This is a genomic window from Hwanghaeella sp. 1Z406 (genome assembly GCF_048892425.1).
In the GTDB taxonomy this organism is placed as follows: domain Bacteria; phylum Pseudomonadota; class Alphaproteobacteria; order UBA8366; family Aestuariispiraceae; genus Pacificispira.
The window spans coordinates 57,672-113,542 of record NZ_JBLZHU010000003.1; the positions used below are offsets into that span (position 1 = coordinate 57,672).

A 55,871-nucleotide genomic window follows, 5' to 3' on the forward strand; every position below is an offset into this window, starting at 1 on the left:
TGGTACGACCAAATGCCGATCAAAAGATATGCACAACCGTCAGAAGTCGCCTCTGCCGTTTGCTTCCTGGCATCGGACGATGCTGCCTTTATCAACGGGCATATCCTGAACGTCGACGGCGGATTCATGGCGTCAGGCATTCTGCTGGACTGATCCGTCCCGATAGGCTGAAGCCCCCACCTGTATACATCGGATGTTTTTCAACAATATCCGATCCTTTTTGGCATGCTTCTTTCGTTTTGAAATTCCCTATTGACCGAATCTTCCACTTAAGAAACTATATGCAAATGGATATAGTTTGACACGATCCGCTAAAAACTCGGCTCGGGGCGCGGCTCTGGAAGCAGGGTACAACCATCATAGGGAGTGAACCATGAAGAAGACGATTGCACAGGCCGCCTCCGTTGCGGTCCTCCTGGCAGCAAGTTTTTCTGCCGGACCTGCTTTGGCTGAAGAAGTCACATTGCGCGGAACCACCGCCTTTGCGCTGGGAACCACCTTTTCGCGGCCTTACGAAGCCTTTGTTGATTGGATCAATAAAAATGGCAAAGGCGTGCTGCAAATCCAAACGGTTGGTGGCCCCGAAGCCATGCCCCCATTCGAAGTGGGCAATGCGGTGTCATCCGGTGTTGTCGACATCGCCAATGTGACCGCAGCATTCTATACCAATATCCTGCCGATGGGGGATGCGCTGAAGCTGGCTGAAAACACGATTCAGGACCAGCGTGCCAATGGCTGCTATGACAAGGTTGACGCCATGCACCAATCCCAGATGAATGTAAAATATCTGGGACGCACCGGCGACCATGTGAATTTCCACCTGTACCTGACCAAGCCGATTACCGGTGCAGACCTGTCCGGGCTGACCATTCGCACCACACCGGTTTATCAGGCAATGTTCCAGACCCTGGGCGCGAACCTGATCCGGACCCCTCCAGGTGATGTCTATACCGCCCTGGAACGCGGCACGATTGATGGATATGGCTGGCCGATACAGGGTATTCTGGATCTGGGTTGGGATGAGCAAACGAAATATCGCGTCGATCCGGGTTTCTATCAGGTTGATGTCGAAATTTTGGTCAACCTGGATAAATGGAAAGGCCTGAGTGACGAACAGCGTGCCCTGTTGGAAGAAGGCATTGCCTACACTGAAGCGTTGAACGCCAACAACGTCGCCATCAACGCCGAAGAAGCCAAAAAGCAGGAAGCCGCAGGGATCAAAGTCATTACCCTGGAAGGGGACGCGCGTCAGAAATGGCTGGATACCGCCCAGACTGCTGGTTGGGATAAAGTATCAGAGATTGATGCGGATGCCGCAGCCTCTCTGCGCAGCTGCATGCAGTAACGCGGGCTAGCAATGCCTGTTCTTGAAAAAGCCTATTGCGGGTTAGTGACCGCGCTTGCCATGTTGGCAGGCGCGGTGCTGGCCGCAATCACCACTGCCCTGGTGATCAATGTCGTGCTGGTATCTGCATTCACCACCAACATTTTCGGCATGGCCGATGGCATCGAGGTGGGGTTAATGGCGGCAACCTTTTTGGCCGCACCGTGGGTGTTGAAAAAAAATGCCCATGTCGCGGTTGATATCGTCACGGCCAGTTTGACACCCCGCATTCAGCGCCCGCTGCACATCGTCACGATGAGCTTGGGAGCTGTTATGTCCGGTGTATTGGCCTGGTCATCGTTTCAGGCGCTGTTGATCGCCTTTGGTCGCGGATCGATGATTCAGGGAATCCTGGTTTTTCCGGAATGGCTTGTAATGATTCCTGCCTCTCTGTCCGGCGCATTGCTGGCCATTGAATTTATCCGACAGGCCATTCGCAGCCCCGCCCAAGACCGCCTTCAAACGGGACTTTAAGCATGGATTGGATGCTCATCTTAACACTGATGCTGGGCGGATTGGTTTTTCTGCTGGCAATCGGACTGCCGGTCGCTTTTGCCTTCATCACCGTCAATGTCATTGGCGCATACTTCATTCTGGGCGGCACCAACGGTCTGGTTCAGATGGCTCGCAACGCGACCAGTTCCGTTTCCAATTTCCAATTAGCCCCCATCCCGCTGTTCATCCTGATGGGGGAGATACTGTTTCAGTCACGGGTTGCCCATCGCGCGATAGACGCGATTGAACGCATTGTTATGAGAGTACCAGGACGTCTGGCCGTGGTGACGGTTTTTGGCGGAACGATCTTTTCCGCCCTGTCCGGGTCAACGATTGCCAATACGGCAATGCTGGGATCCACCCTGATGCCCAGCATGTTGAAGAAAGGGTATCATCCAACGCTTGCCATGGGGCCGATCATGGCCTCCGGCGCGATTGCGATGTTGATTCCCCCTTCTGCGCTGGCAGTTCTGCTGGGTAGCCTGGCAGGCATTTCGATTTCAAAGCTGCTGGTGGCGGGTATTCTGCCAGCCATCCTGCTATCGGTCCTGTTTGTGGTGCTGATCGTTACGATTTCGATCCTGCGACCGGACCTTGCCCCGTCTGATGACCCGCCCGCCATGACCCTGTGGGAGCGCTGGAAACCCTTCTGCATTTATGTTCTGCCCCTGTCTGGCATTTTCTGTGTGGTAATCGGCAGTCTGTTGATCGGCATTGCCTCCCCCACCGATGCGGCGGCCCTGGGATGTCTGGCGGCTGTATTGGCCAGCATGGCCTATCGGTCCCTAAGCCTGGCCAATCTGGGGGCCGCCTTGATGGAAACAGTAAAGCTGACGGTTATGATCATGTTCATCATCGCCGCCAGCCAGACCTTCAGTCAGATCCTGTCCTTCAGCGGGGCAACAAGCGGCCTGATCAATTTGATCAATGGCTGGGACTTAACGGCATTGCAGGTGCTGATTGGCATGATTCTGCTGCTGTTGTTCCTGGGCTGCTTTATCGATCAGGTTAGCATGCTGATGGTGACGATCCCTATTTTCGTCCCGCTGGCCCGCGCGATGGGCATTGATGAATTGGTGCTGGGGGTTGTCTATCTGCTGACCATGGAAATCGCATTGCTGACACCGCCTTTTGGTCTGCTGTTGTTTGTCATGCGGGGTGTGGCACCCAGCACTGTCCGCATGAAACAGATCTATGCGGCTGTCGCCCCATTTCTGGTCATCAAGCTGTTCGTTCTCACACTGGTCGTCGCAATCCCCGCATTGGGAACATGGTTGCCAGCATTGATCAGTAAATAGACGTCTGTCGAAGGAGTTCACGCCATGGCCGAAAGATCATTCAAGAAAGAAGTCCAACAGCTGAAGATCGGCGCTGGTGAAGAATTTCGGGGTGAAGGCATTCTGGCAATCACCAAGGCGCTGTTGGAATCCGGTGTCGGCTATGTTGGCGGCTATCAGGGCGCACCGATTTCACACCTGATGGACGTTCTGGCCGACGCGCAGGAAATCCTGGGGGAATTGGGCGTCCGGTATGAAGCGAATGCGACTGAAGCCTCCGCTGCGGCAATGCTTGCGGCGTCTGTCCATTATCCCATTCGCGGCGCGGTTGCCTTCAAATCCACCGTTGGCACCAATGTCGCGTCTGACGCGCTGGCCAATCTGGCCTCCGGTGGGGTGACAGGCGGTGCGCTGGTCATCGTTGGGGAAGACTATGGTGAAGGTTCCTCCATCATGCAGGAACGCAGCCACGCCTTTGCCATGAAGTCCCAGATATGGCTGCTGGATCCGCGCCCAAATCTTCCCAGCCTGGTCAAGGCCGTGCAGGATGGCTTTGAATTGTCAGAGGCCAGCAACACCCCTGTCATGCTGGAAGTGCGCATTCGCGCCTGTCATGTGCATGGCGTCTTCACAGCGAAAGACAACAAGGCACCCCCGCTGACCGTCCGCGATGCCTTAAAGAACCCACAGCGCAAGACGGACCGCATCGTTCTGCCACCCGCCGCCTTTACCCACGAGCAGGAAAAAGTAAAGACACGCTGGCCTGCCGCCGTGAATTTCATCCGTGATCGCAAAATGAATGAAATATTCGGCCCCAAGACCGGCAAGACGGGGATCATCCTGCAGGGCGGTATGTATAATACCGTCATTCGGGCCTTGCAGCGTCTGGGCCTGGCCAATGTGCATGGCGACAGCGCGATTCCGTTATATGTGCTGAATGTTACCTATCCCCTAATAGATTCAGAATTCCTGGAATTCTGTCAGGGGAAGGAATCGGTTCTGCTGGTTGAAGAAGGTCAGCCGAATTATATCGAACAGGCCTTTGGCGCAATGCTGTACAAGGCACGCCACAAGGTCTCGCTGTCCGGCAAAGATTATCTGCCCCCTGCTGGCGAATATACCGGCGCAGTAATGGTGGATGGCATCACGAATTTCCTGCGCGATGCTGATCCCGCCCTGTTGCCCGCGCGCCATCGTGCACCGAACAAACCTGTCGAAGATAAGACCTTTGATGATTTGGTGAAAACGGTTCCCGCGCGGCCCCCTGGATTTTGCACGGGTTGCCCGGAGCGCCCGATTTTTGCCGCGATGAAACTGGTCGAACAGGAAACCGGCCCGCACCAGATCGCTGCTGATATCGGGTGTCACCTGTTTTCCATCATGCCCCCATTTGAAATTGGCGGCACAACAATGGGCTTTGGTCTGGGACCAGCCTCTAACGGGGCCTTTGATGGGGGGGGCGACAAGCGCGCGATTTCGATCATCGGCGATGGCGGATTCTGGCATAATGGGCTGACGTCCAGCATTGGCAATGCGGTCTATAACAAATCCGACAACGTTATCATGATCGTTGATAACTATTACTCTGCCGCAACTGGTGGGCAGGACATTCTGTCGTCGCGCGCCGATAATCCCACCAAATCGACGCAGCATCCCATTGCAGACGCGCTGAAAGGCGTTGGGGTGAAATGGGTGCGCCAGATCGACCGGACCTATGATGTCACGAAAGTCCGCGACACCCTGAAAGAGGCCCTGACAACGACGGAGACCGGACCCAAGGTTATCGTTGCATCGTCTGAATGCATGCTGAACAAACAGCGCCGCGAACGCCCCATCCAGGCGAAAGCCATAGGGGATGGCAAACGGGTTGTGAAACCACGCTTTGGGGTGGATGAGGATGTGTGCACGGGCGACCATGCCTGCATGCGCCTGTCCGGTTGTCCGTCCCTTGGCATGAAAAGCCTGGAGGATCCGTTACGGGATGATCCAGTCGCCAGCATCGATGAATCCTGTGTGGGATGCGGGAATTGCGGGGAAGTGGCCGATGCTGCCGTCCTGTGCCCATCCTTCTATCGCGCCGATATTGTTCATAATTCAGGGCGCTTTGAACGGGCCATGGCGCGGTTCAGTCAACGGATCATTGGGGCATTGCAAAACCGGCGCGCGAAGAACCGACTGACCTTTGGAGAGGCCGCGTGATGAGCACTTCTGAAAACACCTTTCAAGCCGTCGCCGGTCAGGATCAGACAAAGAATATCATTAAGCTGGCGATCCTGGCGGTTGGCGGTCAGGGCGGGGGCGTGCTGTCTGACTGGATTGTTGATGTGGCGGAGCGGAATGGCTATCGCGCCCAGGCGACCTCCGTTCCTGGCGTGGCTCAGCGCACCGGCGCAACCATTTACTATGTGGAAATGATGGCGGCATCGGACCGCGATCCGGTCTTTGCCCTGATGCCTGCCCCCGGCGATGTCGATATCCTGATTGCCGCAGAAATCATGGAAGCCGGCCGCGCCATCAATCGGGGCCTGGTGACGGCGGACCGCACCACACTGATTTCGTCCAGCCACCGCATGTTCGCTGTTTCTGAGAAAATCGTCCCCGGTGACGGCCGCGCCGATAGTGCTGTTGTTCTGGCTGCAGGGCAGGAAGCTGCCAAGGCCTTTATCTGCTTTGCCATGGATAAGATCGCGACAGAAACGAAAAGCCATATTTCGTCCTGCCTGCTGGGCGCATTGGCGGGGTCCGGGGCCCTGCCCTTTCCCGCAGAGAGCTATCGCGAAACCATCCGCGCCTCTGGCCGTGGCGTTTCTGCCAGTCTGAAAGCCTTTGACCGTGCCCTGGATCAGGCCAAAACCCAGGAACCCGCCCAAAATACCGACCAGATCGCCCCGACAGACAGCATCACCGTGCCCACGGACCTTGCCGGTCCAAAGGTTCTAGTCGATAAATACAATTTACTGGTAAAACGTATTCAATCCCTACCGCAACCGGCCCAGGAAATTGCCGCGCGGGGACTGAATAAGGTCATTGATTTTCAGGATCTGGCCTATGGCGGAGAATATCTGGATCACCTGGAACAGGCGGCAATCGCAGATCGCCAAGCGGGAGGAGAGACCCGGCACTTCCGCTATACAAAAGAACTGGCGAAATATCTGGCCAATGCAATGGCCTATGACGATGTTATCCGGGTCGCCGATTTAAAAACCCGTGGAACCCGGTTTCAGCGGGTCCGCCGGGAAATGGATGTCGATGCAGAAACAGTAATGCAAATCACTGAATTCATGCATCCCCGCGCAACGGAATTCTGTGGTCTGATGCCGCACAGGATCGGTCGCTTTGTCGAATCACGCCCCAAGCTGGTCAGGCTGTTGGACCGCATGGTCAATCGGGGACGGCGGGTGCGCACCGATGCCATTCTGCCGTTTCTAAGCCTGTATCTGGTATCCGGTTTGCGTCGCTGGCGGCGTTCGCTGCTGCGCCACCATATCGAACAAGCCCATTGGCTGGAATGGCAAGCCCGCGCGCAGAAGACCCTGACCACAGATTACGCCCTGGCGGTAGAAATCGTTCTATGCCGACGGCTGGTCAAAGGATACAGCGATACCCACATCCGTGGCCTGTCCAAATTTGACCGTGTCCTGGCAGGGGGCGACCTTGTCGCAGGGCGGTCAGATGCCGCAGATTGGCTGCGTCGCCTGCGGGAAGCGGCCCTATTGGATGAAAAGGGGGAGGCCCTGGACGGGGCTCTGGCAACAATCCATTCCTTCATCGATGATACGCCGAAAGCGGCGAGTGCCTAGAAAAGTATGATTGTCCATCCGCCTTGCAAATGAAAGCCAAAGGCGGTGTGATTGACACCACCGCATTCAGTCAGGATTGCTTGCCCTATGACCATTAAGACAGAGTCGGATATATCCCTGCCAGGTACCATACCGCAAAAGCCCGACATCGTTCTGGAGCGGATTCTCCCCTATTTGATGAATTGTCTGACATTCCGTCTCAATCAATTGCTGAATCAGGATTTGCGCAAGCTTGGCCTGACGATTTCCAACTGGCGCATCCTGGCGGTGCTGGATGTGAATGAGACCGCCTCAATCAATGAATTGGTTGAATATGCCATGATCGAACAATCCACTGTCAGCCGCCTGATCTCGCGGATGGAGGAAGATGGTCTGGTGCGACGTGATCGCATCGACGAAGACGGCCGCGTGCGTTCCATTTCCATGACGGAGGAAGGCCGGGAGAAATATGATATTGTGCAAAAAATCACTCTTTCCCATTCGGAACGCGCCTTGATCGGTCTGTCCGGCTCGGAAAAGGCCCTTCTGGAAAGCCTGATTGCCAAAATGCGCTATAATATAGAAACTTACCCTTTGCCCAAAAACACGGCCTAGATCCCTTTGGTTCAGCCTGGGCAATCCCCCCTAAGCGCCGCGAATAAGGATGTCCTGCTCTATCAGGGTTTCAATCTCCTCTTCCGAAACACCCCAACTGCGCAAGGCGACAGGATCACTGATGCTGGCTGCTGCCGGGCTTATAGAAATCGCGCCTGGCGTTTGATCAAAGCGGGGGGCCGGTGAGGATTGGACAACACCATCTACTTCGCAAAAAACCTTGCGGGCTGCGTTATGTGCCTGTGACGGGGCTTCATCCAGGGTCAGAACCGGTGTCACACAGCCATCGCTTCCATCAAACAGATCGATCCAATAGGCCCTGTTCTGACTGGCAAATCGGGCAGACAGGATGGCGGTACAATACGCTTCGTCATCAGCGGTGCCGGACAAAAATCTGGGGTCTTGGGCAAGATCCAGTCGCTCCAGCAGGATTTTACGGAAGGCCGGTTCGATAGCCCCCACCGCAAGGGGGGCACCATCGGCACAGATATAGGTCCGGTAATAATGCCGACCGCCATCCAGCACATTTCCCCCCGCCTGGATATCATGCAGTCCCATCGCCGCCAGGGCCGACAGCAACGTAAACAGATTGGCCGATCCATCGACAATATTGACGTCCACGACCTGACCCTGCCCCGTGCTGCGGGCATGCAGAACCGCCGACAGACAGCCAATCACCGCAAACAGCGCCCCACCGGCCATATCCCCGATCAGGGGTGGAATGCCCTGTACCGGCGCACCATCGCGCGCAAACAGGGATAGCGCGCCAGACACGCCGATATAGTTCATGTCATGCCCGGCCATCCGGGCCATTGGGCCCGATTGCCCCCAACCCGTCACACGGATATAGGCCAGCGCCGGATTCAGCGCATGGCACGGTTCCGGGCCCAGCCCCAGACGCTCCATCGTTCCGGGACGGTATCCCTCTATCACCGCATCGGCTGTACCGATCAGGCGCATCACAAGATCCTTGCCGGCCTGACTTTTCAAATCCACCCGGATCATGGGCCGCGAGCGATAAAAAATTGATGCCCGATCCATGGCGGCAAAATCCAGGGAGGGGTCTGGGGCAGGATACCCTCCCGGTCGATCAATGCGGATAACCTCGGCCCCCAAATCCGCCATAATCATCGCGGCATAGGGGACCGGACCAATGCCTGTCAGTTCGACAATCTTAACGCCACTTAACGGGCCTGCGCGATCAGGCATTCAAGTGCATCCAATTCAAAGGGGTACGGTGAGGCAGCATCACATCTCCTGATCATATTGGGCGGCTTCCCGACCATTCTTCACGCGGATGGACCCTTATGCAACATGGCCGGTCCATAAGCGGCAGCCCGTCACCAGAAGCAGCACAAAATGGACAGCCTTGTCTATTTTAGGCATATATAATGTCCAATACGGGCGTAGCAGCAATCCGCATCCTGCAGGACGCTCAGCCTCGAATTAGAATCATAATGCCATCCATCCCCTCTATCCTTCAGCCATGGAGACGTTCCTTGGACGCCAATCAGGATCCGCTGCTGCAGCCCTTTCAGTTAAAGCAGCTTGTTTTTCGCAATCGCATCATGAGCACCAGCCACGCAATCGGGTATGGCAAGGACGGCATGCCCGCCGATGCTTATCAGGCCTATCACGAAGAAAAGGCCCGCGGCGGTATCGGGCTGACGATGTTTGGCGGATCTTCCAACGTATCGCCGGATTCCGGATCGGTTTTTAACCAGTTGAATCTGGGCACGGATGCGGTCATTCCATTCTTGGAGGGTATGGCCACGCGGGTCCATAGGCACGGCGCAGCAGTCATGTGTCAATTAACGCATCTGGGGGGGCGCAGCCACTGGCGCGCCGATCGCTGGCTGCCAACAATCGCCCCGTCCCGCTTTCGCGAACCGTCCCACCGGGGCTTCACCCGCGCGATGGACCATGCGGATATCCAGCGCGTGGTCCATGACTTTGGTCAGGCCGCCCGACGCTGTAAAGAGGGCGGGCTGGATGGTCTGGAGCTGCATGTGCACAACCATCTGATCGGCCAATTCTGGTCGCCGGAAATCAACAAGCGGGAAGATGAGTTCGGCGGATCGCTGGAGAACCGATGCCGCTTTGGCATTATGGCCCTGGAAGAAGTACGCCGACAGGTTGGCGATGATTATCCCGTCGGCCTGCGCATGGCGGTTGGTGAAGGTCGGGAAGAGGGAATGACATCTGCCGATTACGCTGAAATTGCGCAATTATATGACCGCAGTGGATTGGTGGACTTCTTTAACCTGACCTTCGGGCGGATTGATACACATTTAGGATTGGCAAACTATATGCCGGGCATGCATGTCGGACTGGCGCCGCAATTGCGCCATGTGGCCGCGATGAAGGGCATGCTGTCCAAGCCAATCTTCCATGCCGCGCGGATCAACGATATGGCAACCGCCCGCTATGCCATCACAGACGGGTTGCTGGATATGGTTGGCATGACCCGGGCCCATATCGCCGACCCCCAGATTGGCAAAAAACTGGCTGCAGGGCAGGAAGACCGCATTCGCCCCTGTGTCGGGGCGACCTATTGCTCCTGGCATCGGCGGTGCATCCACAATCCCTCTATTGGCAATGAAACCATCATGCCAATCGACCTGACGCCAACGGAAACGCCCCGTCGCGTGACCGTAATCGGCGCAGGCCCAGGCGGCCTGGAAGCCGCCCGCGTCGCCGCCGCACGGGGCCATAGGGTGACGGTGTTCGAAGCAGGCGCGAAAGCGGGGGGACAATTACTGTTGGCGACACGCGCACCGCGCCGTCGCGACCTGATCGGCATCATCGACTGGCGCGTTTCGGAATTGGAAAAGCTGGGCGTTGAAATTCACTACAACACCTTCGCAGAAGCCGAAGATATCCGCGCAACGGATCCTGATGTCGTGATTGTGGCCACAGGCGGCATACCAGATGCCATGGAAGATGCTGTCAAAGCGGGCGTACCGCCTGAAACCGTTTGGGACCTGTTGGAAGATACACGAGAGGGATCAGGCGATATCCTGTTATATGATGCCCTGGGCACCATTACCGGGGCCAGCGTCGCGGAAATGCTGGCTGAATCAGGACAACGGTTGACGGTCGTGACCCCCGACGAGCAATTGGGCAAAGAGATGAGCTATCTGGAACGCCCCCATATCATGAAAAGCCTGTATACCGCCGGTGTGAAAATCATTCCCGATCAGCGGCTGATCGCAACGGAAAAGCGCGGTAATCGCATTGCAGCGACTTTCCAGAATGAGCTGACAGAGGCTGAAAGTGTCATAGAATGTGATCGCCTTATCCTGGACCATGGCACCATCCCGGTTGATTCCGTATTCCAGGATTTGCGCGACGAATCCAGAAATTCCGGGGTGCATGACCCGGAAGACCTTGCCGCTGTCCGAATGCCAAATCCCCAAAGCGACGCGGCGGGGTTTGATTTGTTCCGCATCGGGGACGCCGTATCATCGCGGGATATCTATGCCGCAATCCTGGAAGCGAACCGGATCAGCCGGGCTATCTGATGCCAACAGGCCAACCATTGAAGGTAAAAGAATGAAACTGACAAAAGCGCGTATCTGGCAATTCAACAGTGGTGGGCTGAGCCCGGTTCTATTGGAACTGACAACTGATTCCGGCATCACCGGATTGGGTGAGGCAGGCGTTGCCTATGGCCTGGGAAGCGCCACAGCGGCCCCAATGATCCAGGAGATGGTTCAGAAACACCTGTCAGGCGGCATTGACCCAATGCCGACAGAGCGCATCTGGACAGAAATTTACGATACCAGCTTCTGGGCAAAAGGCGGCGGTCCGTTCTTTTTCGCAGGTCTAAGCGCTGTGGAACAGGCGCTTATAGACATCAAGGCGCGGGCGCTGAATGTGCCAGTCTATGAGCTGTTGGGCGGGCGTGTTCGCGATATGCTGCGCTGTTATTCCAATGGCTGGTATTTTGGCGCGAAAAGTGATGATGACCTACCTGGAATGGCCGAAGCCACGGTTCGGGATGGGTACAACGCGATCAAATTCTATCCCTTTGTTACCATCTTGCCGACCGGTCGGCTAAAACATCCGGTTCGGCGCGGGACCGATGCCCCCGATATCGTGCCACGCGCCCTTAAGAATTTGGCCGCCGTGCGATCCGCCGTCGGCGATGATGTGGAAATCATGGTCGATCTGGCATCTGCCCTGGCACCGGATGACACGATCCGCTTCTGCCGGGAGGCAGATCGCTACGGCCTGTCATTCGTCGAAGAACCCTGCGAGCCAGGGGACATTCAGACCTTACGGAAGATTGCCGATGCCATTCCCCAGCGCCTGGCAGTTGGGGAAAGACTGTACACCCGCTACGGATTCCGAAATCTGCTGGAAAGCCGGTGTGTTGACATTCTGCAGCCCGATATCGGCAATACAGGCGGCATTCTGGAAGCCCGTAAAATCGCTGCCATGGGGGAAGCCTATAGCCTGAAGGTGCAACCCCATATCTGCGCAAGCCCGCTGTCCACTGCAATCGGCATGCATTTCAGCGCCTCCATTCCGAACTTTTACTTCCAGGAACACTTCCCCTATTGGGACCGCATTGACGGATACCGCCAAGTCCTTAAAAATCCTGTGGAAGCCACGGTCACAAATGGCACAATGCCCGTCAGCGACGCGCCGGGTTATGGCGTGGAACTGGACCATGCCGCCTTAAGCGACTGCCTGTTTCAGGAAATCAACCTTTAGGGAGACCGGCTTGTACAAAATCGCCTTTCTGCTGTTTCCAGAATTCCAGCTTTTGGGGTTCACAAATGCGATTGAGGCCTTGCGGGTTGCCAATTCCCTGTTCACCGAACCGAAATTCGACGTTCGTATCGTTCATGATGATCAGGAAACCGTGCTTTCTTCAGGGGGCATGCCGGTTGTGGCAACCCACGGTCATGTCGCAACACAGCACGACGCCGACAGCCTGGTGGTGTGCTGTAGCTTTCACCATGACCAGTATTTCCGCGACAGCACGCAACATCTGATCCGTCGTTTTGACCGACATGGTATGCGCCTGGGGTCAATCGAAAGTGGGGTTTATCATCTGGCCCGCGCCGGCGTTCTGAATGGCCATTCCGTCACGGCGCATTTCAACAATCTCCCGCTTTTTGCCCAGCTGTTTCCTGATGTCAGTTTCATCCGCCAGGTCTTCACCTTCAGTCCGACCCGCATGACCGCCGCCGGGGGAACCGCCTGTCTGGACATGATGCTGGCCCTTATTCGGGAACAATTAGGACCGGATGTTGAGGCCCGCGTCGCCAATATGCTGATCCACCCCTATCGCCGTGAAAGTGCGACATTCCTGGACGATATGTTTACGTCAAGCCATAGCGGCCTGCCTTTGGCGGTGCGGAATTGCTGCAAGATAATGGAACAGCATTTAGATCCCCCTCTGCAGGTGGAAGATATCGCAAAGAAGGTGAGCCTGTCCCGGCGGCAATTGGATCGGATTTTTCTGCAGTCGATGCACTGTACAGCGGCGGAACATTATCGCCTGATCCGCCTGGCCCGCGCCCGCAAGCTGATCAAGGCGACCAGAATTGATTTAGCTACAATTTCAACACGATGTGGCTTTGGATCTTATTCTCATTTTCTGCGCCGCTATCGTGAAACCTTTGGCTCCACACCCAGCCATGACCGGACCAAAGCAGATATCAAAGGGCTAAACACAACCTTCACGCCGCTGCAGGACCTTCATCCCCATCAGCAACAGATGGACCCAATTCGTCTGATTTGACAGCAAAAATTTCATTCAGGCATATCGTGCCATCAGCGCGCGGGCCGTGAATAGATCCAGATGCGATGCCCCGGCATTCTTAAACAGGGTAACGCCATCCAGGTTCGCCAGACATCCATATCCGGCGGTTGATGGCGCTAGTTTAACAATATCAAACAGGTCACCCAACAAATCATCTTGCGATATCAACCCGCTTTCCAGCGCCGTTTTGAATTCACCATTTTGCGCCGCCCGTGCACGGTGATCGATATACAAATCAGCACGGGTTAACAGCGCATCATCGCCTTCCCGCATAGCGGCTGTGAATGCGCCGATCAAATTGACATGCGCGCCATTCCGAACGGCGGCACCAGAGATTATCGGCGTTTCAGACATGGTTGCAGCGACAACAATATCTGCCCACCCAAAGCCAGTCTCTCGATCCTGCACCGCTGTGATTTTACATTGCGGGCTGTCCATGCGCTGCGCCAGGCGCTGTGCTTTTTCAGGGGAGCGATTCCAAATACGCACCTCTTCCAGCCCTGGCCGCACCGTGCGCATGGCCTGAATGACAAACGGGGCCAGGGCCCCTGCACCGACCATCATCATGTATTTTGCGTTAGGGGAAGCCAGATAATTCGCCGCCAGGGCGGACGTTGCGGCTGTTTTGCGGAAAATCATTGCCTCGCCATCCAGAATGGCGCGGGGTTGGCCCGTCTGTGGATCAAACACGGCATAGATGGAGTTAACTGTCGGCACACCATGCCGGACACTGTTTTCCGGAAAGGATGTGATCAGCTTACAGCCCAGGTCCTGACCGGGAATCCAGGCCGGGGCGGCGATCAACACGTCTGACTGACGATCAGGATGGGGGCTTTCCAATGCCAAACGACCGATCATTGGCGGGGCCTCCCGATGGGCCTGACGCATTGATTCGATCAGGTAAGGCCAATCCAGCAGATTGTGAATTGCGGCGGCATCGATAAAATCTAACTTCATAATCCAACGATCTTTTTAAAAACACCCAAGGCGCACCCCTATTCAGGCGCATCAGTCCCCCGATTGTCGGGGCTCAAAATTATCCAGGCATTGGGCACGATAAGCTTCGCATTCCTGCTTTTGCCGCGCAGGGCTCCAATTCAGTTCAGGGGCGGCAATGGCACAGATACGCTCTGCCTCATCAAGCCCCATATCAGGCTCCCACCCGGTAGGCAGCCGCCGCATGATCAAATCCGTCAAGGTCACGACATGTTCGGTGCGAACAGCATGCAGAATCTCGGCTTCCGACACCCCGGACTCGGTTCGAATCTCTGCGGGCATAAGCCGTGCAGTATAGCTCAACGCCTGAGGGGCACCTGTCGGGCGCAGCCGCTTCTTCACGCGTTTGGCGATTTCTCTACCCGCATGACGATGGACCATAATCGGGGTGCCTGTTACTGCCAGCATATTGGGCAAGCCATCCTCTGCCAGATCATGGACCGTCAAGGCCTTAGACCCGGAAAGATTGCCTGAATTGGTACGTGGGCGCACCCCGGACCAGCGATAGACAACGTCCTTTTCCGTCAGGTTAAGGCTGGGGAACAATCTGTTTGCTTCTCCCAGAAGATACGCCACCTCATCCGGTTTAACGCGCACGGTATCGGGATCATCCTCAAACACCGTATCCGTCGGACCAAAATAGTGATGATCACCCCATGGGAACATATAGAATGGATGCTTCAGGGAACTGATCGTCTCAAGACCATGCCCTTTGAAGACATCCGGCAGACGCACCAACAGGTTGACGCCCTTTAGGCCCGTCAGGCGTCGGCGCGCCTGATTGCTGACCCGCCCGATTATTCGATCAATCCATGGACCGGCAGCGTTGATCACCATCTGGCATTGGACCTGGGCCGTGCCGCTTTCCCCCGGTGCGGATTCCTCCAGATCCAGGGTCCAACCCGTATCCTTGTCATGCCGTAAATTCTTAACCGCACAATAGGTGCGCAGCGTCGCACCCAGGCGTTCCGCATCCAACGCGGTATCCGATAGAATGCGTTCCGGCCAGAAATAGGAATATTCTCGAAATACCGCCGTAGAGGTCAGGCGGGAGCGGTCCATATAATCGATCATCGGAAATTCTTCAGCCGCCTTTTCCGCCGATAAACGGCGATAGGCCAGCGGGGCGTCACGACTGCCAAACAGGCCAAGAGCGCGATATCCCAGATCAACCTTCCATCCCGGAAACGCCCCCCCGCGAAACACTGGAAAGAAGAATGTGGCATGCCGCAGTCTTTCCGGCATGGTTTTCACCAGTTCGGTGCGGCATCGCATCGCCAGCCGCGCGGTCTTAACCCGCTGAAACAGCTCGCGCGGGTGCAGGATATACTGCCACAATGGGAAATCCGGGGAAAAATAGGCAAGCCCGCAATACAGCAATCGGCTGGAGCGGCTGGATGTGCCGCTGGCAATGTCGCTTTTGTCCAGCAACAGCACCTTGTAGCCAAGTGCCGCCAAATGCTGCGCCGAAGAACACCCGACCGCGCCCGCCCCTATGACGACGACATCATAGTTTTGACCATCCAGAACTTTCAGCGCGGGACGCATATTTGTATCTCTCCCCAATATCGCATTTAAGATCGATGCACCCTTGGCAGTCGCCATCAAACGAGTGGGATGGCCCAAGCCGTTAGCCCTAAAATGGACATTTCAATAGTCGATATTGGACATGCCTAGAATGGACGTGTCAGATTGGATCATCAATCACGGGACCGGGCAGCGGCCAGCGGAATGCTGATCAACAGCACAAAACTGGCCAACCACCAGGCCGACCAGATGGAGAAATTCGAAAGAGAGCTGGTCCAGAATGCCCCCATCAGGAATATACCGGCATAAGCGGCCGGGTGGGACCTATTGGCGACCGAACTGCCGCTGGCTGCGATCTGGAACAGCATTTTCAACAGAATGACCAAAACGGTGACCAGTGCCGACAAACCAACAATGCCACTTTCAGACGCGATTTCCAGGACGAAATTGTGCGGATGGGCCGGAATGTATTCCTGATTCAAGCCTGGCACAATTTCACTGGCACCGGGCACCATGTTGACCGTATTGGGGCCAACGCCAAGGAGGGGGTTATTCAGAAAGACATCCAATGTGAACCCCCAAATGACCTGTCGATGCCAATCTGGCAAGGGCAGGCCGGGGGTTTGATGTTCCACCACCGGCGGCGACGGAACATGGGTTAGAATATAGGCCCCAACCGCCATCGCCAGAAGAACCACCCCCGCAATCAACGCACGGCGCTGTCCTGATTGTAACCGCAGACCGATAAGAACCAGCACCAGCAACAGACTGCCGCCCAGGACGCCCGATATCGCCGATTGGCTGGTCTCTTCGCCATTTCCATAGATTACCAGCGCAGTCAGCGGAAGCGCCGCCAGGCCAAGTCCCATCCAAACTGATCCCAGCCGTCGCCCGCCCCAAATCATTATTGGCAACAGACAGATCGTGGCGGATGCGAACATCTTATAGGCCCTGGGAGCATCAAAGGGGGTCGATAGACCCAGATATCCGCGCAAAGCATCACTGGCATTGGGTAGATACTGACTGAAGACGACAATCGACAAGGCGATAATACCGGTGGCAACAACAGTCTTGCAGGCAAGGGCCAAGGCTAAAGGCGACCGCAGAAACAGCTGGAAACACAAATATCCGGCCCCCAGTGTCAACGCAACCCGCACGGGTATCGCAAGCGCTTTTCCAGAATGTTCGGACAGAGCCGCACTCAACAAAAGGCATCCGATGAAAACATACGCCGCCCAGGCTAATGGTGTCGTTAAACCTGCCCATATCCGGGCGCGGTCCGCCCCCCGTTCTGAGGAACGGATCAGCCCGATTCCTGCGCACAGAACACCAAAGCCGAACAAAGGTGCCATTGCGGCCTTACCGAGGATCAAGGCAGGCACGGCCGCCCCCAGACACACCCCAGCAATACAGAACAACCAGGTTCGGTTCGTGACATCCAGGTCATTATCGCGGGGGTCTGAAATCAAGTGTCTCTTTCCAGCAAGGGTAAAGATTGCTTCCCAGAAAGAGGGCTTCAGAAGGAATGGCATAAAATGCATGAAGCGCAATGCTGGAAGCGGTGTCGTTCTTTGCGATACCCCAAACCGCCCCCGATGATCAAGCCAAGATGCCCGAAACGCCTGATCCGACACTACTTTGGGCCTGAAACATGGAGGCTTCAACCGCGAATGTTGTATCCGTTGTCAACATACACAACATTGCCCGTCATACCCGTCGCCTTATCAGACGCCAGAAAGGCCGCTAATGCGCCCACCTGATCAATGGTAACCAGCGCGTGGCGGGGCGCCCGCGCTGCTGCGGCTTCCATCAATTCATCGAACCGGTCGATCCCGGACGCAGCCCGTGTCGGCACCGGCCCCGGAGACAGCGCATAAACCCGAATGCCCTGTGGCCCCAATTCTGTCGCCATATAGCGCACACTGGCTTCCAGGGCTGCCTTCACTGGCCCCATCAGATTATAGCGATCGACGACTTTCTCTGCGCCATAATAGCTCATCGTCATCAGAACGCCGCCCTCCGCCATCAGGGGTTCAGCATGACGGGCCATGCGCAGAAAAGAATGACAGGACACATTCATCGCCATATCGAACCCTTCCTGAGAGCAATCAATGACGCGGCCATGCAGGTCATCGCGCGGGGCAAAAGCAACAGAATGCAGCAGGAAATCCAGCTTTCCCCAGTGCTTTCCGATACTGTCGAACAAGGCTTCTACCTGGCCGGATTCCCGAACGTCACAGGGCTCAAAAATCTCTGCCCCTAACCGCTCCCCTAACGGTGTGACATAGGGTTTCGCCTTTTCATTCACATAGGTCAGCGCCAATTCCGCCCCTTCAGCGCGAAACGCCTGGGCACAGCCATAGGCGATGGATTGATCATTCGCGATCCCGACCACCAGCCCCTTCTTTCCCTGTAAGATACCACCCATTGCACTGCCCCCAAACCTTAACGGATGGGTCAGTTTAAACGCACCCCTATTGTGCAGCGCAACATTAAATTGGAATGTCACAGAAAGATCATGAGCGAACACCCCTTTCAAACTTCCGAATGGATACACTTTAATCTTGCCTAACACGAAAAAACGCACTGAAAATACAATCAAGGATTTTAAATCTACTGTAGGAATTTTTCCATGCTGAAAGCCGCCATTGTATCCTTTGCCATCTTCACGCTCGTCGCCTGCCAATCAGATGATAGGGATGCCAGCGGCACCCCTATAAAATTAGCCCCCGTGCGAGAAAAAACTCTAGCAGAGGCAATCATTTGGCTGCCCGCCCCGATTATTCACAATACGACCCAATACACACAGACAATGAGAGACAATCAGCACCCGCAAGAGCGGCTGTTAATGTCAAGAAGCGGCAGTTTCTTTGGTCAGTATCTTGGTGGATACTACGTCTTCTTCTCAGAGCAATCAGCCTTAACCATTTACGACGAGGACGAATTCCTGCGATGGGCAATATCCAAAAATCTTAGCCACACCGAATTGGTGGACCGCCATAAATTCGGTTACATGGGTGCCCCAAATGGGGGATGGTATGCATTTTACAAGCTAGGTGCTTTGCCCTGCATTGTCGCGCGGGTAGGTGCAAATATGGGTCCAAGAGCCGCCGACCGGATGCCTTTTGACAGTATTATTGATGCCAAATTTTGTGGAACCCAGGACGAGGTCGATGAAGTTCTGGCGTTTTTGAAACGACCGCGCAGGGTGACGGATCGCGATGCCTTTAAGGCGCATGTTGAGGCGAACTCTTGATCTAAAGCAGTCCTTCAGCCCTTTAAATACTTGACCACTTCTTCGCCCGCCGCGCGGCCATGGGCCATGCAGGTCGTTAGCAGATAACCGCCGGTCGGGGCTTCCCAGTCCAGCATTTCGCCTGTAACAAATACGCCGGGCAGCGCTGTGATCTGGCTTTGCCCGGTCAGTGCATCAAATGAAAGTCCCCCCGCTGTGCTGATCGCCTCTGCCAGGGGGCGCGGACTTTGGATCGGTAGGGGTAAAGCCTTGATCCAACTGGCCAGCATAGCCGGATGCTTGAACATATCCGCGGGCACGCATTCCCGCAGCAGGCCGGCCTTCACACCGGTCAAACCTGTCGCCTTGCGCAGATGATTAGCAAAAGAACCACTGCCGGTGCTGCGCCCCAAATCAGCGGCCAAGCGTTGCACGCTGCGATCCGGTGTCAAATCCAGGGTCAGGACCGCGCCACCGGTTGCTGCGATTTCATCGCGCAGAGGGGCTGAGACTGCATAAATTCCGCTGCCTTCCACCCCGGTTTCGGTCACGACAAATTCGCCTGATCGCGTGATCTCCCCCGCAGATAAAATAACGGGTTTAACCGGCTCTCCTGCAAAACGGTTTCTGAAATGCTCGCTCCATCGAACATCAAAGCCCGAATTTGACGGCCGGAAGGGCGCAACTTCGATTCCCATTTCCACCAACCAGGGACGCCAGGACCCATCACTGCCCAATTGCGGCCAACTGGCCCCACCCAGCGCCAGAATGACGGCCTGTGATTCCTTAGTGATATACCCGTCTGGTGATTGAAACCTCAATGCGCCTGTTGCTGTCCACCCCAACCAGCGATGCCGTGTATGGGTTTTCAAGCCCGCAGCCCGCAGGCGCGACAGCCAGGCGCGCAGCAATGGCGCGGCTTTCATTTCCTTCGGAAATACACGACCGGACGATCCCACGAAGGTTTCCACCCCCAAACCCTGCGCCCAATCCCGCAAGGCCTGATTGTCAAAGGCCGTCAGGGCCGGAGTCAGAACAGCCGCTTTATCGCCAAGCCGCCCTAAGAATTGAGGCATCGATTCACTGTGCGTCAGGTTCAGGCCGCTTTTTCCCGCCATCAGGAATTTTCGACCCAGGGACGGCATCGCGTCATACAGATCCACGCCAATACCGTTGTTCAGAAGTATTTCGGCGGCCATTAAACCGGCTGGGCCGCCGCCAATGACAACGGCGGACTTGCTCATACTGCCAGGACCTCTGCTTCCGAGATTGGCCCAGGACGCAGCACTTTGGCTTCTGATCCGCTGGCATCAATGATCGTGCTGGGCATAGCGTATCGGGTCTTTTCCTCCAATACGCTAAACAACAGGTCCGGACCGATTTCCGCCGCCAAGGCCAGCGCAGCCTCTCCCGTAACAGCCTCTGATCCGCCACTTAGATTTGCACTGGTCGCCGTAAACGGACGTTCAAACGCAGCCGCCAACGCCAGACAAAAGGGATGATCCGGCACCCGGAATCCCAAAAGGTCCGATGTTGGCGCCAGTGATAAATATCTGTTCCCCTTGCGCCGTGCCAATAGGGTCACGGGTCCCGGCAATAGAGTCTCCGCCAGCCGAGACACCAAAGGAGATGCCTCAACTTCCAGAAGCGCGTGATCCGCAGAGGCGAAACAGACCGAAAGGGATTTTGCCTGTGATCGACGTTTTGCGGCGAATAAAGCATCGATTGCTGCGGGGTTCAGGGCATCAACGCCCAGGGCAAAGGTCGTGTCTGTTGGATACAGCAGGATCTTTCCCGCAGACAGGGCGTCAACGCTGCTTTCAACTGCATCCGTGATGGATAGCTCATTCAACCAGACGACACCCATGGTTAATATCGCTCCCGATACTCGCCCAATACGGCGCTGGGCGTTGCATCCCAATACCCTGTCTCTGCCCGATCCGCCCGCAGCAACAGCCCCGCCGCATAGGCAACCATGGCTGCGTTATCCCCGCAATAGGTTCGCGGGGCGGGCACAAAGCTGACGCCGATATCCGCGCACATTTCCGCCAAGGCATCACGCAATTCAGAATTCGCTGCAACACCGCCAGCGGCGGTTAACCGCTTGCGGCCCGTTTCAATCAATGCTTGGCGAGATTTCGCCACCAGAACATCAACAATAGCGCCCTGAAAGCTGGCGGCAAGGTCTGCCTGTTGGGCTTTTACCTCTTCCGGTTTCATTTTCTGGACCATAAAGCGCACGGCCGTTTTCAAGCCGCTGAAGCTGAAATTCAGGCCTTTTTCATGGATCATCGGTCTGGGAAAGGCGAAGGCGTCGCGCCTGCCGGTCTTGCTCAGGGCATCAATGAGAGGACCACCCGGAAAACCCAGTCCCAATTCAATGGCAACCTTGTCAAACGCCTCCCCCGCACAATCATCCACCGTGCGCCCGATGATGCGATATTTTCCAAACGCTTCGATATCAACCAACAGGTTATGGCCCCCCGCGACCGCCAGGCACAGGCTGGGCTCTATCAGTGTATCGCTGCCGATTTCCGGCGACATCAAATGCGCCTCGACATGATGGACGGAAATCAGGGGTTTCCCCAGTCCAGCCGCCACCCCATTGGCGAAGGCGACACCGACAGAAACAGAGCGGATCAGCCCATGCTTGTTATTCACGGCGACATAGTCGATATCGTCCGGCGCGACCCCCGCCTCTTCCAGCACTTCCAGATACAGTCGGTCGATGAAGGCCAATTGTTGACGCGCCGCCAATTCCGGCACGATGCCGCCATATTTCTGATGCATCAGGCTTTCGGTCACGACCTTATGCGTAACGATTTCCGGCCCACGCGCTATTGCAATGGCGCAATCATCACAGGCGGTCTCTACGCCCAGGATGATCGGTTGCGACTTGGTGGATACATGGCTCATGAAACTATTCCCTCACCGCCTTATTGTTTCGGGGGATAGGATGGCATGAAGGGTGTTTTCAATCCGTCCGCGCCAACCGCGCCATCCGCCGTCGTCGCGATATCAAAGGCCCGCAGCATCAAGTCTGCCTGGAATGGTTCGTCCAACAGGGGTGCGTCCCGCCCCACATCAAAAAGCACATGGGTTTTGCGATCAAACTTGCCTTCAGTTACCTGCTGCAAGGTCCAACTGCCAATCTCAATCGGCTCGACTGCGGCAATACGCGCACCATTCCGATAGGTGGCATGCCAGGGTTCGCGCTCAGCCGCCCAGATCACCACCCGGCCCGATGCCCCCGGATCACGACCGGCCCAAACCAGATCATGGGTCGGAATCATCGTCACCGGACACTGGGTTGCCAGGGCCAGTCCCTTTGCCGTCGCAATGGTGATCCGTGCCCCGGTCCAGGATCCCGGCCCTACCAGAACCCCCAGCGCATCCACACCTCCCATGACATGTAATGCACGGGCGGTATGCCTTGCCATAAAGCTGGATGTCGTGCGGGCGGCGTTTTCCGCCTCCAGAAAGACGACCTGTTGATCCTGGATGGCGGCAACATAGACGCGAGACGAAATGGCAGAGATTAGAATTTTTCGCATAAGAATTCAGACACTTTTACAGATCAAAGGCGAACGGCTGGGCCGCACTGAGGGTGATGATGCGGTCCTCTTCACCGGAACCAAAGGCGATGGCAATGGTTAGGGCATCCTGCGGCATGACATCGGCAATCCGCTCTGGCCATTCGACGGCCTTTATCGTTTCAGCTTCATTCAGATATCCCAGCAACCATTCGACATCTTCCGCACCGGGAACCGCAATGCGATACAAATCGATATGCACCAGTCGACACGGATCACCATGTTCATGCACCAGATCATAGGTCGGGCTGATCACATGGTCCTGTTCCGCCACCCCCAGCCCTTCGGCCAGCCCCTTGACGAAATGAGTCTTACCCGCACCCATTTCCCCCTGCAGACACATTACCGTACCCGCCGGAACAACCTGACCAAGCGCCCGCCCCAACGCCAGCGTTTCTGCGACGCCGTGGCAGTGTTTGACGATGCGATGCATGGGACAAGCCTTCTGATCTGATTGCACATTAGGGTAAATGCGCCGTTGCTGTAGCGTTTCAAGGTGAAAATTGTCAAGCACGCCAAAGAAAACGCCCCCTGCAGAGGATCTGCAAGGGGCGCTTTGCACCATAGTGAACAGCGGCTTAACCGAGTTCTTTTTCCAGGGCCGGCACGGCGTCGAACAGGTCCGCGACCAAGCCATAATCGGCAACCTGGAAGATCGGGGCTTCGTCATCCTTGTTGATCGCAACGATCACTTTGGAATCCTTCATACCCGCCAGGTGCTGGATGGCACCAGAGATACCAACGGCGATATACAGATCCGGTGCCACGACCTTACCGGTCTGGCCGACCTGATAATCGTTTGGCACAAAGCCCGCATCAACCGCCGCACGGGACGCGCCAACAGCGGCCCCCAGCTTGTCAGCGACCTTTTCCAGCATGCCGAAGTTTTCGCCATTCTGCATGCCACGCCCGCCAGAGATGACGATCTTGGCAGAGGTCAGTTCAGGACGGTCACTGCTGACCACGGACTGACCGACGAAGCTGGACAAATCCTGTGCACCGGTGCCAGACACGGTCTCAATGCTGGCGGACCCGCCTTCTGCTTCTACTGGTTCGAACGATGTCATACGGACGGTTATGATATCGGTCGCTTCCGCAGATTTCACCGTTGCGATGGCATTCCCGGCATAAATCGGGCGTTCAAAGGTCTTATCACCCAGGACTGCCGAAACTTCGGACAATTGCTGAATGTCCATCAGGGCAGCAACGCGGGGCATCACATTTTTACCGAACGTATTGGCCGGGGCGAAAACCGCGCTGTACCCATCGGCCAATTTCACAATCGCCGGGGCAACCGCTTCGGCCATCTGGTTTTCATATTCGGCGCTGTCAACCAACAGGACCTTGGTAACGCCTGCAATCTTTGCAGCGGCATCGGCAGCGGCCTGACAGCCTGACCCGATCACGGCGACATGAATGTCCCCGCCCGCAGCCTTGGCAGCAGCAATGGTGTTTAAGGTATGCGGTTTGATTTCCGCACCATCATGTTCGGCGATGACCAAATTGCTCATCTTCATTCTCCTTAAGGTGCGGGTTAGCTGATGACTTTTGCTTCGTTGCGCAGCTTCGAGACCAGTTCGGCCACATCAGCAACCTTCACACCAGCCTGGCGCGGGGGCGGTTCGACAACTTTGACCGTGGTCAGACGCGGGGTCGGGTCGACACCGAAATCCGCTGGGGTCTTCATGTCGATCGGCTTCTTCTTCGCCTTCATGATATTGGGCAGCGAGGCATAGCGCGGCTCGTTCAAGCGCAGATCGACCGAGCAGACGGCCGGAAGTTTGACCTTGATGGTTTCCAGACCGCCATCGACTTCACGGGTCGCGGTCGCTTCGCCATCGCCGATTTCCAGCTTGGACACGAAGGTTGCCTGGGACCAGCCCAACAGGGCTGAGAGCATCTGTGCGGTCTGATTGGCGTCATCATCAATCGCCTGCTTGCCGCATAACACGATGCCAGGGCCTTCCGCATCCACAATGGCCTTCAACAGCTTGGCAACGGCCAGCGGCTGCACTTCGCCATCATGCTGAACCAGGATGCCGCGATCTGCGCCCATGGCAAGCGCCGTGCGAATTGTCTCTTGGCTCTGTTGCGGGCCGATGGAGACAGCGATGATTTCATCAGCCTGACCGGCTTCTTTCATTCGCACAGCCTGTTCGACAGCAATCTCGTCGAACGGGTTCATCGACATTTTCACATTCGCCGTTTCGACACCCGTCTGGTCCGCTTTCACACGAATTTTGACGTTATAATCGACGACGCGTTTGACCGGCACCAAGACCTTCATACCCGCGTGCTCCTTTTTTGCAAATTACAGAGGGCTTCCCCCACAAAACTTAGCGGGAATGTGTAGGTCGCTCCATCCGGGTGGTCAAGCTTGGATGGGGCTAAAATCACCTGCTTTGCGACATCCATGTGGGATTTTCAGCAAAATGGATGCTTCCAGTGACATGCCTGGCGAAACCATTATGCTGTTCTTACCGACCCCAGGGCCCGCGCTTTTCCGTCACGGGAATGCGGGATTTCCGCGTCGGCTGAACCCGGGGAGCGGAAGCGCGCTGGGATGGGGAGCCAACACCCATTTCCCGCGCCAATTCCTGCAGGGCGGCGATGCGGTTTTCCGTCGCGGGGTGGGTCGTAAACAGCCCATCCATGCGACGTGCATGCAAGGGATTGATGATAAACATATGTGCCGTGGCCGGATTGCGTTCCGCCGCCTCGTTGTCAATGCGCGCTGCGCCGGCGTGCAATTTACCAAGCGCTGAGGCCAGCCAGAGCGGATTGCCGCAGATTTCACCCCCCATGCGGTCCGCAGAATATTCGCGCGTCCGGGAGATTGCCATCTGGACCATGGCTGCTGCAATTGGCCCGACCAACATCACGATCAACGCACCCAATCCACCCAGCGGGCTGTTGCGATTGCCGCCAAACAGGCTGCCAAACATGGCCATACTGCCCAGGGCGGAAACAGCACCGGCGATGGTTGCCGTCACCGTCATGGTCAGCGTGTCGCGATTCTTCACATGGGCCAGTTCGTGGGCCATGACGCCCGCCAGTTCTTCGGGGGACAGCAGGCGGATCAGGCCACTCGTTGCCGCGACGGCCGCATTGTCAGGATTGCGCCCGGTCGCAAAGGCATTGGGTTGTTCCGTATCGATAATATAGACCTTGGGCATGGGCAGATCCGCACGCTTGGCCAGTTCCGCCACCGTATTGTACAGTTGGGGTGCGGAATGCTGATCGACCTGTTTCGCATTATGCATGCGCAGCACGATCTTATCAGCGTTCCAGAAGGCGATCATGTTGCTGATCCCGGCAAAGGCCAGCGCGAACAGCATCACACCCTGCCCGCCGATCAAATAGCCGCACACACCCAGCAGGGCCGTCATCGCGGCCATCAACAGCGCCGTGCGCATCGTGTTCATTGGTGTCTTTTCCTATCCTACAAAGTGTGGAACCCCCCTAAAGATGGGACGTTTTGGCGTCAGATCAAGATAGGTCAGGGGGCCGCAATCCCCTTGCCCTGCGCCGTTTTTCGCCTATATCTGGGGGTATGAGCAAACTATCCGGCCTATTCAAAACCTCAAAACCATCGGCGGCAAAGAAACCCGCCCCGATGGACCTGCCCGAAGGCGTCACACAGGACGACCTGAAAGGCGTCGACGAACGTCGCCTGGCCGAATTAAAGGCGGAGGCCGCCGGCGAACGCTGGCGCAAGGACGCCGAAGCCAAGGGCGACGTCGAAAAAGAAGTCGGTGGCCCAAAAGGCCTGGAACCCACCCGCTATGGCGATTGGGAAAAAGCTGGACGCTGTTTTGATTTCTAACTGGCACTTATTTCAGATAATCCGGCAGAGATATTCCCGGCAATAATCGCGGATCATCTGCTGGCGCGCCCCAGATTTCGTGGCGTGGCAGGACACCAGCCCAGACCCGTTCTGTTGCATAATCTTCCTCAGGATCGTCCGGTGGGCCGGTTCGGACCTTGGCGGCGGCATCGTCGATTGGCATTTCAACCACGGTTGTCGCCTTCAACTCCTGATCTGTGCTGGCGCGCAATTCGGCCCAGCGACCCGGAAACAATCCCTCCATCATAACCCGCAAGGCCTCTTCCTTCGCGTCCCTGTCCGTCATCGCCTTGGCGGTGCCGTACAGCATGGCGGTGCGGAAATTGGCGGTGTGTTCAAACGAAGTTCGGGCCAGCACGAACCCATCGAAATGGGTGATTGTCACACAGGCCGGAAGCCCTTTCTTCGTTGGCTTCAACATCCGGCTGGCGGATGAACCGTGCCAATACAGAACATCGCCCACCCGCCAATGCAGCGTCGGCGTCACATAGGGCTGGCCGTCAATGCTGTAGCCGACATGGCACAGCGGCGTTGCGTCCACGATGGCATAGACGGTTTCCTTGTCATATCGCGCCTTTTCATGGGACCGGCGAATTCTGGACCGATCCGTTGGAATAAAAGCGTCCGAACTGTCCGTCATTTAGGGTCTTCCTCACTCAACAGTCATTTCATACAGATTCATCAGTGACTTTGCGCCGATCTGATCATACAGCGCCCGGGCACGGTAATTGTGATCCTGGGTCAGCCACCGCATCACTGTCCAGCCCCGATCCCGACAGATTTGTTTCAGATGCTCAAACATGATCAATCCAATACCCCCACCCCGTGCGTCGGGAGCGATGAAAAGGTCATCCAGGAACCCCATCATCATGCCGTGCAGAGGCCTTGGCATTTCGCGATAATGGGCCAGCCCGATCAGGCGACCCTGCCGCTCTATCACCAGTCCCTCAACGACATGGTTGGGGTCCAGAACCCAATCAAACACGATGCGGCGCTTTTCCACACTGCTGGCGACTTTGTAAAATTCCGCGTAGCCGAGATACAGCGGGTCCCAGCCCTTATAGTCGTCAGCGGTGATCGGGCGGATGATCAGGTCGGTCATTGAGTAAATCCTTATCAGACTTCGAAACTGTCGCCTGTATGATCGATAAATGGCTTGCGAGTAAGGGCCGAATTGGAAGATTGTATGGGTCCACTTAACAATTCGGGCATCCGGCAATGGCGCGGCGTGTTTCAGATGGCACCGTCCTCCCCCTATCATTGGACCGTCACGCGGCGGAGCCTATGCATCGTCAGCTCTATGACCAGATGCGGGCGCTGATCCTGGATGGGCGCCTGAAGGCCGGATCGCGCCTACCGTCCAGCCGGACCTTATCGCGCGAACTGGCGATTTCCCGAAACACGGTGACCGGGGCTTTCGACCAGCTTTTTGCCGAAGGGTATCTTGTGGGAAAGGTTGGGGCTGGATCCTTCGTTTCCGACGAACTGCCCGAAGATGCGCTATCCCTGCGCAAGGTGGATCAGAATCCAGGCGCGAGGAAACCCCGCCGACAAGGTCTGTCCCAGCGGGGGGCCAGACTGGCCGCGCTGCGCGGCGGGCGCAGCAATCGCGGTACACCGGCTTTTGCCATCGGCCTGCCGGATCTGGACAGCTTCCCGTTCGACGTCTGGTCCCGGTTGATGACCAAGGCCTGGCGACGGCCACCACGTGCCCTGTTGGCCCAGGCGGAACCTGCGGGCTATCTGCCCCTGCGCCAAGCCATTGTGGATTATCTGGCAACCGCCAGAGGGGTGCGGTGCGAGGCGGAACAGGTGATCATCGTCGCTGGCGTTCAACAGGCAATCGGCCTGGCCTGTCATGTTCTGTTGGATGAAGGCGACGTCGCCCTGATGGAAGAACCTGGCTATCCAGGCGTGCGCGGGGCCTTACTGGGGGCGGGGATCCGGCCCGCGACGGCACCGGTCGATCTGGAAGGCATCGATATCGATGCGGGCGAAGCCAAGGTTCCGGGCGCGCGCCTTGTCTGTGTCGCACCCTCCCATCAATATCCGTTAGGCGTCACCATGACCCTGGCGCGGCGGTTGAAGCTGTTGGACTGGGCGCAACGCACCGATGGCTGGGTGCTGGAAGACGACTATGACAGCGAATATCGCTATTCAGGTCGTCCGCTTTCTGCATTGCAGGGGCTGGATCGTGATGGACGCGTTGTTTATGCAGGCTCCTTCTCCAAGGTCATGTTTCCATCCTTGCGCATCGGCTATCTGGTGGTGCCGGCCGATTTGGCGGAACCCTTTCGGTTGGCCCGTGCCGCGCTGGACGATCATCCCTCCACCATCGCCCAGCCCGCCCTGGCCGCCTTTATCGAGGAAGGGCATTTCGCCGCCCATTTGCGGCGCATGCGGCGGCTGTATGCGGAACGCCGGGCCGCCCTGGATGCGATGCTGAAAGATCGCTTGGGGGACAGGATTATCATTGCCCCGTCAGAGGCGGGAATGCATCTGCTGGCGCGGTTCACACCCGATGTTGCCCCCGGTATCAGCGACCGTGAAATTCAGAGCCGCGCTGCCGAACTGGGGGTGGCTGTATCGGCGTTAAGCGCCTACTATGCCGACGAAACCACAGACCGGGGTCTACTGTTGGGATTTTCCGCAGTACCAATCGATGCGATGCCGGAAGCTGTTAACCGATTGATGCGTGCATTGGACCTATGAACGATACCACGACATACCCGCAAGACCCGTTCCATCCCGACAAAAAGGGGGGCGAGTTCGTCCTGTTCGACCTTGAATTCACGGCCTGGGAGGGAAGCCTGGAGCGGGGCTGGTCCGAACCCTGGGAGGCACGGGAAATCATCCAGATCGGCGCTGTCCGGGTGAAGGACGATGCCAAACTGACAGAGGTCGGTCGTCTGGTCATGTTGGTGACGCCGGTCAAAAACCCCCAGCTATCAGACTATATCATCGCCCTGACGGGAATTGATCAGGATGCCATTGATACCGAAGGCTTCGATTTTGAAGAAGCTTTGGATGTGTTCATGGATTTCTGTGAGGGAGCCCGCGCCATCCTGTCCTATTCGGGCGACCCCGATGTTCTGGCAGAGAACTGCAAACTGCACGGTGTCAAACCGCCGAAATGGGCACGCTTTGCTGAGATTTCAGAGATTCTGGGGCGGCGTGCAGGCCCTGAATTTGCGACCAGCCATTCCAATCAATTACCCAAGCTGGTCGGCCTGGAACCGGACGGCAAAGCCCATGACGCAATGGATGATTCGCTAGCCATCCTGTCAACACTGCGGGTCTTAAGAAGCCGCGGCGTTCTGTAATCCATGACCTAGTGTGGTGCGCGGTTATTTGGGATCGACCAGGACGCTGTTTGCGGCGCACCGGTTAGGAGCGTTTCGCGAAGCGATGCGGGGCATCGCAAGCGGAAGGCGACGCGGCCCGGAGCGCCACAAACAGCGCCTTTGGTCCCTTTATCGGCCCGTCGGACGGCGTCGAGAGCACTTGACGATGAACCACATCGCCTGCGCGCCCTCTCCTAGCCGACAGGCCGATAAAGGGATCCTGGTGATTCCAAATGTCCGCGCACCACACTAATAAGAAAAGCCCGCGCCATGGCGCGGGCTTTTCCATCATTCATCATGAAACGCGATTTCAGTGTTTCACATTCCGCCAGACATTGCGTTTCACCGCAATCATCAGGCCCGTGAAGACCGCCAGGAACAACAGCACTTTGATGCCAGTTTCTTTGCGGGTTTCGAAAGCCGGCTCTGACGCCCAGGTCAGGAACACGGCGACATCATGGGCCATCTGTTCCTTGGTGGCGGGGGTGCCGTCTTCATATTCAATCGAGTCTTCATACAGCGGTTGGGGCATCTTGAGATAGCACCCGGCGAACCATTTGTTGAAATAGGTTCCAGGCGGGCCTTGATGCTCTTCGAGACGGGTTTTGTAGGCCTCGTCTGATTCACCCGCATTTTGCGGCATGCACAGCATTTTATCTTCCAAGGTAGGCTCTTCTACATAACCAGAACCAACCAAGTGAGAGACATAATCCGTGCCACTGGCATAGCCTTTGATTTGCAGCATCGCCAGGAAGTTCTGCCCAATGCCGCCATAACCTTGGGCGCGGCTTTTCACGATCAGCGACAGATCTGGCGGCACGACGCCCCCATTGCTGGCTGCCGCAATTTTCTCGTTGCCGAACGGGCTGATGAAAGCATCTGACGGTTCTGCGGGACGATCAAACATGTCGCCATCATCATTGGGCCCATCCGTGACCTGAAAAGTCGCCGCAAAGGATTTGATCTGGTCTTCGGAATATCCCAAATCCACCAGATCACGATAGTGAACCAAATCCATACCGTGACAGGCGGCACAGACCTGCTTGTAGACTTGCAATCCCCGCTGCAATTCCGCCCGTTCAAAAGAGCCGAAGAAGCCGGTGAAGCTATAATCCGTTGTTGGCGGATGTGCGCCGGTTGCGGCCGATGCCTGGCCGCTGACACCCAGTGTCAACAGCGCTGCGGCAGCAAGTGATAATCCGAATTTACGCATCAGGACTTCTCCATCTTCGCGGCAGAGGCACCTGCAAACTGGGCACCGCTTCCGGCTTTCAGAACAGGTTCAGAGATGCTGGCAGGCAGCGGCTTGGGGCGTTCAATCCATCCGATCAACGGGGTGAGGATCAGGAAGTGGAAGAAATAATACATTGTCGCGCCCTGAGCGATCGTCACATAGGGCTCTTCCGCCGGCTTGCCGCCGACCCAGCCCAGAATGATGAAATCGATCAGGAACAGGATCACCGCCCATTTGTAAATCGGCCGATAGCGGCAGCTGCGCACCTTGGAAGTATCCAACCAAGGCAGAACAGCGACGATGATCAGCGAGCCGAACATGGCCAACACACCAGCCAGTTTCGCGGCAGCCCACCAGCCAAAGAAGATCTCATAGATCCACCAGCCGTCCACAAACGACCGCAGGATGGCGTAATAGGGCAGGAAGTACCATTCCGGCACGATATGCGGCGGCGTGACCAGCGGGTTCGCCTCGATATAGTTATCGGGGTGCCCCATATAGTTTGGTGCGAAGAACACAAAGAAGGCAAAGACCAGCAGGAATACTGCCAGGCCCAGCGAGTCCTTGGCGGTGAAATACGGATGGAAAGGCACCGTATCCTGGGGACCGCGCACCTCAACCCCATCCGGGTTGTTTGATTTCACGATATGCAGCGCGACAACGTGCAGCGCGACCACCGCGATGATGATAAAGGGCAGCAGATAGTGCAGCGCAAAGAAGCGGTTCAGTGTGGGATTGTCGACGGAGAAGCCGCCCCATAACCACTGCACAATCGACTCCCCAATCAACGGGAAGGCGGAAAACAGGTTGGTGATCACCGTCGCACCCCAGAAGCTCATCTGGCCCCAGGGAAGCACATAGCCCATGAAGGCAGTCGCCATCATCAGAACCAGGATCACAACACCCAAAATCCAGAGCAATTCCCGCGGATTCTTGTAAGATCCGTAATACATACCGCGGAAAATGTGGATATAGACGACGATGAAGAACATCGACGCGCCATTCATGTGGATATAGCGCAACAGCCAGCCTGAATTCACGTCGCGCATAATGCGTTCAACGGAATTAAAGGCCAGGTCGACATTGGGCGTGTATTGCATGGCCAGCATGATCCCGGTCAGGATCATCACCATCAGTACGACCATGGCAAGCGCACCGAAATTCCAGAAATAGTTCAGGTTCTTCGGCATCGGGAACACGCCATATTCGGCATGTACATAAGAAAACACGGGAAGGCGGGAATCGACCCACCGGATCACCGGGTTCTTGAAATTAGGGGCGGGATGATTGCTCATTTCAGAAGCCTCCGTTACCCGATTTTCACAGTGGAATCGGTGAGGAATGTATATGTCGGGACCACCAGATTCTTCGGCGCCGGCCCTTTGCGGATGCGGCCAGAGGAATCATAATGCGACCCGTGACAAGGACAGAACCAGCCATCATATTCACCGCGAGGCTCCCCATCAGCGGTGCCAAGTGGAATACAGCCCAGATGCGTACAGACACCGACAACAATCAGCCATTGCACTTCTTTAACACGCTCCGCATCCGTTTCCGGATCAATCAGCGTGCTGATATCAACATCTTTGGCTTCTTCAATTTCCTTTTCGGTGCGGTGGCGGATGAACACAGGCTTGCCGCGCCATACAACCTTGATAGCGGAGCCTACATCAATCTGGCTCAGATCCACCTCAATAGAGGCCAATGCCAAGACATCTTTTGATGGGTTCATGCTGTTGATGACCGGCCAGGCAAAGGATGCCGCACCGACTGCGCCAACACCGATGGCCAGATAATTCAAAAAGTCCCGCCGTCCCGAATCTTCTTCGTGATCCGAATCCGGCTGCGTTGCTTCCGCCATTTCGATTCCCCTCGAAACCCTTAAGAGCCTTTGGGCGTCCAAAAACCTCGACGCCCAGTGTCAACCATAGAACCTTCACCAGGAATATCGAGCCTGTTTGCGACAACCTGCCGCAACACTAACCATAGAGGATTTCACGAAATTGGAAATCCACCTTGATTTTGCTGGCTCGAACCCCCAGCCATGGCTTCGTATACTGTATTGTTTCCCGGATTGAAAGTGTCGCATGGTCACAATTGACAGGCTCAGGCAAATGCAGTCCCTATTGAGCCCCGTCACATTATCCAGGTGCCAGAGTCCATGCCCTTGCGCGTCGCCTTGTTCCAACCCGATATTCCCCAGAATGCCGGGGCGATTTTAAGACTATGCGCCTGTTTCGGCGTGCCGTTGGAGGTGATAGAGCCATGTGGCTTTGTCTGGACGGACGCTAAACTGCGCCGTGCGGGAATGGACTATATTGCCAGTGCCCATCTGACACGCCACGCCAATTGGGATGCCTTTCGTGCGGCCCGACCGGAACGCCTGGTACTGGCCACGACGAAAGGGGCGGTATCAGCCTACCAATTCGAATATCACACCAACGACATATTGCTGTTTGGGTCAGAAGGGGCCGGGGTTCCCATAGATGTTCATAATGCCGCTGGTGCGCGCCTGCGCATTCCGATGCGACCAGAGGCAAGATCCCTGAATGTTGCAATGTCTGCCGGCATGATACTGGCCGAAGCCTTGCGCGCAACCGATGGACTTCCCCAATAGGGCGCGACATTGTATGTAAAGTAATATTGACACAAAACACCCTGCTTAAATCAGGACATAATGGGAGAGCTGCGCATGACTGAGGCATTAGAGAGCCGGAAAACCAAGGCAACGGATTGGTTCCGCAGTCTTCGGGATCAAATCTGCGCCGCGTTCGAGCAGATTGAAACGGAACTACCCTCTGACCTGCCCCATGCTGACCTGCCTGCGAAAACCTTTGAACGCAAGGCATGGCAACGGCCTGATGAATCAGACTCCCAGGGCGGCGGTGGTGTCATGTCCGTGATGCGGAACGGCCGTGTCTTTGAAAAGGTGGGGGTCAATATTTCTGAAGTGCATGGCACTTTTTCCGAACAATTCCGCACCGAAATCCCAGGTGCTTTAGAAAGCAATGGGAAATTCTGGGCTGGCGGCATTTCCCTGGTGGCGCATATGCGCTCCCCCAAAGTGCCTGCGATCCATATGAATACGCGCATGATTGTCACGTCGAAAAACTGGTTCGGCGGTGGCACGGATTTGAACCCCATGGTCGAAATCCCACAGGATACAGCGGATTTTCATGCGGCCCTGAAAGCCACATGCGATGCCCATTCCTGTGCGAATTACCCGCGATACAAGGAATGGTGTGACGAATATTTCTATATCAAGCACCGGAATCAGGCGCGCGGTGTCGGCGGGATCTTCTTTGATTACCTGGATTCCGGCAACTGGGATGGTGATTTTGCCTTCGTACAGGATGTCGGAAAATGTTTTCTGGATATCTATCCGGCCCTGGTGCGCCGGCATTTGGGTGAACCCTGGACGGATGCGGATCGCGCCTGGCAGTTGGAAAAACGTGGCCTGTATGCCGAATTCAATCTGGTCTATGATCGCGGAACGCGATTCGGCCTGATGACAGGCGGCAATCCTGATGCGGTTTTGATGTCCCTGCCCCCTTTGGCGACCTGGCCGTAAACATCCTGCATTTCAGATCAAGAACCTACATCTGCGGAACTGCGGCGGGTAGCTGCGCGGCCAGATAATCCAATATCCGACGCTGCTGAAAATACCGGAAACAGTCTTTAAAGACCGTTGCATGGGGAACCTTGTTCTCGCAATCCATGCCATAGAGGGATCGACCAGATAGGGTGACATAGGTGACACCCGGAATCGCGCGCAACCACCCCATCACCTGGGGCGGCTCGAACCGATCCTGTTCGAACCCAAATACCAGCGCATTCAGTCGGGATGCCTGGGCGATATAGGCGGCCTGGCGGTCCCGCTCCTGCTGCCAGACGTCTTTGCGGCGTCCGGTATGCCCCGCGAATGCCGGGGCGAATGCGACCAGACCGGCGACTGGTGTCTGATCCCGTCGTTGCACCAGCAGACCGGCCCACCCCCCTGCCGATTGCCCCATGACAAAGGTGCGTTCGGGCGGAAACCCGATGCGTGCAATATAGGCCAGCAAGGCCTGAAGTTCATCAGCGCGGCGGATCACCTTGGGCACGCCATCGCCATCGGGCTGATTAAACCCCCCAATCTTGGTCGGGGTGCAAAAAGCATACAGCAGAATTTCATACCCCCCAATCCGCTGTCCCACCAAATCCGTCGCCGTCTTTGGAATATTGATGCCCGGCCTGCTGGTGTTACACGGATCAGGCTTGGATTCCGCGGTCGATCCATTGACATAAATAATCAGCACATATCGATCCGGATCCCGGAAGGCGAAGGGGTGTCCTGGCGTTATGCCAGCAGGTTGATGCACCATAAAACGGCTGCCTTCGCCCATCGGGGGCACAGTCGGATACAGGATCAAGGCAATGGCGATCATCAGGGCAGCAAACGCACTGCCCCCAATAGCGATAAGCCGGATCGATGGTTTTTTGAATTTAAATAAGGTCAAGCGCCTGCTTACCCCCCGTAATGCCGGACAATCTGATGGACGCGTGTGCCATAGCCGCCACCGAAAAACATAGCATGGGCCAGCAATGGCTCCAATTGATACAGCATTTGGCGCTCTTCAAAAAACAGGGGGTCGATGGGTCGATGCGCATGATATCGTTCAAAAAACGCAGCCCCGACGCCGCTGAACAAGGGCAGAAAGGCCAATTCAATCTCTGCATCGGCATAATAAGTGGCTGGATCGATCAGGGCTGCTAAACGCTGTTGTCGAAACAGGATGTTTCCAATCCAAAGATCGCCATGGATCAGGCTGGGCGGCCGGTTCATCGGTATCCATCGATCCAGCTGGGTGCAAAGCTTTTCAAGCCCCGCGAAGCAGCCATCGGGCAGACGCCCCGCCTGTTGTGCCAAATGCCCGAAAAACATCAATCGCTGATCGCGCAGGAATGACAGCCAATCCTCGCTCCAGGCATTGGGGCGTTGCACTGGACCAACTGGCGTTGGCCTGTCGAAGCCAAAACGCGCTGCCGTATGGATATGCAATGCCGCAAGGACATCGGCCAGCGCAGTCTGCCCCGTATTCGACAGGGCCTCCTGATCGCAGTCCACGAAGGTTAGAATCAGTAAATCCGGCGCCACATGAACGACATCTGGAACCGGGACCACACCCGTTTGGCGCAACCGGTCCAGCATAAAAGCCTCATCCTTCAGCGTCGCCTTGGGCAAAGTTCCGAAGGTAGGATGCGGCGATTGCCGTCGCGGCACCATATGCTTGACGACCAAATCCCGCCCATCATCGGTTGCAATACGGGTGGCCTGGGCTATGTTTCCGCCACTCAGGGGCTGACTGTGCCGGATTCTGGACCCCAGTGCGGCTTCCGCCCTGCGTCGTACATCAGGAGTCACGCAGTGCCTTGCAGGTGGCTTACCCAGCCACGGCATCCCATTTCAATCAGATCCAGCGCGTATTCATAATCAGTGATATCCCCATAGTAGGGATCGGGAACATCCACGCGACCAGCCTGGGGCGCCCGTTCCAGAAACATCTTTATCTTATGGTGCGCCGTGTTTGGACAGGCTTTCATCAAAATGGCGTGATGCCCCTCATCCATGGCCAAAATCAAATCGAATTCCTGATAATCTGTAGCCTGCAATGGTCTGGCCTTGACGCCGTTGAAATCATAGCCCCGCGCCTGACCCGCAACGACGGCTAGACGGCTGGGGGACTCACCAGTATGCCAGTCGGCAGTGCCGGCGCTGTCGACTGATATTCTATCGCCCAGGCCCGCATCCTCAGCCATATGGCGCAACACGACTTCCGCGCTGGGGGAACGACAGATATTTCCGGTACAAACCATAAGAACGCGATGGGGCTTTGTTTTTGTCATCGAATCGCCTCTCGTAAGACATACGAACCTTGGATATCATGACGTCACGATGACAGAAAGCAACAGCGCCTTTCCTATTGTGATACTGACCGGAGCTGGCATCTCGAAAGAATCCGGCCTGTCGACCTTTCGCGATGCAGACGGCATCTGGGCGACGGTTCGGATAGAAGATGTCGCCACGCCCGAAGCCTTTAAGACCGATCCGAACCGCGTGCATGAATTCTACAACGACCGACGACGCGGCCTGTTGGACCCCGCCATCAAACCGAATGCGGCCCATGAGGCCCTGGCAAGGCTGGAGCGGGAATGGCCCGCAGAGGTCTTGGTGGTCACCCAGAATATCGACGACCTGCATGAACGCGCCGGCAGCCGGAATCTGATCCATATGCATGGCGAATTACTGAAGGCCCGCTGCAGCAGCTGCAATGCCGTTTCTTTTTGGGATATGAATTTAACGGTCCAGACCAGTTGCGTTTCCTGTGGTCGCAAGGGCGGGATGCGCCCCCATGTCGTCTGGTTTGGCGAAATGCCTTTCATGATGGATACAATCGCGGAGGCGCTGGGGCGATGTGGCCTGTTTCTGTCCATCGGCACCTCTGGCAATGTCTATCCAGCGGCTGGATTTGTGCAAACCGTCCGCCAGGCCGGGACGGCGCAAACGGTCGAAATCAGCCTGGAACCATCGGAAGGGGCAAGCCTGTTTGATGATGGCGTCTATGGCCCCGCCACTGAAATGGTGCCCCAGGTCGTCGACCAGATATTGCGCTATACCGCATGAGCCTGAATACCCTGTTGAAAGAGGTACGCGCCTGTACCCTATGTGCCGACCATCTGCCATTAGGGCCGCGACCGGTTGTGCGTATGACACCATCCGCGCGGCTGATGATCATTGGACAGGCGCCGGGCACGAAGGTTCATGAAACCGGGATTCCCTGGAATGATCCATCGGGGGAGCGTCTGCGAGACTGGATGCAGATCAACCCGGACCATTTCTATGATGACCAAAAGGTCGCCATTATGCCGATGGGCTTTTGCTATCCGGGGCGCAATCCAAAGGGGGGCGATATGCCGCCCCGCCCGGAATGCGCGCCAACATGGCATGATCGGCTGCGCGCGCATCTGCCAAACCTGACCCTGACCCTGCTGGTTGGCAGCTATGCCCAACGGCGCTATCTGGGGTCAGGCCAGACCATGACACAGGCGGTTCGCAACTTTCAGCATCACCTGCAAGCAGGTATTCTGCCCTTACCCCACCCATCCTGGCGCACCGTCGCCTGGCAACGCAAAAACCCGTGGTTTGATACAGATGTGCTGCCCCTGTTGCGCGAAAAGGTTGCACAAACGCTGCACCTGGTTTCTTGAGCCCCCAACTTTACGGCCTGTAGCGGTTTTTCAGTAAGGTTTAATCTCTATCTCATTGACAGAAACTCCCTTGCCCGGCACTTTCCCGCCTTTGCTTCGTCGGGTATAGGTCCGCCGAAGTGTCCCTTAGCAGAAAGAGAGAACGAGGAGATGTCTGACTCGACCCAATCCGCAGTGATGAACACCTATGCCCGGTCGCCGATTGCGATGGAGCGTGGGGAGGGCGTCTATCTGTGGGATACGACGGGGCGACGATACCTCGATTTCTATGCCGGGATTGCCGTCAACAGTTTGGGCCATGCCCATCCGCATCTGGTGAAGGTCTTGCAGGATCAGGCGGCCAAGCTGTGGCATACATCGAACTTATACACGATTCCGGAAGGGGAGCGTTTGGCCAAGCGGCTGACGGAATCCTCCTTCGCCGATCGCGTCTTTTTCACCAATTCCGGCGTTGAAGCACTGGAAGGGCTGATCAAGCTGGCCCGCCGCTATCACTCTGTTTCGGGCCATCCGGAACGGTATCGCGTGATCACCGTGGATGGTGCGTTCCATGGGCGTTCTCTGGCGACGATTGCTGCGGCCAACAACAAGAAATATCTGGATGGGTTTGGGCCCAAAGTCGACGGATTCGATAATGTTCCGTTTGGAAATATGAACATGCTGCGCGATTCCATCACACCCGAAACTGGCGCGATCCTGCTGGAGCCGGTTCAGGGTGAAGGCGGCATTCGCCCGGCAACGCTGGATTATCTGAAACAATTGCGCCAGACAGCGGACGAATACGGTCTGTTGTTGATTCTGGACGAAGTGCAGTCCGGCAATGGTCGAACCGGCAAAATGTGGGCCCATGAATGGGCTGATATCAAACCCGACGCAATCGCTACAGCAAAAGGCATTGGCGGCGGCTTCCCGATGGGGGCCATTCTGTCGACAGAAGCAGCAGCCCAGGGTCTGACACCCGGAACCCATGGCACGACATTTGGCGGCAATCCGCTGGCAATGGCAGTTGGCAATGCGGTGATGGATGTCATCCAGGCCCCCGGATTCCTGGAGGGCGTTGAAAAGACGGGCCAATATTTCTGGTCCCGCCTGGAAGACCTGGTTGCCCGTCACCCCACAGTCTTTGCAGCCGCACGCGGTGCAGGCCTGATGCAGGGCCTGGTCTGTCAGCCCGATGTCAGCAACCTGAAAGTCATCGACGCCTTACGGGATGCGGGACTGCTGACCGTTGGGGCTGGGGAAAATGTCATCCGACTGCTGCCCCCGCTGATCATCACAGAGGCACAAATTGATGAAGCCATCGCACTAATCGACGCGGTGGCCGGGGCCTGGAGTAATGATGATGCAGCCTAAACATTTTCTGGACCTGGATCACTTCGACGAAGCGACCTTGCGGGCCATGCTGGATGCAGGCAATGCGGTGCGCAATCCAGCCCCGTCCGCTGCCAAACCTTTGGCAGGGAAGGTCCTGGCCTGTATCTTTGAAAAGCCATCGACCCGCACGCGAATCAGCTTTGACGTTGGTATGAAGCAATTGGGCGGCGATGTTGTCGTCATGACACCAGCAGAAACGCAATTGGGGCGCGGTGAGACGATTGCCGATACCGCCCGCGTTCTGTCCCGCTATGTCGATGCCATCATGATCCGCACAACCGCCGAGGAAAAGTTGCTGGAACTGGCAGAATACGCGACGGTTCCTGTTATCAATGGCCTGACGGACCGCACCCATCCCTGTCAGTTGATGGCCGATGTCATGACCTATGAACAGCATCGCGGTCCGATCACGGGCAAGACCGTGGCCTGGGCAGGCGATGGCAATAATATGGCCACCAGTTGGATCCATGCGGCCGCTCGGTTCAAGTTCAAGCTGCGTATTGCCTGCCCGGAGGAGCTTCAACCGCCCCGCGATGTGGTGGATTGGGCCATCGAACAAGGATGCAAGCTGGAAATTCTGCACAATGCGGATCATGCCGTGGCCGGTGCGGATTGCGTTGTAACGGATGTCTGGGTCTCCATGGGCGATACCGACGCGCCCGTGCGCCATAATCAGTTGAAACCCTTTCAGGTGGACGAGGCCCTGATGGCCAAGGCCGCCCCCGATGCGATCTTCATGCATTGTCTGCCCGCCCACCGTGGCGAAGAGGCGACAGAAGGCGTCATTGACGGCCCGCAATCGGTGATCTGGGATGAAGCTGAAAATCGCATGCATGCCCAAAAGGGCATCTTGCTGTGGTGCCTGAACCAGATCTGAGCGCCAAACTCTTAAGCATTAGAAAGAAGGTAAGCCATCATGGCCGATCCTATACACATGACTGAACCAAACAGCCTGGATACCGGCGGCCCAACCGACGACTGTATCCAGCCCTATATGATCGACAAGACCGGTCTGCATGGCCGCATGGTCAAGCTGGGCCCATCGGTCGATGCGATCCTGTCGCGCCATGGCTATCCCGATGCCGTGCAGTATATGCTGGCAGAAATGCTGGCTTTATGCGCCGGCCTGGCCGCCGCCTTGAAGTTTGATGGCGTTTTCACCTTGCAGACAAAGGGCGATGGTCCAGTGCCTATGATGGTCGCAGACGTGACCAGCGACGGTAAAATGCGGGGCTATGCCCAGATCAAAGGCGAAGTCCCGCCGCTACACGAAGCGATTGCCGCCCCGATCCCCAAACTGCTGGGTGAGGGCTATATGGCCTTTACCGTTGATCAGGGTGACAAAATGGAACGTTACCAGGGGATCGTTGCTCTGGAAGGAGCGACGGTTGCCGAATGCGTGCAACGCTATTTTGAACAATCCGACCAGTTCGCTTCGGCAGTGAACCTGTCTGCAGGGCGACGCCCGGATGGAACCATTGGGGCCGCCGCCTTACTGGTTCAGCGCCTGCCGGAAGAAGGGGGCGATAAAAGCATCGGCTATGCCGATCAGGATGCATGGCAACGCGCCATGGTGCTGTTGAAATCTGCCAAACCAGAGGAAATGCTGGATCCGGACCTGATCCCCAACGAATTGCTGTTCCGCCTGTTCCATGAAGACGGGGTGCGGGTATTTCCTGCCCGTGCGATCACGGAAGAATGTCGCTGTTCACGCGAAAAGATCGAGAATGTGCTGAAATCCTTGGAACCGGGATCGATGGAAGACTTAAAAACAGACGATGGAACCTATGAAGTGACGTGTGAATTCTGTTCCCGCACCGAAGTCTTCACCGATGCGGATCTGGGACATACATCTGCCTAACTGTCGCCGCATTGATCCGGGATGATTGCGGCAATCATCAGAATCATGAGACCAAGACGGAACGCGGCAAACATAAGGAAATGGCAATGATACGGCGTGGCTTTTTGATTTTAATGGCAGGACTGTTGGCGGCATGCACAACGCCAGTTTCAGTACCGCGCTATGCGGACATCACCTTTGCCCATCTTCCAAAGATCAAGCTGGATGTCGCCAAAATCACAGTGGTTGAGGCCTATCAGAACCAAACCACGGCCCCGAATGTCGACGGCGAATTCCCCGTGCCCCCCATGCAAATGGCCGCACAATGGGCCAAAGACCGCCTAGAGCCTGTCGGCACTAGTGGTGAATTGATCTTCACCATCAAGGATGCCAGCGTTGTTGAAGTCCCCCTGAAAACGTCGACCGGGTTGACCGGTCTGGTGACGGTCGATCAGGCTCAGCGATATGACGCACATCTGGTCGTTGAGATGAGCGCCCAAAACCCGGATGCGGGGACAACGGCGGCTTCTGCCACAACAGTGGAACGCAAACGCTCTGTTGCCGAAGACATTACCCTGAACGAACGGGAAGGTGTCTGGTACAAGATGACGGAAGAAATGGCGGTCGACCTGAACAAACAGCTAGAAGGTGGCCTGAACCAGTTTTTTGGGGCATTCCTGCGCTAGACCATCATGCTAGCTATTGCTCTAGCGCGTTCCTGTTAGGGATTGTAACGGGCCATAAAGGTCTGTGCGCCGATCCCGGAACACACCCCAGGATGCCCGCATGGAGCGGATCGCATCCAAATCAAACGTTGCCGTGATGACACCCTGGTTTTCGCCGTCAGCTTCAGCGACCAGACCGCCCGTCTCATCGGCGATAAATGACCCGCCATAGAATGTCATATCCGCCGTCTCATGCTGTTCCGAACCAATCCGGTTGCTGGCCAGCAATGGCATGATATTGGCCGCAGCATGTCCCTGCATGGTCCGTTGCCAATGCGGTTTGGAACTATAATCGGGCGCAGAGGGTTCACTGCCAATCGCCGTTGGATACAGCAGCACCTCCGCCCCTTGCAGGGCCATGATCCGGGCGCATTCCGGGAACCACTGATCCCAGCAAATGCCGACCCCGATCCGCCCAACGGCGGTGTCCCACACTTTGAAACCGGTATCGCCAGGACTGAAATAGAATTTTTCCTGATAGCCCGGATTATTCGGGATATGGCTCTTGCGATACAGGCCCAGCACAATTCCATCCGCATCCGCAATTGCGATGGAATTGAAGAAAGTGTTGTGCCAACGCTCAAAAAAGCTGATGGGCAGCACCACCCCCAATTCCTTTGCCAAGGCCGAAAAACGCGCGATCAGGGGATTCCCCTCCATCGGCTGGGCCAATTCCAGATACTTGGCTTTCTGATCTGGACAAAAATACGGGGTTTCGAACAATTCCTGCAACAGGACCAGCCCCGCCCCTTTCGCAGCAGCCTGACGCACCAGCGCCTCTGCCTTGTTCAGGTTATCCTCAATATCCCAACTGCAGGCGAATTGAGTTGCGGCAACGGTCAGACTGCGGGTCTCACTCATCGGTCTTCATACCCCATCAAAACATTCACGGCGTTGATGCCGATTTCTTCGACGGCATAGCCGCCTTCCATGACAAACAGAGTTGGACGGTTCAGTCCGGCGATCATCCGGCCATAGGTTTTGTAATCATCGCTTTCCAGTTTAAAGAACGAAATCGGATCGTCCTTGAACGTATCCACGCCCAGCGAAATCACCACCGCATCCGGGCCATAATCGTGAATGCGTTTGATTGATGTCGCCAGGGCATCCCCCCAGGCATCAAAGGCCGTACCAGGCGGCAAGGGATAGTTTTCCGTGAACCCTTCCCCTGCAGAAGCGCCTTTCTCATCGGCATAACCCAGGAAATACGGGAAGGCATCCTCCGGCCTGCCATGCAGCGACTGAAAGAATACATCATCCCGACCATAGAAAATATCCTGCGTGCCATTTCCATGATGGAAATCCACATCCAGGATGGCAACGCGCGACGCACCCTGATCCAGGAAGGCCTGGGCGGCGACGGCGGCATTATTGATGAAACAATAGCCGCCGAACATATCCGCAGCAGCATGATGTCCCGGCGGGCGGCACAGGGCAAATGCCGACTGGGCCCCTTTCGCAATCGCGGCCTGCGCCGTCAGGGCGACATTGGCGCTGGCCTGGGCTGCCTCCCAGGTGCCATTGCTGATCGCAGTTTCAGACGCCAGACAATAGTACCCGATCTTGCCATCGATGAAGCTTGGCGGTTTCACGCGCATACGCCGCGCGGGCCAAGAGGTCGCGATGGCTTCCCCTTCAAAGCCTGCCGCCTGCCATTCATCCCAGCAGCCCGCCAGAAATGCCAGAAATTCCCCATCATGAATGCGCCGGACCGGTTTCAGCCCAAAATCATCCGGTTCTTGCACCGGTCCCAGATTGACTTGCTGCACACGGGTTAAAATTCGGTCGACGCGCGCCGGACATTCAAACGGGGGCACCAGCAATCCACCATGCAATTCGGTCTTTGCATCCCGCAATTTATGCTTATCAGTTTGAATAGTCAGCATTTCCGACAGACTCCCCTTCTCAGATCGGTATATTTTAGCGTAGCATGAGCCAATTACGCATTGCGCGTAAATATCCCTTTAGGGATGGGATGATTAAAACAGGGAACTATATTGCGTGTATCATTTGGCCAGGCCAAAAACAGATACCGTGGAGGAAGCGCTGGCGGCAGCGATTTCATCCGTGGGGACGGCTGACTTCATTCCAACGGGACTGGACTATCTGCGATACATTGCACCGTTCAGAGGATGCCTTCTGACGCTGTTGAACGGCACGCGGCGACCCGTCCATCTGTATGACAATGTGCGCGTGGAACGCCGGTCAGAAGTTGTCGATCGCTATCTGGATGGGGCCTATCTGCTGGATCCGTTCTATGTGGCCTATCGGGACTATGCCCCGTGCGACGCCCTGCGGCTCAATGACGTGGCACCGGATCGGTTTCAGCAATCGACCTATTTCAAACAATATTACCATTCGATCCGATTGCGCGATGAAATGGCGATCCTGATCGACCTGCCCGCGGGTAAACATTTGTTCTATTCCATCGGTCGATTGATAGACGAACCCAGATTTACCGCACGCGAGATCACTGAATTCCGGCGCGTTCTGCCGGTTTTCAGTGCGCTGAACAGACGCCATTTCGTGCATGAAGCCTATAACAACGGCCCCTCTGATGAAGGGGTGCCCGCCGAGGAGATTGATGCCGCTCTGGCCCGCTTTGGAACCGATCACCTGACCGAACGGGAACGGGAAATCGCCAGTTTGATTCTGAAAGGCCATTCATCAAAATCAATTGCGCGAATAATCTCGATCAGCCCAGGCACAGTTAAAATCCATCGCAAGAACATGTACAGAAAATTGCAGATATCCTCACAAAGCGAACTGTTTTCTTTGTTTTTAAGCGCCTTATCCGGCATCGAGAGGGTCTGAACATGGGCCGGTCAGCCTGCGACAGACTGCACATACCCCCAGGATACTACCCCTAGGGGGATATTTACGGGGCCGCATGGGGCGGCGTACCGTTTTAACGCTAGAGATGACTATCGCATATCTTGTTTAAACAAACATGACACGTCAGATCATGTGACAGATAGCGATAGAACAATTCTCAACAGGGGACTTTAAAATGAGCGAGACAAGCACTCTTTCCGACGCATCGAAACCGTCTGGGGAAAAGTCGCAGCGGCCTATGGTCACGGCGGAGAACGTGACCAAAAGCTTCGGCAGTGGCAGTTATGCTGTCACCGCCTTGGACAATGTATCGGTAACGATCCGCGAGAACGAGTTTTTCACCCTGTTGGGTCCATCAGGTTGTGGAAAGACAACCCTGTTGCGCCTGATCGCCGGTTTTGAATTGCCCACCAAGGGGTCTATTTTGCTGGATGGTCAGGAAATCGGCCATCTGCCGCCCTATAAGCGACCGGTCAATACCGTGTTTCAGAACTATGCCCTGTTTCCCCATATGACGGTGGCACAGAATATCGCCTTCGGCCTGGAAATGCTGAATAAGCCCAAGGCCGAAATCGACGACACTGTGAAGAAGATGCTGGCCCTGGTGCAAATGGGCAAACTGGCCGACCGACGTACCGACCAACTGTCGGGTGGACAACAACAGCGCGTCGCGCTTGCTCGCGCGTTGGCCCCGCATCCCAAGGTATTGCTGCTGGATGAACCCCTGTCCGCGCTGGATTTGAAGCTGCGCAAGGAAATGCAGATCGAATTGAAACGCCTGCAAAGCGAAACCGGGATCACCTTCGTTTTTGTCACCCATGACCAGGAAGAAGCCCTGACCATGTCGGACCGGATCGCGGTCATGGATACCGGTCATATTCTGCAGGTCGGCGGTCCAAAGGATATCTATAATCATCCGGCACGCCGTTTCGTGGCGGATTTCATTGGCGATATCAACATCATGAACGCCGAAATGCTGAGCGTATCGGATGGACATGGTACGATCCGACTGAGCAAAGGCAATGAGGTGAAGGCCCGCCTTTCATCGGACACGCTCAAGCCCGGTTCGGTCAGTGTCGCCATACGGCCGGAAAATGTCCGCCTGTGTGACAAAAGTGATTCAAACTGCACCGTTTCCGGTACGATTTCCAACGTCGTCTACTTCGGGTCGGGCACAAATACCCACATCACCCTGGAAGATGGGACCGACGTTATCGCGCGCAGCAGTTCCGGTGGCGGTAATCCCGGCGAGGCGATCGGCCTGATCTTTCCCGACGAACACTTACAGGTATTGATCGACTGATGGACGCGCCGGGATCAAACGCTTCGACACTGGATAACGCAGCGCAGCGTTTGGCCCATGCCAAAGCGGCCCATGAAGACCGCGCCCGCAAGACTCGCCGGTTCCTGTTGTCGCCCGCAGTACTGGTCATCGGCATCGTCGGGCTGTTTCCCCTGACGATCACAATTCTGTATTCCGTTCTATCGCCCGACACCTATGGCGGTGTTGTCTGGAAACTGTCTGGCGAGGGGTATCTGCAATTCCTGTTCGAACGGGATATTTTCGACGATACGCTGACTTTCTCAACCTCCTATCTACAGATTTACGGTCGGTCGATCGCATTGGCCTTCTTCACCACGATCGGCGCGCTTTTGCTGGGATTTCCCACAGCCTATTTCATCGCCAGCAAGCCCCGGGAACAGCGCACGATCTGGCTGTTCCTGATAACCTTGCCGTTCTGGGTCAATCTGCTGATCCGCACCTACGCCATGTTGCTGATTTTGCGGGATGAGGGGATCATCAATATCAGCCTGATCAAAATCGGGCTGATCGATGATCCGATAAACATCCTCTACACCAGCACCGCCGTCTTCATTGGCTTGGTTTACAGCTATCTGCCTTTCATGGTGTTGCCGCTTTATGCATCCCTGGAAAAGCTGGACTTTAAATTGGTTGAAGCCGGATATGATCTGTATGCCACGCGTTTTCAGGTGTTGCGCAATATCATTCTGCCGCTGACCAAACCCGGCATTGTCGCGGGTTGCATTCTGGTCTTCATTCCGGGACTGGGTGCCTATATCACCCCGGAACTGCTGGGGGGTGGTAAGGAGCTGATGATCGGCAACCTGATCGCCCTGCAATTTGGCAGTTCCCGCAACTGGCCTTTTGGCTCAGCCGCGGCCCTGATCCTGATGGCCGTCGTGATGATCGCCCTGCTTGTCTATGTCCGATACAGCGGCAAGGAGGGGGCACGACATGGCTGAGACCAGTAAAGCGGCACCGCGCCGCCGCATGATGGATCTGCGCAAACAGCCCGGATTTGATCAGATCGCCTGGATTTGCATGTTCTTCCTGTATGCGCCGATCCTGGTGTTGATCACCTTCTCCTTCAATGACAATCGATCTGTTGTACTGTGGACCGAATTCAGCCTGCGCTGGTATGAATCGGCCCTGGCGAATGACGAAATTCGGCGCGCCACGATGATTTCCTTGCAGGTTGCGCTGGTCGCAACCGTATTTGCCACCACATTTGCAACAATGGCAGCCCTGGCAACCACCAGAGTGCCGCCGTTCAAGGGCCAGACCCTGGTCTATGCCATCATCAACCAGCCCTTGATGATTCCCGAAATCGTCACCGCCGTATCCACCCTGGCATTTTTCTCTTTGATCAAGCAACTGACCGGCGTGACGGGCATTGGCTATCTGATGCTGGCCCATACCGTATTCTGTATCCCTTTTGCCTATATGCCGATCCGCGCGCGGCTGGAGGATATGAACCTGGTAATGGAAACCGCCGCAACCGACCTTTATGCGACCCCTTGGCAGGTTTTCCGGCGGGTCACGCTGCCCCTGATGATGCCGGGCATCGTTGCGGGCGGCATGCTGGCCTTTGTTGTGTCGCTGGATGACGTGATCATCACCCTGCTGGTTGCAGGTCCCGGTGAAACCACCTTGCCAATCTTTGTTCTGGGACAAATCCGGCGCGGTATCACGCCGGAAATCAACGCAGTGTCCACCTTGTTGCTGGGCCTGTCGGTGTTGTTTGTTGCGCTGTTTTTCATTCTGGGACGAAAGCGCAAGTAACGAGGGGTGCGGGGACCATCCCGTATCTTGATAACAGAGGAGGGTTAAAAATGAAGCGTACTCTTTTAGGCCTGGCCACGGCGACAGCCGTCAGTCTGGCAATGGCGAGCAGCGCCTATGCTGCTGGTAAATTGAACATCTATAACTGGGGGAACTACACCAACCCCAAGCTGATCGAAAAGTTTGAGAAAGCCTATGGCGTCGAGGTGACGCTGGACGGCTACGATTCAAACGAAACCATGCTGGCCAAGGTTAAAGAAGGCAGCACGGGGTACGACATCGTTGTGCCGGGCGATTACATGATCAAGATCATGATCGGAGAAGGCCTGCTGGCCAAGGTAGAGCCCAACAAAATGGAAAACTTCAGCAATATGGACCCGAAATGGGTCGATGTCTGGTGGGATCCGGGCCGCAGCTATTCCGTGCCTTGGCAATGGGGCACGACATCCTTCACCGTTGATACCAAGGTCTACACCGGTGATATCAACACACTGAAGCTGCTGTTCGAACCACCGCCGGAACTGCAAGGCCGCATCAACATGCTGAACGACATGAATGATGTGATTAACGCCGCCCTGCGCTATCTGGGATATCCCCGCTGTAACGGCGACAAAGATCAACTGAGAGAAGCCACAGAACTGTTACTGAAGGCCAAGCCCTATTGGCGCACAATGGATTACAGCATCATCGAAAAACTGACCTCTAACGACGTCGATCTGTCGCAAAGCTGGAACGGGGCTGCCATGCGGGCCCGCGCACAGCGCCCCAGCCTGGCCTATGCCTATCCCAAGGAAGGTTTCACCGGCTGGATGGATAATGTTGCCGTCCTGTCTGATGCACCGAACATGGAAAATGCCAAGCTGTTCGTGAACTTCGTCATGGATCCGGAAAACGCGGCCCTGATTTCTGATTTCGCAAAATATGCGAATGGTATCTCCGGCAGCGACAAATTCATGGATCCGGAAATGCTGTCCGCCCCTGAAATCGTGATGCCGGCAGATGCGCCGACGCCTGATTTCGTGCAACCCTGCCCACAGGAAACGGTCGACCTGTATAACAAGATTTGGACCCGCCTGAAGCAGTAAAGCCTTTTCGAGACAGGAGGCGGGTCCTATAACCGGGCCTCGCCTCCTTCTTGAAAGTCAGAAAATTGGATATTCCCTTTATGCCTTCTGTCCCTCCATCGATGCCCAGCCAACGCCCCCACACTGCGCGGGAATTGGGGATCATGCAGGGGTTCCCGCCGCGTCCCGAAAAGCGACCGACATCCAGCAATTGGGATCTTCCCCCGTTCAATCGATGGTCTTTTCAGAATGTGCGCGCCTTATTGCCTACCGTTGATGTAGATCGCGGCACCGGACCGGTTCAGGACCTGCCCAGCGCCCATCAAGACGTATCGGGCGTCAAATTCACGGCCCTGGACGGCACGACCAAAACCATAAAACAGATGCTGACAGAAACCTATACCGACGGTTTCCTGGTCATGCATCGCGGTCAGGTCATCACCGAACAATATTTCAATGATATGCATCCGCGCAGCCTGCATCTGGCGCAATCAGTATCTAAATCCCTGGTCGGCACGCTGGCAGGCGTGCTGCATGGCGAAGGGAAGCTGGATATGGACGCGCCACTGGCCGACCGCATCCCAGAACTGGCCTATTGCGGCTATGGCGATGCAACGCTGGGCCAGGTGCTGGACATGCAGACCGGCGTGCGCTTTGTCGAAGACTATGGCCTGCCCGATTCCGACATGACGCGGATCGATATTGCCAGCGGTTGGCGCCCCCCGCATCCGGGTGAGCCTGTTCCAGCGATCCGGGATGTCATTCAGACCTTGCAGAAAGAGCGCCCCCATGGGGAGCGTTTTGAATACCGGTCGATCGAAACCGACATGCTGGCCTGGGTTCTGGAACGTGAAACCGGCACCAGTCTTGCGAAGCTGATGTCTGATCGCATCTGGTCCAAAATCGGCGCTGATCGGGATGGCTATTTCACCGTCGATCATGCCGGAACAGCCCTGGCCGACGGCGGCTTCAATGCCACACTGAGAGATTTCACGCGATTTGGCCTGATGATGCTGCAAGGTGGCCGTGTTGGCGATAAACAGATCGTTCCCAAGGTGTGGGTCGAGTCCTGTCGCACGGGCGAAGCCGCCAAATTTAACGATCCCTATCTGGCGACATCCCCCAACGGGGCCTATCGTCGTCAATGGTGGGTGCACGACGTGGACCGCGGCGACTATATGGCCCGCGGCGTTTTCGGTCAGTTGATCTATATCGATCCTGAAGCGGATTTCCTGGCAGTCAAATTATCGACCTGGCCGGATTATTTGATCCACAGCTTCGGACTTGATAGCCTGAATGCGGTAATCGCGATCCGCGATGGATTAACCGCCACCTGATCGTGGCTTGTGAACGTAAGGTGAGGACGATGACCGATACGGTATCGATTACCCTTTGGGCAACCAATCTAGGGCAAACTTTGAACGGGCCTCAGGACTGGCTGGACGCATTGGACACCGTTGCGACCGAAGCCAAGGCCGCAGGCAGCGACCTGCTGGTCGCGCCGGAATATGTTTCCGAACAATGGCTGACCTATTGTGGGCCCGATATCGACGTCACCAAGGAACCAGCCGCAATGGCGGAAGCCGCCAAGGCGATTATTCCCGGCGTTCAGGCCCTGGCGAACAAGCATAAACTGGACATTATGGCTGGGTCCTGGCCGGTTGCTGATGGAAAGGGGGGTTACAATAACGGTGCGCATCTGTTCACCGTGGGCGGTACCACCCCCTTCGTTCAGCGCAAAATGTGCATGACCCCGCCAGAGAAAGCCCCTGATAGCTGGGGCATCGTGCCCGCCAAGCAGATGCAGGTATTTGAGTGGAACGGTCTGCGGTGCGCCATCATCATCTGTCTGGATATCGAATTGCCGATCCTGTCATCCATGTTGGCACAGGCCGCGCCGGATCTGGACCTGATCATCTGCCCGTCGATGACGGAGAAAATGTCCGGCTATTCGCGTGTATTCAGCTGCGCCAAAGCGCGGGCAGTCGAATTGTTCACCACGGTTGCCGTGGTCGGCTGCATTGGTGCAACGCCGCTGGGGGAAGGACGCAAGAACGTCTCTGGTGCGGCTGTGTACCAGCCTTGTGAGGCGGAATTGGGCTTCACCGGCCGCTTTGCAGAGATCGGCCCCTTCCACGAGGCTGAAAAGGGGGATCCGCTGGGCCCGCGCCTGCATGCCAAGGACATTCCCATCGGCATCGTGCGCAAGCTGCGCGCGACCCAACCGGAAGTCTGGCCTGGCGCCTGGACAGGCGAGGGTGTGAGTATTTCTGTAACCGGCGCAAAGCCCGCGTTGAAGAAATCCGCTTAGGCTTTGACCCCTTAGATAGAGACGTTTCGCCGCGTCCCCTGCTTTCAGTCTTTTCGAAGCGCATTCGGCACGTTACATAGGAATTATGACAACACTAGCAATCATAATGATGGTCGTCGCCATGCTGGTCACGGTGGGGATCTTGTTCGTCGGGATCATTGGCATGGCCCGGGGTGGCGAATTTAACCAGAAATGGGGCAATCGCCTAATGCGATACCGCATCGTCGCGCAATTCATCGCGCTGGTGATGTTTGGTATCTCGATCATGCTTCTGCGTGCTGGCGGCGGTTGATCCCCGATGGTGACGCTGTCAAAGATCTATACACGGGGCGGTGATTCTGGACAAACGTCGCTGGGTGATGGATCGCGGCGCGACAAGCACGACCTGCGGGTTGAGGCCTATGGCACCGTAGACGAGGCGAATGCGACCATCGGGCTGGTGCGTCAGCACACGACAGGCCCCGTCGATGCCTTGTTAAGCCGCGTGCAGAATGATCTGTTCGATCTGGGGGCGGATTTATGCACACCGGAAGGCGAAGGACGCCGCCAAGAGGCCTTGCGCATTCAGGCCAGCCAGGTCAAGGCACTGGAAGATGCCATCGACGCCTATAACGAGCCACTGGAAACCCTGAAAAGCTTCATCCTGCCCGGTGGTACGCCTGCGGCTGCCTATTGCCATCTGGCGCGCACCGTGACGCGGCGCGCCGAACGTCTGGTCGTTGCCCTGGCGGGGGTAGAGGCCGTCAATGCCGAAGCGGTGAAATACCTGAACCGCCTGTCTGATCTTTTGTTTGTCCTGGGTCGACACGAGAATGACGGCGGCAAGGCCGACATTCTGTGGGTCCCCGGCGCGAACCGATAAGGGCCGACCGGTATGGCGGCCGCCGATACATGGGTCTATTACTGTCAAATCCTGCTGATCATGCTGTTGACCCTGTGCTGTGTGGCCGGGTTTGTCCTGCAATTCTATGCGTGGCGTCATCTGAAACCGGGCATTCCGCGTTTCGGTCATAAGGATGCCATGTTCCGGAAAAAGGACCAGTATTATGAGCCAGAGGGACTGAAATACATCGATTGGCAGAAAAAGATCATGCATGTCATGTTCGTGCTTTTCGCTGGCCTGATCATCTTGATTGAATGGTCAGCCCCCTAAAAATGATCCTGGAAGCGCTGGAATATCTGACCACCCCCTGTCCAAAATGGGTGCGGGATATGGGCTATCTGCGCGAGGCTATTGCCATCCGGCACCGCGCGCGCCGCTGTCATGCGGACTGGGCGCAGCATCAGACTAATACGAAGGATGCCATTCTCTCCGCAGTCCGTGCCTATGGGCATTTGCCAGACATCACCATCCTTGGTGCCGGCCTGTGCCTGGACGTCCCAGTGCAGGATTTATCGCCCCTGACTGACCGGCTGACCCTGGTGGATGCGGTGCGGTTAAGAGGTGTCCGCCTGCCCCGGAATGCGCGCTATCTGTGTCAGGATATCGAAGGCAGCGCCGCTGCCCTATATGCTGGAACGCCCCCCGAACGGCCACTGGCTGATTTTCAGGGACCAGGTCTGCTTATCTCGGTCAACCTGCTGTCCCAATTGCCGTTGATCCCCACCCGGTGGAGCGATGATCCCCTGCTGGGTCATAGAATTCTGCAGCGTCATGTTCAGTCTCTGCGCGATCACACAGGCCCCGCCTTACTGATCGCCGATGCCATGCGATGGACCTTGGATTCAAAGGGGGCCGTACTATCACAAGAGAATATCGCGCGGCAGGCCGGATTGCCGCCCCCGGATCAATCCTGGCGCTGGCCTATCATCCCGGCCCATGAAGCGGGAAAGGGCCCCCAAATTCATTCAGATGTTGGTGTCTGGCATCTATAACTCTTCAGAACGAGACTTGGTTCGTTTTTCTTTTTCGCGCTTCAAATCCCGCATCTGCCAGAAATAGAAGGCAAGCGCGCCGCCGAAGACTAGGCCCCCTTCCAGCAGAACCATGGTCAGACCGTTCATTGCGTTACTCCCAGAAAATGAGAGGCCGGGTTAAGACGCTGCATTGTCATGTTCAGCACGAAAGCAAAACTGACCCAGGCCAGATAGGGCACCAACAGCCACCCTGCCAGGGGATCTATTGGCAGATAGAGGGCAATCATCGCAACGATGCTGAGCCATAAGGCGCCCATATCAACCAGCGCGAGGCCAAGGCGGCGCATCCCGAAAAACAACGCAGACCATGCGGCATTCAGCACCATATTCAGCACAAACACGGCAACGGGCAGTGTTTCCGCACCAGGTTCTGCCACCATCCAGGCCCGCCAGGCTGAAACAGCAATCATGATATACAATACCAGCCAAACCGGCCCGAACAGGTATCCGGGCGGTCGCCAGGATGGCTTCTTCAAATCCTGATACCAGGCACCGGCGCGGAAAATTCCGCCGCTGGCCGCCGCTGTGAAGCAGATTGCAATGAAAATCAGAATTGTCCAGTCGAGTGCGATGACGCCCTCCTAACCGGCCTTTCCCACATCCATCATTACCGATGTCTGCAGGCGCTGGGCCGGATTGTTTGCGGAACGTGCCTGGCGGTCACGCTGTTCCATTTCCAGGAACAACTGCAATATATGCCCCGCTGGCGCATCCAGTACATCCGCCATACGTTGCCTGCGGCGACTTGGCAACCGTCCCGCCTCTGCCTCTGTTGCGGCACGCACCAGAAATTCGGTTTGCACAAGCGCCGGGTCGTGGAAACCTCTGGCCAACAGCGGTGCCTCTAATGTCGCGCTCAGCACCAATCCCAGTTTACGCCGTGTCGTAACAACGGCCCGATCACTGACAGAGTCATGATTGTTGCGCGCCACCACACGCCCTATTGCAGCATAGAGTTTGCGGGCCGCATTGATCGCGGGACGACAGGCCAGCGGCAATTCTGCAACCCCAGTTCCAGACCGCTGGTACAGGGTCTCCGCTGCGGCCAGGAGCCTTGCAATGACCTGGCCCAATTCCGGGCTGTGTCGGGGATCTGCCAGGAAGGCATCCGGGTCTAACCCAACCTCTCTCAACCAGGACTGGGGCAAATACAGTCGCCCTTCCCGCGCATCCTCCCCCACATCGCGGGCGATATTGGTCAATTGCATCGCGACCCCCAGATCACAGGCTCTCGCCAAAGTGTCTGCCGCGCGGTTGCCCATCAACAGGGTCATAATTGCCCCAACCGCCCCCGCGACCCGCGCGCCATAGCCATAGAGATCATCCAGTGTCTCATAGCGACGGCCTTCGACATCCCATTGGAAACCATCCAGCAGAGCCTCAAACAGGTCCTTGGGCACGCCATAATCCCGCACCGTATCCGCCAAGGCCCGATCCGCCGCAATACCTTCTGGATAACCGCCATAGACGGCATCCAGCCGCTGACGCAGACGCTGCAAGCCTCTGGCAGGATTGGTTTCCAGATCAACTTCGTCATCTGCCAATCGACAGAAAGCATACACTGCATAGGACGGCACCCGCATTGCCTGGGGCAGCAACAGCGACGCCGCATAAAAGGATTTTGATCCCGTCTTGATCAGGGCACGACATGCGGCCTGATCTGCTGAGTCGGAGAACCGACGGTTAGACGCGGGCATCGGCATGGGGCACCACCTGATCCAACACACGGGCAGACGTCAAAACGCCGGGAATGCCAGCGCCCGGATGGGTGCTGGCCCCGACGAGATACAGCCCGTCTATTTGTTCACTGATATTGTTCGGGCGGAACCAGGCGCTCTGCCAGATAACCGGTTCCATGCCAAATCCTGCACCACGATAGGAGAGTAACCGCGTTTGGAAATCCAGCGGCGTCATCATACGCGACGAGATGATGTGATCGCCCAGCCCCGGCAATACCGTTTGGGACAGATGCGCCTCAATAGCCTGGCGATAAGGTTCTGCTGTTTCAGTCCAATCGATATCTGCCTGCAAATGCGGCACGGGGGACAGGACATAGAATGTGTCACAGCCATCCGGGGCCAGGCTGGGGTCCGTCGCCGTGGGGCGGTGCAGATACAAACTGAAATCCTTCGCCAGGACTTTCCGCCCGAAGATATCCTTCAACAGACCTTCGTAGCGCGGCCCCAACAACATCATATGATGGGGCACATCCTCATACCGCTTGTTGGTTCCGAAATACCAGACGAACAGCCCATTGGAATAGCGCGCCCGTTCCAGCTTGCGGTCGGACCAGCGGTCGCGCCGCCCATTGGGCAACAGATGCTTGTAGGTCCAGGCACTGTCCGCATTTGAGACCACAATATCAGC

General features: G+C 56.3%; 60 protein-coding genes (2 of these 60 cut by a window edge). 33 read left to right on the forward strand and 27 right to left on the reverse strand.

From position 1 onward, the window contains the following. The 7 genes from ACOSDR_RS07595 to ACOSDR_RS07625 all read left to right on the forward strand — a co-directional run. Nucleotides 1-153 carry the 3' end of an SDR family NAD(P)-dependent oxidoreductase gene (locus tag ACOSDR_RS07595; protein ID WP_420730858.1) on the forward strand. The gene continues 609 nt to the left of window position 1, outside the view, so 153 of the gene's 762 nt are visible here — the last part of the coding sequence; its start codon lies off the left edge, out of view; the stop codon is at nt 151-153. Between the two features lie 220 nt (nt 154-373). Beyond that, a complete protein-coding gene (gene dctP / locus ACOSDR_RS07600) occupies nt 374-1,345 on the forward strand; it encodes a TRAP transporter substrate-binding protein DctP (RefSeq protein WP_420730859.1) in 972 nt (323 codons plus the stop codon). Nucleotides 1,346-1,357: 12 nt separating this feature from the next. After that, the gene (locus tag ACOSDR_RS07605) at nt 1,358-1,858 is read left to right on the forward strand and encodes a TRAP transporter small permease (protein WP_420725751.1); all 501 of its coding nucleotides are present in this window, start codon (nt 1,358-1,360) and stop codon (nt 1,856-1,858) included. Nucleotides 1,859-1,860: 2 nt separating this feature from the next. Beyond that, nucleotides 1,861-3,177: a TRAP transporter large permease gene (locus ACOSDR_RS07610; protein ID WP_420730860.1), complete on the forward strand. Its 1,317-nt coding sequence runs from the start codon at nt 1,861-1,863 to the stop codon at nt 3,175-3,177. Nucleotides 3,178-3,201: 24 nt separating this feature from the next. Then, nucleotides 3,202-5,355 carry a thiamine pyrophosphate-dependent enzyme gene (locus ACOSDR_RS07615; RefSeq protein WP_420730862.1) on the forward strand — a complete coding sequence of 718 codons (2,154 nt, stop codon included), beginning with the start codon at nt 3,202-3,204 and terminating at the stop codon, nt 5,353-5,355. Further along, the gene (locus tag ACOSDR_RS07620; RefSeq protein ID WP_420730863.1) at nt 5,355-6,956 is read left to right on the forward strand and encodes an indolepyruvate oxidoreductase subunit beta family protein; all 1,602 of its coding nucleotides are present in this window, start codon (nt 5,355-5,357) and stop codon (nt 6,954-6,956) included. The genes ACOSDR_RS07615 and ACOSDR_RS07620 overlap by 1 nt, the downstream gene beginning before the upstream one ends. An 87-nt stretch (nt 6,957-7,043) precedes the next feature. Next, a complete protein-coding gene (locus ACOSDR_RS07625; RefSeq protein ID WP_420725747.1) occupies nt 7,044-7,550 on the forward strand; it encodes a MarR family winged helix-turn-helix transcriptional regulator in 507 nt (168 codons plus the stop codon). A 30-nt stretch (nt 7,551-7,580) separates the two neighbouring features. On the opposite strand, the gene ACOSDR_RS07630 is transcribed toward ACOSDR_RS07625, so the two are convergent. After that, nucleotides 7,581-8,759 (reverse strand): CaiB/BaiF CoA transferase family protein, encoded by a 1,179-nt coding sequence (locus ACOSDR_RS07630; RefSeq protein ID WP_420730864.1) that lies wholly within the window; start codon nt 8,757-8,759, stop codon nt 7,581-7,583. A gap of 290 nt (nt 8,760-9,049) precedes the next feature. Here ACOSDR_RS07630 and ACOSDR_RS07635 point away from each other — a divergent pair, with 290 nt between their 5' ends. From ACOSDR_RS07635 to ACOSDR_RS07645, 3 genes are read left to right on the forward strand one after another with little or no spacing between them, the layout of a single operon-like run. Beyond that, complete coding sequence (locus tag ACOSDR_RS07635; protein ID WP_420730865.1) at nt 9,050-11,074, forward strand: FAD-dependent oxidoreductase; 2,025 nt, start codon at nt 9,050-9,052, stop codon at nt 11,072-11,074. Nucleotides 11,075-11,105: 31 nt separating this feature from the next. Beyond that, nucleotides 11,106-12,272 (forward strand): mandelate racemase/muconate lactonizing enzyme family protein, encoded by a 1,167-nt coding sequence (locus tag ACOSDR_RS07640; protein ID WP_420725744.1) that lies wholly within the window; start codon nt 11,106-11,108, stop codon nt 12,270-12,272. Between the two features lie 10 nt (nt 12,273-12,282). After that, the gene (locus ACOSDR_RS07645; protein WP_420725743.1) at nt 12,283-13,308 is read left to right on the forward strand and encodes a GlxA family transcriptional regulator; all 1,026 of its coding nucleotides are present in this window, start codon (nt 12,283-12,285) and stop codon (nt 13,306-13,308) included. A gap of 15 nt (nt 13,309-13,323) precedes the next feature. On the opposite strand, the gene ACOSDR_RS07650 is transcribed toward ACOSDR_RS07645, so the two are convergent. From ACOSDR_RS07650 to fabI, 4 genes are all read right to left on the reverse strand, one after another. Then, a complete protein-coding gene (locus tag ACOSDR_RS07650; RefSeq protein WP_420725742.1) occupies nt 13,324-14,286 on the reverse strand; it encodes an ornithine cyclodeaminase family protein in 963 nt (320 codons plus the stop codon). Nucleotides 14,287-14,337: 51 nt separating this feature from the next. Further along, nucleotides 14,338-15,873: an FAD-dependent oxidoreductase gene (locus tag ACOSDR_RS07655; RefSeq protein WP_420725741.1), complete on the reverse strand. Its 1,536-nt coding sequence runs from the start codon at nt 15,871-15,873 to the stop codon at nt 14,338-14,340. 152 nt (nt 15,874-16,025) lie between these two features. Next, the gene (locus ACOSDR_RS07660) at nt 16,026-17,321 is read right to left on the reverse strand and encodes an O-antigen ligase family protein (RefSeq protein WP_420730866.1); all 1,296 of its coding nucleotides are present in this window, start codon (nt 17,319-17,321) and stop codon (nt 16,026-16,028) included. A 191-nt stretch (nt 17,322-17,512) separates the two neighbouring features. After that, complete coding sequence (gene fabI / locus ACOSDR_RS07665) at nt 17,513-18,280, reverse strand: enoyl-ACP reductase FabI (protein WP_420725739.1); 768 nt, start codon at nt 18,278-18,280, stop codon at nt 17,513-17,515. A gap of 204 nt (nt 18,281-18,484) precedes the next feature. Between fabI and ACOSDR_RS07670 the strand changes: the two genes are divergently transcribed. After that, nucleotides 18,485-19,108, forward strand: a complete 624-nt coding sequence (locus ACOSDR_RS07670) for a hypothetical protein (protein ID WP_420730867.1) — start codon at nt 18,485-18,487, stop codon at nt 19,106-19,108. Nucleotides 19,109-19,122: 14 nt separating this feature from the next. Here ACOSDR_RS07670 and ACOSDR_RS07675 read toward each other — a convergent pair whose 3' ends face one another. The 8 genes from ACOSDR_RS07675 to htpX form a co-directional block, all read right to left on the reverse strand. Continuing rightward, nucleotides 19,123-20,331: a TIGR03862 family flavoprotein gene (locus ACOSDR_RS07675; protein WP_420730868.1), complete on the reverse strand. Its 1,209-nt coding sequence runs from the start codon at nt 20,329-20,331 to the stop codon at nt 19,123-19,125. Then, a complete protein-coding gene (locus ACOSDR_RS07680; protein WP_420725736.1) occupies nt 20,328-20,954 on the reverse strand; it encodes an L-threonylcarbamoyladenylate synthase in 627 nt (208 codons plus the stop codon). The genes ACOSDR_RS07675 and ACOSDR_RS07680 overlap by 4 nt, the downstream gene beginning before the upstream one ends. Before the next feature lie 2 nt (nt 20,955-20,956). Further along, entirely contained in the window at nt 20,957-22,003 is a 1,047-nt protein-coding gene (gene tsaD, locus ACOSDR_RS07685; RefSeq protein ID WP_420725735.1) for a tRNA (adenosine(37)-N6)-threonylcarbamoyltransferase complex transferase subunit TsaD, read from the reverse strand. A 20-nt stretch (nt 22,004-22,023) separates the two neighbouring features. After that, complete coding sequence (locus ACOSDR_RS07690) at nt 22,024-22,641, reverse strand: hypothetical protein (protein WP_420725734.1); 618 nt, start codon at nt 22,639-22,641, stop codon at nt 22,024-22,026. A 16-nt stretch (nt 22,642-22,657) separates the two neighbouring features. Then, complete coding sequence (gene tsaE, locus ACOSDR_RS07695; protein WP_420730869.1) at nt 22,658-23,113, reverse strand: tRNA (adenosine(37)-N6)-threonylcarbamoyltransferase complex ATPase subunit type 1 TsaE; 456 nt, start codon at nt 23,111-23,113, stop codon at nt 22,658-22,660. 145 nt (nt 23,114-23,258) lie between these two features. Then, the gene (locus ACOSDR_RS07700; RefSeq protein ID WP_420725732.1) at nt 23,259-24,191 is read right to left on the reverse strand and encodes an electron transfer flavoprotein subunit alpha/FixB family protein; all 933 of its coding nucleotides are present in this window, start codon (nt 24,189-24,191) and stop codon (nt 23,259-23,261) included. Between the two features lie 23 nt (nt 24,192-24,214). Continuing rightward, nucleotides 24,215-24,967 (reverse strand): electron transfer flavoprotein subunit beta/FixA family protein, encoded by a 753-nt coding sequence (locus ACOSDR_RS07705; RefSeq protein ID WP_420730870.1) that lies wholly within the window; start codon nt 24,965-24,967, stop codon nt 24,215-24,217. A 190-nt stretch (nt 24,968-25,157) separates the two neighbouring features. Next, nucleotides 25,158-26,105 (reverse strand): zinc metalloprotease HtpX, encoded by a 948-nt coding sequence (gene htpX / locus ACOSDR_RS07710; RefSeq protein WP_420730871.1) that lies wholly within the window; start codon nt 26,103-26,105, stop codon nt 25,158-25,160. A gap of 128 nt (nt 26,106-26,233) precedes the next feature. Between htpX and ACOSDR_RS07715 the strand changes: the two genes are divergently transcribed. Next, entirely contained in the window at nt 26,234-26,506 is a 273-nt protein-coding gene (locus ACOSDR_RS07715) for a DUF1674 domain-containing protein (protein ID WP_420730872.1), read from the forward strand. A 7-nt stretch (nt 26,507-26,513) separates the two neighbouring features. Here the strand turns inward: ACOSDR_RS07715 and ACOSDR_RS07720 are convergent, their stop codons facing one another. Further along, nucleotides 26,514-27,167 (reverse strand): pyridoxamine 5'-phosphate oxidase family protein, encoded by a 654-nt coding sequence (locus ACOSDR_RS07720; protein WP_420730873.1) that lies wholly within the window; start codon nt 27,165-27,167, stop codon nt 26,514-26,516. Between the two features lie 12 nt (nt 27,168-27,179). Further along, a complete protein-coding gene (locus tag ACOSDR_RS07725) occupies nt 27,180-27,629 on the reverse strand; it encodes a GNAT family N-acetyltransferase (RefSeq protein ID WP_420730874.1) in 450 nt (149 codons plus the stop codon). Nucleotides 27,630-27,745: 116 nt separating this feature from the next. Between ACOSDR_RS07725 and ACOSDR_RS07730 the strand changes: the two genes are divergently transcribed. Together ACOSDR_RS07730 and ACOSDR_RS07735 are read left to right on the forward strand one after the other, a co-directional pair. Next, nucleotides 27,746-29,239 (forward strand): PLP-dependent aminotransferase family protein, encoded by a 1,494-nt coding sequence (locus ACOSDR_RS07730; RefSeq protein ID WP_420725726.1) that lies wholly within the window; start codon nt 27,746-27,748, stop codon nt 29,237-29,239. Then, nucleotides 29,236-29,850, forward strand: coding sequence for an exonuclease domain-containing protein (locus ACOSDR_RS07735; RefSeq protein ID WP_420730875.1), 615 nt, complete (start codon nt 29,236-29,238; stop codon nt 29,848-29,850). The genes ACOSDR_RS07730 and ACOSDR_RS07735 overlap by 4 nt, the downstream gene beginning before the upstream one ends. Nucleotides 29,851-30,181: 331 nt before the next feature. Here the strand turns inward: ACOSDR_RS07735 and ACOSDR_RS07740 are convergent, their stop codons facing one another. From ACOSDR_RS07740 to petA, 3 genes are read right to left on the reverse strand one after another with little or no spacing between them, the layout of a single operon-like run. After that, nucleotides 30,182-31,084 (reverse strand): cytochrome c1, encoded by a 903-nt coding sequence (locus tag ACOSDR_RS07740; RefSeq protein WP_420725724.1) that lies wholly within the window; start codon nt 31,082-31,084, stop codon nt 30,182-30,184. Next, a complete protein-coding gene (locus ACOSDR_RS07745; protein ID WP_420725723.1) occupies nt 31,084-32,400 on the reverse strand; it encodes a cytochrome b in 1,317 nt (438 codons plus the stop codon). Before ACOSDR_RS07745 ends, ACOSDR_RS07740 begins: the two co-directional genes overlap by 1 nt. 14 nt (nt 32,401-32,414) lie before the next feature. Next, complete coding sequence (gene petA, locus ACOSDR_RS07750) at nt 32,415-32,966, reverse strand: ubiquinol-cytochrome c reductase iron-sulfur subunit (protein WP_420725722.1); 552 nt, start codon at nt 32,964-32,966, stop codon at nt 32,415-32,417. 300 nt (nt 32,967-33,266) lie between these two features. Here petA and ACOSDR_RS07755 point away from each other — a divergent pair, with 300 nt between their 5' ends. Both ACOSDR_RS07755 and hemF read left to right on the forward strand, forming a co-directional pair. Further along, on the forward strand, nt 33,267-33,722 hold the full coding sequence (locus tag ACOSDR_RS07755; protein WP_420730876.1) for a tRNA (cytidine(34)-2'-O)-methyltransferase: 456 nt from the start codon (nt 33,267-33,269) through the stop codon (nt 33,720-33,722). A gap of 75 nt (nt 33,723-33,797) precedes the next feature. After that, nucleotides 33,798-34,676 carry an oxygen-dependent coproporphyrinogen oxidase gene (gene hemF / locus ACOSDR_RS07760; RefSeq protein WP_420725720.1) on the forward strand — a complete coding sequence of 293 codons (879 nt, stop codon included), beginning with the start codon at nt 33,798-33,800 and terminating at the stop codon, nt 34,674-34,676. A 25-nt stretch (nt 34,677-34,701) separates the two neighbouring features. Here hemF and ACOSDR_RS07765 read toward each other — a convergent pair whose 3' ends face one another. The 3 genes from ACOSDR_RS07765 to ACOSDR_RS07775 are packed head-to-tail and all read right to left on the reverse strand — an operon-like array spanning nt 34,702 to nt 36,991. After that, nucleotides 34,702-35,604 (reverse strand): hypothetical protein, encoded by a 903-nt coding sequence (locus tag ACOSDR_RS07765; protein WP_420725719.1) that lies wholly within the window; start codon nt 35,602-35,604, stop codon nt 34,702-34,704. Nucleotides 35,605-35,612: 8 nt separating this feature from the next. Then, nucleotides 35,613-36,509: a fructosamine kinase family protein gene (locus tag ACOSDR_RS07770; RefSeq protein ID WP_420725718.1), complete on the reverse strand. Its 897-nt coding sequence runs from the start codon at nt 36,507-36,509 to the stop codon at nt 35,613-35,615. Beyond that, nucleotides 36,506-36,991, reverse strand: coding sequence for a low molecular weight protein-tyrosine-phosphatase (locus tag ACOSDR_RS07775; protein WP_420725717.1), 486 nt, complete (start codon nt 36,989-36,991; stop codon nt 36,506-36,508). Before ACOSDR_RS07775 ends, ACOSDR_RS07770 begins: the two co-directional genes overlap by 4 nt. Nucleotides 36,992-37,040: 49 nt before the next feature. Between ACOSDR_RS07775 and ACOSDR_RS07780 the strand changes: the two genes are divergently transcribed. The 6 genes from ACOSDR_RS07780 (at nt 37,041) to ACOSDR_RS07805 (ending at nt 42,253) form a co-directional block, all read left to right on the forward strand. Continuing rightward, a complete protein-coding gene (locus ACOSDR_RS07780; RefSeq protein WP_420725716.1) occupies nt 37,041-37,769 on the forward strand; it encodes an NAD-dependent deacylase in 729 nt (242 codons plus the stop codon). Continuing rightward, entirely contained in the window at nt 37,766-38,353 is a 588-nt protein-coding gene (locus tag ACOSDR_RS07785) for a uracil-DNA glycosylase family protein (protein ID WP_420725715.1), read from the forward strand. The genes ACOSDR_RS07780 and ACOSDR_RS07785 overlap by 4 nt, the downstream gene beginning before the upstream one ends. A 150-nt stretch (nt 38,354-38,503) precedes the next feature. Further along, nucleotides 38,504-39,706 (forward strand): aspartate aminotransferase family protein, encoded by a 1,203-nt coding sequence (locus ACOSDR_RS07790; protein WP_420730877.1) that lies wholly within the window; start codon nt 38,504-38,506, stop codon nt 39,704-39,706. After that, nucleotides 39,693-40,604 (forward strand): ornithine carbamoyltransferase, encoded by a 912-nt coding sequence (gene argF, locus ACOSDR_RS07795; protein ID WP_420731059.1) that lies wholly within the window; start codon nt 39,693-39,695, stop codon nt 40,602-40,604. Before ACOSDR_RS07790 ends, argF begins: the two co-directional genes overlap by 14 nt. Nucleotides 40,605-40,643: 39 nt before the next feature. Beyond that, the gene (locus tag ACOSDR_RS07800; protein ID WP_420730878.1) at nt 40,644-41,588 is read left to right on the forward strand and encodes an Hsp33 family molecular chaperone HslO; all 945 of its coding nucleotides are present in this window, start codon (nt 40,644-40,646) and stop codon (nt 41,586-41,588) included. A gap of 86 nt (nt 41,589-41,674) precedes the next feature. Further along, nucleotides 41,675-42,253, forward strand: a complete 579-nt coding sequence (locus ACOSDR_RS07805) for a hypothetical protein (protein WP_420725712.1) — start codon at nt 41,675-41,677, stop codon at nt 42,251-42,253. A 21-nt stretch (nt 42,254-42,274) separates the two neighbouring features. On the opposite strand, the gene aguB is transcribed toward ACOSDR_RS07805, so the two are convergent. Beyond that, on the reverse strand, nt 42,275-43,153 hold the full coding sequence (gene aguB / locus ACOSDR_RS07810) for an N-carbamoylputrescine amidase (protein WP_420725711.1): 879 nt from the start codon (nt 43,151-43,153) through the stop codon (nt 42,275-42,277). Continuing rightward, on the reverse strand, nt 43,150-44,178 hold the full coding sequence (locus ACOSDR_RS07815) for a histone deacetylase family protein (protein WP_420730879.1): 1,029 nt from the start codon (nt 44,176-44,178) through the stop codon (nt 43,150-43,152). The genes aguB and ACOSDR_RS07815 overlap by 4 nt, the downstream gene beginning before the upstream one ends. Before the next feature lie 115 nt (nt 44,179-44,293). On the opposite strand from ACOSDR_RS07815, the gene ACOSDR_RS07820 reads away from it, so the two are divergent. From ACOSDR_RS07820 to ACOSDR_RS07870, 11 genes are all read left to right on the forward strand, one after another. Then, nucleotides 44,294-45,106 carry a helix-turn-helix transcriptional regulator gene (locus tag ACOSDR_RS07820; protein ID WP_420730880.1) on the forward strand — a complete coding sequence of 271 codons (813 nt, stop codon included), beginning with the start codon at nt 44,294-44,296 and terminating at the stop codon, nt 45,104-45,106. Between the two features lie 196 nt (nt 45,107-45,302). Then, complete coding sequence (locus ACOSDR_RS07825; protein WP_420730881.1) at nt 45,303-46,430, forward strand: ABC transporter ATP-binding protein; 1,128 nt, start codon at nt 45,303-45,305, stop codon at nt 46,428-46,430. Beyond that, on the forward strand, nt 46,430-47,392 hold the full coding sequence (locus ACOSDR_RS07830) for an ABC transporter permease (protein ID WP_420725707.1): 963 nt from the start codon (nt 46,430-46,432) through the stop codon (nt 47,390-47,392). Before ACOSDR_RS07825 ends, ACOSDR_RS07830 begins: the two co-directional genes overlap by 1 nt. After that, entirely contained in the window at nt 47,385-48,212 is an 828-nt protein-coding gene (locus tag ACOSDR_RS07835) for an ABC transporter permease (RefSeq protein WP_420730882.1), read from the forward strand. Before ACOSDR_RS07830 ends, ACOSDR_RS07835 begins: the two co-directional genes overlap by 8 nt. A gap of 50 nt (nt 48,213-48,262) precedes the next feature. After that, nucleotides 48,263-49,297, forward strand: a complete 1,035-nt coding sequence (locus tag ACOSDR_RS07840; protein ID WP_420730883.1) for an extracellular solute-binding protein — start codon at nt 48,263-48,265, stop codon at nt 49,295-49,297. A gap of 80 nt (nt 49,298-49,377) precedes the next feature. Then, a complete protein-coding gene (locus ACOSDR_RS07845) occupies nt 49,378-50,613 on the forward strand; it encodes a serine hydrolase domain-containing protein (RefSeq protein WP_420730884.1) in 1,236 nt (411 codons plus the stop codon). A 29-nt stretch (nt 50,614-50,642) separates the two neighbouring features. Next, nucleotides 50,643-51,587 (forward strand): nitrilase-related carbon-nitrogen hydrolase, encoded by a 945-nt coding sequence (locus ACOSDR_RS07850; protein WP_420730885.1) that lies wholly within the window; start codon nt 50,643-50,645, stop codon nt 51,585-51,587. Nucleotides 51,588-51,672: 85 nt separating this feature from the next. Beyond that, nucleotides 51,673-51,879 carry a twin transmembrane helix small protein gene (locus ACOSDR_RS07855; RefSeq protein WP_420725702.1) on the forward strand — a complete coding sequence of 69 codons (207 nt, stop codon included), beginning with the start codon at nt 51,673-51,675 and terminating at the stop codon, nt 51,877-51,879. Between the two features lie 6 nt (nt 51,880-51,885). Further along, a complete protein-coding gene (locus tag ACOSDR_RS07860) occupies nt 51,886-52,449 on the forward strand; it encodes a cob(I)yrinic acid a,c-diamide adenosyltransferase (protein ID WP_420730886.1) in 564 nt (187 codons plus the stop codon). Between the two features lie 12 nt (nt 52,450-52,461). Further along, nucleotides 52,462-52,740, forward strand: coding sequence for a hypothetical protein (locus tag ACOSDR_RS07865; protein WP_420725700.1), 279 nt, complete (start codon nt 52,462-52,464; stop codon nt 52,738-52,740). Then, nucleotides 52,725-53,462 carry a hypothetical protein gene (locus ACOSDR_RS07870; RefSeq protein WP_420730887.1) on the forward strand — a complete coding sequence of 246 codons (738 nt, stop codon included), beginning with the start codon at nt 52,725-52,727 and terminating at the stop codon, nt 53,460-53,462. Before ACOSDR_RS07865 ends, ACOSDR_RS07870 begins: the two co-directional genes overlap by 16 nt. On the opposite strand, the gene ACOSDR_RS07875 is transcribed toward ACOSDR_RS07870, so the two are convergent. The 4 genes in view from ACOSDR_RS07875 to ACOSDR_RS07890 are tightly spaced (at most 9 nt apart) and all read right to left on the reverse strand, a layout consistent with a single transcriptional unit that may run on beyond the window. Beyond that, nucleotides 53,457-53,591 carry a hypothetical protein gene (locus ACOSDR_RS07875; RefSeq protein WP_420725698.1) on the reverse strand — a complete coding sequence of 45 codons (135 nt, stop codon included), beginning with the start codon at nt 53,589-53,591 and terminating at the stop codon, nt 53,457-53,459. The two genes, ACOSDR_RS07870 and ACOSDR_RS07875, sit on opposite strands and share 6 nt — an antisense overlap. Next, the gene (locus ACOSDR_RS07880) at nt 53,588-54,076 is read right to left on the reverse strand and encodes a TspO/MBR family protein (protein ID WP_420731060.1); all 489 of its coding nucleotides are present in this window, start codon (nt 54,074-54,076) and stop codon (nt 53,588-53,590) included. Before ACOSDR_RS07880 ends, ACOSDR_RS07875 begins: the two co-directional genes overlap by 4 nt. Nucleotides 54,077-54,085: 9 nt before the next feature. After that, nucleotides 54,086-55,207: a phytoene/squalene synthase family protein gene (locus ACOSDR_RS07885; RefSeq protein WP_420730888.1), complete on the reverse strand. Its 1,122-nt coding sequence runs from the start codon at nt 55,205-55,207 to the stop codon at nt 54,086-54,088. Next, on the reverse strand, nt 55,188-55,871 hold the final stretch of the coding sequence (locus tag ACOSDR_RS07890) for a phytoene desaturase (RefSeq protein WP_420730889.1). It continues 858 nt past the right edge of the window; 684 of the gene's 1,542 nt are visible here — the last part of the coding sequence; its start codon lies off the right edge, out of view — the gene reads right to left on this strand; it ends in the stop codon at nt 55,188-55,190. The genes ACOSDR_RS07885 and ACOSDR_RS07890 overlap by 20 nt, the downstream gene beginning before the upstream one ends.

What these genes read in the sequence shown, in the direction of transcription:
- ACOSDR_RS07850 (WP_420730885.1), top strand. Translation starts at nt 50,643, where the DNA reads ATGACCGATACGGTATCGATTACCCTTTGGGCAACCAATCTAGGGCAA.
- ACOSDR_RS07700 (WP_420725732.1), bottom strand. Translation starts at nt 24,191, where the DNA reads ATGAGCAATTTGGTCATCGCCGAACATGATGGTGCGGAAATCAAACCG.
- ACOSDR_RS07775 (WP_420725717.1), bottom strand. Translation starts at nt 36,991, where the DNA reads ATGACAAAAACAAAGCCCCATCGCGTTCTTATGGTTTGTACCGGAAAT.
- ACOSDR_RS07610 (WP_420730860.1), top strand. Translation starts at nt 1,861, where the DNA reads ATGGATTGGATGCTCATCTTAACACTGATGCTGGGCGGATTGGTTTTT.
- ACOSDR_RS07720 (WP_420730873.1), bottom strand. Translation starts at nt 27,167, where the DNA reads ATGACGGACAGTTCGGACGCTTTTATTCCAACGGATCGGTCCAGAATT.
- ACOSDR_RS07745 (WP_420725723.1), bottom strand. Translation starts at nt 32,400, where the DNA reads ATGAGCAATCATCCCGCCCCTAATTTCAAGAACCCGGTGATCCGGTGG.
- ACOSDR_RS07845 (WP_420730884.1), top strand. Translation starts at nt 49,378, where the DNA reads ATGCCTTCTGTCCCTCCATCGATGCCCAGCCAACGCCCCCACACTGCG.
- ACOSDR_RS07785 (WP_420725715.1), top strand. Translation starts at nt 37,766, where the DNA reads ATGAGCCTGAATACCCTGTTGAAAGAGGTACGCGCCTGTACCCTATGT.
- petA (WP_420725722.1), bottom strand. Translation starts at nt 32,966, where the DNA reads ATGGCGGAAGCAACGCAGCCGGATTCGGATCACGAAGAAGATTCGGGA.
- ACOSDR_RS07715 (WP_420730872.1), top strand. Translation starts at nt 26,234, where the DNA reads ATGAGCAAACTATCCGGCCTATTCAAAACCTCAAAACCATCGGCGGCA.
- ACOSDR_RS07825 (WP_420730881.1), top strand. Translation starts at nt 45,303, where the DNA reads ATGAGCGAGACAAGCACTCTTTCCGACGCATCGAAACCGTCTGGGGAA.
- ACOSDR_RS07705 (WP_420730870.1), bottom strand. Translation starts at nt 24,967, where the DNA reads ATGAAGGTCTTGGTGCCGGTCAAACGCGTCGTCGATTATAACGTCAAA.
- ACOSDR_RS07725 (WP_420730874.1), bottom strand. Translation starts at nt 27,629, where the DNA reads ATGACCGACCTGATCATCCGCCCGATCACCGCTGACGACTATAAGGGC.
- ACOSDR_RS07640 (WP_420725744.1), top strand. Translation starts at nt 11,106, where the DNA reads ATGAAACTGACAAAAGCGCGTATCTGGCAATTCAACAGTGGTGGGCTG.
- ACOSDR_RS07605 (WP_420725751.1), top strand. Translation starts at nt 1,358, where the DNA reads ATGCCTGTTCTTGAAAAAGCCTATTGCGGGTTAGTGACCGCGCTTGCC.
- ACOSDR_RS07675 (WP_420730868.1), bottom strand. Translation starts at nt 20,331, where the DNA reads ATGAGCAAGTCCGCCGTTGTCATTGGCGGCGGCCCAGCCGGTTTAATG.
- ACOSDR_RS07805 (WP_420725712.1), top strand. Translation starts at nt 41,675, where the DNA reads ATGATACGGCGTGGCTTTTTGATTTTAATGGCAGGACTGTTGGCGGCA.
- ACOSDR_RS07885 (WP_420730888.1), bottom strand. Translation starts at nt 55,207, where the DNA reads ATGCCGATGCCCGCGTCTAACCGTCGGTTCTCCGACTCAGCAGATCAG.
- ACOSDR_RS07655 (WP_420725741.1), bottom strand. Translation starts at nt 15,873, where the DNA reads ATGCGTCCCGCGCTGAAAGTTCTGGATGGTCAAAACTATGATGTCGTC.
- ACOSDR_RS07690 (WP_420725734.1), bottom strand. Translation starts at nt 22,641, where the DNA reads ATGCGAAAAATTCTAATCTCTGCCATTTCGTCTCGCGTCTATGTTGCC.
- ACOSDR_RS07830 (WP_420725707.1), top strand. Translation starts at nt 46,430, where the DNA reads ATGGACGCGCCGGGATCAAACGCTTCGACACTGGATAACGCAGCGCAG.
- fabI (WP_420725739.1), bottom strand. Translation starts at nt 18,280, where the DNA reads ATGGGTGGTATCTTACAGGGAAAGAAGGGGCTGGTGGTCGGGATCGCG.
- ACOSDR_RS07615 (WP_420730862.1), top strand. Translation starts at nt 3,202, where the DNA reads ATGGCCGAAAGATCATTCAAGAAAGAAGTCCAACAGCTGAAGATCGGC.
- ACOSDR_RS07620 (WP_420730863.1), top strand. Translation starts at nt 5,355, where the DNA reads ATGAGCACTTCTGAAAACACCTTTCAAGCCGTCGCCGGTCAGGATCAG.
- ACOSDR_RS07815 (WP_420730879.1), bottom strand. Translation starts at nt 44,178, where the DNA reads ATGCTGACTATTCAAACTGATAAGCATAAATTGCGGGATGCAAAGACC.
- tsaD (WP_420725735.1), bottom strand. Translation starts at nt 22,003, where the DNA reads ATGAGCCATGTATCCACCAAGTCGCAACCGATCATCCTGGGCGTAGAG.
- ACOSDR_RS07835 (WP_420730882.1), top strand. Translation starts at nt 47,385, where the DNA reads ATGGCTGAGACCAGTAAAGCGGCACCGCGCCGCCGCATGATGGATCTG.
- hemF (WP_420725720.1), top strand. Translation starts at nt 33,798, where the DNA reads ATGACTGAGGCATTAGAGAGCCGGAAAACCAAGGCAACGGATTGGTTC.
- ACOSDR_RS07870 (WP_420730887.1), top strand. Translation starts at nt 52,725, where the DNA reads ATGGTCAGCCCCCTAAAAATGATCCTGGAAGCGCTGGAATATCTGACC.
- ACOSDR_RS07735 (WP_420730875.1), top strand. Translation starts at nt 29,236, where the DNA reads ATGAACGATACCACGACATACCCGCAAGACCCGTTCCATCCCGACAAA.
- tsaE (WP_420730869.1), bottom strand. Translation starts at nt 23,113, where the DNA reads ATGCATCGCATCGTCAAACACTGCCACGGCGTCGCAGAAACGCTGGCG.
- argF (WP_420731059.1), top strand. Translation starts at nt 39,693, where the DNA reads ATGATGCAGCCTAAACATTTTCTGGACCTGGATCACTTCGACGAAGCG.
- htpX (WP_420730871.1), bottom strand. Translation starts at nt 26,105, where the DNA reads ATGAACACGATGCGCACGGCGCTGTTGATGGCCGCGATGACGGCCCTG.
- ACOSDR_RS07865 (WP_420725700.1), top strand. Translation starts at nt 52,462, where the DNA reads ATGGCGGCCGCCGATACATGGGTCTATTACTGTCAAATCCTGCTGATC.
- ACOSDR_RS07740 (WP_420725724.1), bottom strand. Translation starts at nt 31,084, where the DNA reads ATGCGTAAATTCGGATTATCACTTGCTGCCGCAGCGCTGTTGACACTG.
- ACOSDR_RS07855 (WP_420725702.1), top strand. Translation starts at nt 51,673, where the DNA reads ATGACAACACTAGCAATCATAATGATGGTCGTCGCCATGCTGGTCACG.
- ACOSDR_RS07840 (WP_420730883.1), top strand. Translation starts at nt 48,263, where the DNA reads ATGAAGCGTACTCTTTTAGGCCTGGCCACGGCGACAGCCGTCAGTCTG.
- aguB (WP_420725711.1), bottom strand. Translation starts at nt 43,153, where the DNA reads ATGAGTGAGACCCGCAGTCTGACCGTTGCCGCAACTCAATTCGCCTGC.
- ACOSDR_RS07780 (WP_420725716.1), top strand. Translation starts at nt 37,041, where the DNA reads ATGACAGAAAGCAACAGCGCCTTTCCTATTGTGATACTGACCGGAGCT.
- ACOSDR_RS07670 (WP_420730867.1), top strand. Translation starts at nt 18,485, where the DNA reads ATGCTGAAAGCCGCCATTGTATCCTTTGCCATCTTCACGCTCGTCGCC.
- ACOSDR_RS07800 (WP_420730878.1), top strand. Translation starts at nt 40,644, where the DNA reads ATGGCCGATCCTATACACATGACTGAACCAAACAGCCTGGATACCGGC.
- ACOSDR_RS07860 (WP_420730886.1), top strand. Translation starts at nt 51,886, where the DNA reads ATGGTGACGCTGTCAAAGATCTATACACGGGGCGGTGATTCTGGACAA.
- ACOSDR_RS07650 (WP_420725742.1), bottom strand. Translation starts at nt 14,286, where the DNA reads ATGAAGTTAGATTTTATCGATGCCGCCGCAATTCACAATCTGCTGGAT.
- ACOSDR_RS07875 (WP_420725698.1), bottom strand. Translation starts at nt 53,591, where the DNA reads ATGAACGGTCTGACCATGGTTCTGCTGGAAGGGGGCCTAGTCTTCGGC.
- ACOSDR_RS07680 (WP_420725736.1), bottom strand. Translation starts at nt 20,954, where the DNA reads ATGGGTGTCGTCTGGTTGAATGAGCTATCCATCACGGATGCAGTTGAA.
- ACOSDR_RS07790 (WP_420730877.1), top strand. Translation starts at nt 38,504, where the DNA reads ATGTCTGACTCGACCCAATCCGCAGTGATGAACACCTATGCCCGGTCG.
- ACOSDR_RS07755 (WP_420730876.1), top strand. Translation starts at nt 33,267, where the DNA reads ATGCCCTTGCGCGTCGCCTTGTTCCAACCCGATATTCCCCAGAATGCC.
- ACOSDR_RS07625 (WP_420725747.1), top strand. Translation starts at nt 7,044, where the DNA reads ATGACCATTAAGACAGAGTCGGATATATCCCTGCCAGGTACCATACCG.
- dctP (WP_420730859.1), top strand. Translation starts at nt 374, where the DNA reads ATGAAGAAGACGATTGCACAGGCCGCCTCCGTTGCGGTCCTCCTGGCA.
- ACOSDR_RS07630 (WP_420730864.1), bottom strand. Translation starts at nt 8,759, where the DNA reads ATGCCTGATCGCGCAGGCCCGTTAAGTGGCGTTAAGATTGTCGAACTG.
- ACOSDR_RS07730 (WP_420725726.1), top strand. Translation starts at nt 27,746, where the DNA reads ATGGCGCGGCGTGTTTCAGATGGCACCGTCCTCCCCCTATCATTGGAC.